The organism is Ohtaekwangia kribbensis (assembly GCF_042676245.1).
Taxonomy (GTDB): domain Bacteria; phylum Bacteroidota; class Bacteroidia; order Cytophagales; family Cyclobacteriaceae; genus Ohtaekwangia; species Ohtaekwangia kribbensis.
In genome coordinates this window covers 1,903,156-1,960,826 of sequence record NZ_JBHTKA010000001.1, presented here as the reverse complement: position 1 = coordinate 1,960,826, position 57,671 = coordinate 1,903,156, and the positions used below count along the sequence as shown (strand labels likewise).

Below are 57,671 nucleotides of genomic sequence, written 5' to 3'. Positions count from 1 at the left end.
TGTACTGTGAGGAGAGCCTCGTAAACGATTTTTTTACTTCTTCGAACAACGCATCTTTACCTTCCTTCTTAAAGTAATCATAGGCCGACTGATTGCCGATTGGTTTACCATGGAGAATTACTTGTGATGAAAGGTTACCGTTGGGTTTAAGCAGTACGGGGTTCATGTCCGTATGGCATGGTATACCAGCCGCTTCGGCCTGCGTGGCTTGTGCCCGGCCGATCTCGTATCCATCCGGTGTGGCATAGCTGTTCAGCGACATATTCTGTGCCTTGAAGGGAGCCGGGGCAAAACCATCTTGCCTGAAGATGCGACAGAACGCAGTAGTAAGTATACTCTTGCCAACGTTGGAAGCTGTACCGGCAAGCATCAGGGGTTTGAAAGCCATGCGAATATGTTTTAACAGATACCGATCTGCGACCCGAATATAGAATTCAGCGCCATACAGTGTTGATTTATTTTTTATCTTGTAGCCACCTAATCAAATATACTTTACTTATGGAACCTTTGGATCAAATACTCGATGCCCCGGTATCATCACAACCACAAATGCGCTATGCAGGATTCTGGATTCGCGTGGGCGCTTACCTGATTGATGGAATTTTACTCGCAGTAGTGAATGTTATTTTAGGCCTTGTTATCGGGTCCAGCAGTGGATCCATTGGGGCTGCTCTGCTTGTGAACGCCATATCGATCGGTATTGGCCTCGCTTACTTTGCAGGTCTTGAAAGCTCCGAGAAACAAGCTACACTCGGCAAGCAGGCCGTGGGAATTAAAGTGGGAAATGTAAATGGTGAGAAGATAACTTTCGCCAATGCATTGGGGCGTTATTTTGGTAAAATAATCTCCGGATTACTTTTAGGTATCGGTTTTATGATGGTAGGCTGGGATGAAAAAAAGCAAGGCATTCACGATAAGCTTGCTGATACATACGTATTCTACGCTTAATATTTTCAATGATCATCAGGCTGCTATAGCCTGATGATCATCTATATCATTCCTCTTGATTTCAGCTCCAGGTATTTGTTAATCGAAGCTACGGTAAGATGCTCCGGTTTGGTGAGTATACTAATGATGCCGAACTGCTTTAACTGCTGCACCATGTGTGCCTTAGTCAGTACATAGTTCTCGGCTGTTACCTGGGTATATATATCCTCCAGCGTTTCTACATGTTGAGATGTACTCGTGGTGATCTCGGTGTTCTCAAAGAATATCACTACCAGCAGGTGCTGGTCATTCAATCTTCGTAACTGTGGCAACACGCGCTGCAGAGCATAGGTGCTTTCAAAATTGGTATAGAGAAACAGGAGGCTCCGGCCATTTACAAAATTCCGTACGGTCATGTACATACTTTCGTAGTTGGCTTCTACAGCACCTTCTTTCTCTTTGTAAAGCGTATCCAGTATTTTTTTTAGCTGTGTTTTGCTGCGATCCGCTTTGATCAGTGCCTTGGGTGTTTCGGCAAAGGTGATGAGACCGGCCTTGTCTTGTTTGCCCAGCACTATGTTTGAAATGACGAGGGCTGCATTTACAGCATAGTCAAATAAACTCAGGCCGTTAAAGGGCATGTGCATCACACGACTTTTATCAATGATGCAATATACCTGTTGAGACTTCTCATCTTCATACTGGTTGATCATCAGGTGCGCTCTCCGGCTGGTAGCCTTCCAGTTGATGCTTCGGTAATCGTCACCGCGTATATACTGGCGGATGTGCTCGAACTCGTAGCTATGTCCGATGCGTCTTACTTTCTTAACACCATACTCGGTTGCTGTGCGCGCAAAAGTTTTCAGTTCATACCGCTTCATCTGGATGATGGACGGATATACCGGAACGTTTACTTCGCTGGCACCGGTTATGCGTCTTTTAATGAAGCCCAGGCCTGTGGTAAGGTATAAATGTATCTTTCCGAAGATATACTCTCCGCGTGCAACGGGGCGAAGCGTATACGTTTGCTGATGCGGTTTATCAGGCGACAGCTCCAGCTTGATGGTGAAATGACGCATTTGAAACTGCTCCGGTAATTCATCAATCAGCGTTACAAAAAGTTTTATACGCGCCTTGCTGCGTACAGAAAGGGTAATAATGTTGTCATCACCCAAGGATAACACAGAAGGCACATCCCGTTCAGTTGTTACCACCACACTGCGGTTGTACAGCAGCAGTATATCGATGAGAATAAGGACGGCAAAGAGTATACATCCCGTTTTAACAAACGCAAACAAAAACGGAAAAGCATACGAAAGCATCATGCCTCCCGTAAGGATAGCTACGATAAAAAAGAAGCGATTGGTAAGGAACAGGTTTTTGATAAAGTTCATCAGCGTGGTACTTCTACTCGTTCCGTTATCTCTTTAATGATGTCTTCGGCTTCAATACCTTCCATCTCGCGCTCGGCTGTTAGTATAATACGATGGTTCAGTACCGGGTATGCTACAAACTTCACATCGTCCGGAGTAACAAAGTCGCGGCCGTTCATTGCAGCAATTGCTTTGGCAGCACGCATAATGGCCAGCGATGCCCGTGGCGATGCACCTAATGTAAGGTCACCGTTGTTACGTGTGTTGTCTACAAGCTTCGCTATGTATAGTATAATTTCGTCTTTGATGTGGATCTTCTCGATTAGCTCCTGGCAATGCTTTAGCTCCTGCTTGGTAATTACCGCCTGTATATTTTCGAGCACCTTCATACTGAAATCATCTTTGAACTTCCGGAGTATAGATACTTCCTGGTCGAGTGTAGGATATTTCAGTTTGATGCGGAAGAGGAAACGGTCGAGCTGCGCTTCCGGTAAACGATACGTTCCTTCCTGTTCGATCGGGTTTTGAGTCGCGATCACGAGGAACGGAAAATCCATCGGATACGTAGTGCCGTCAATGGTAACTTGCTTTTCCTCCATCACCTCAAACAACGATGACTGTGTTTTTGCCGGGGCACGGTTGATCTCATCGATCAGTACCAGATTGGCAAATACAGGGCCGCGGTTAAAGGTAAACTCCGAAGTTTTCATATTGAAAACAGAAGTACCGGTAACATCGGTCGGCATCAGGTCAGGTGTAAACTGAATACGCGAGAAACTTACCGACAGCGATTTGGCAACCAGCTTGGCTGTAAGTGTTTTCGCTATACCGGGCACACCTTCCAGGAGTATATGCCCACCGGTAAATATACCGGCCAGTAAAAGATCAATGGTGCTTTCCTGTCCTACAACAGCTTTGCCGATTTCACGCTTGATGCGTCTTACACGTTGGTTAAGCTGATCAATTTCCTGTTGTAATAAATCTTCAGGTTGCTCAGGTTGAATGTTTAGGTCTTCCATAAATATATAGCTGTAACTTATTTACAGTGTTTGTAAAAATTTTCAATAGCGTTATATAGTCCTACCAGCTTGTCGATAGCTGTGTTGTACTGTGCGTTTCGTTCGATCTGGCTATACTGGTCGTAGATGCTTTGTATCTCTGCGATACTCACCTTGGATTTCTCGGCCAGCCGGGCGATCTGTATCTCCTGTGTCATTTGGGTATGAATGCCATAGCGTGCACGAATGAAGTACTGGAAATATTTCATCTTCTTGCGGGCAATGTCCAGGTGATTCTGGTTCTGGTAGTGAAGCGCTGATACGAGCTTCACAAATTCAAGCGATGTATTGACTTTCTGCTCCAGTACCGGTATAACGCGCTGCGTACGCTTGGCAGCGAAGAATACATAGAGTACCACGGCCGCCAGCATCATCCACCAGGCATACTTTAAAGCGGGCTGACTCAGTATAAAATATAGCGGACTTATATCAGGATTGTTATTTCCGGTAAAGGACACTTTGCTGTACTCATCCCAAAGTATATTTTCTCCCTGCAGGTGCGAAAATACACCGGAAGCATATTCAGCTTTGTCGGGTTTGATCATGAAGTAATTTGTGAATACCAGCGGGTTGGTGTGCAGGTATATATTTCCTTCTCCGTATTTGAATTTCAGGAAGTTGACATAGCTCGGCTCCTGGTACCCAAGCGGCACCAGCGATTTGGTCGAATCACAGAACATACTGCTGTTAAAGGCATTCCAGTAGTATTTCATGTCTTCGGCCATGAAGCGATACTGATAGGTATATCCGCTTTCGGTGTGCAGTGTATCGTGGTAGAAGTTCAATGTTGCATCTTTCACGGAGTGCTCCTCCAGTGTTATATCTTCGTTACACTCGTTCTCATATATACCGATTATGTTTTCAGGAAGCTCAATGCTGGCTATAAATGCATCGTTACCTTTTTGGATGAAGTCCAGTAAAGCCTGGGCATCGCGCTGATTGAGATGCAGGCTTTGTCCTATAAAAATATAGTCGGTTGATTTGTCTCCGAGACTGTCTAACACCTCGTGCAGCGGTTTCCGGTTGCTATGGATAAAATTGTCTTTATCGCGGTAGCTCCGCAGCATTTGTTTGACAAATGAAGTGCCGTACGGCTGATTACTTCCTGATTTGTAATCTTCATACCATTGATAATGTTTTTTATCATCATTCCCGAATATGAAGTATAGCAGGAGCAACACACCCAGCACCGCGAAAAGTATGATAATGGTTCTGTTCTGCTTCACGATGCCTTCTGCGTATTTAATTTCTGATGGAGGTTTTCAAATTCAGCAAATAGTTGCTGGTACGATTCGGTAGTAAGCCGGTGTTCTCCATACCAAACCTGTTCGTAGGCGAGGGTAAGTCTTCTTACCTCGTCATAATGAAAGTCTTTGATGGAAAGTTCGGAGAGATAATCGTGATTGGTCTTGTCTTTTTTCCAAAGGATAATGCCTTGCTCGTTCAACTCCTTCAGCAACCCGAGAAAATATAGTCTTACGGCCAGGCGGAAATTTCCATCAGCAATCGTTTTGCGTAGCAATGAATTTACATCGAGGTCTTCTATATTTTCCACGTGGGCAGAACTGTCGATCTCAACGCTGGTCTTTAGCTTGGGTGAACCGGGTTTTATATTTTTGGTAACGGCATACAGAATAAAGAGGATCACACCGATAATGCAGACGTAAGCCATTACACGCAGTATATCACTGTTCCAGTTACCGAACGACATCGGCTCGCGCGGATCTGATTTCTGTTCTTCTTCAGGTTTCGGTGGTTCTTCATTATAGTCTGTGTCACCTATAATTTTCTTCCATTCCTTCTCGTCAAACTTTTTGACGTTCAGCTTTTCTTCCTGGTATTGTTTGGTTTGCGATAATTCGTCTGGTGACTTTAACGTATGGGGTACTTCGGTGCTCTCTTCGTCACTATACTCATCGTAATTATACTCGTTGTTGGCTACAGTAGTGTCCACCATGTACTCCTGTTCACCGGGTTCTGCCTCGCGATATACAACGGAGTCAGCATCCTGTGCCACTACAACCGTGCATGAACAAAACAGCAGTATAAACAATGAAACTATATATTTCATACTTTACTGTTTTTGGAAAGTCGCGTGCCCACAAGCGCAATGGATTTTTTGAGATGCTCTGCGTCTGCTGTTTCTTTCAATGAAAAATACTGGTATGCTGCACAAGCCGTGAGAATGGGTATAATCAGGTTGAATGCAAATGTCTTGATAAACAGTTCTATGAAATGAATAATGCCTTTCGACCATACATCAGTATCGGCAAAGTTCCATTGCAGAATGGAGGTATACATATAGATAAGCGGAGCGGAGAGTACCAGCAGGAAGGAAAACGTAATGAGCAGCAGGATCATTTGTAGCCCCATAACCTGGCCGAAGTTGGCCGCAGCCAAACGCCAGGTCTCGCCAAAGGCACTGAACAGATTCTTTTCTTCCGTTAACTGCGTGAATCCATAGAGCATGAATACTATATAGCAAAACACCAGGAAGAAAATTCCCCAGTAACCAGTATATACCATTCCGAAGATTGCTGCTGTAATAACGATGGTTTTACCGAATGCCATTACTGAAAATTTCGTCTTCGCATTTTTCGATTCGGCATCAACAATCATCATCACGCGGTAAAGTATCAACGAAGTACCGGCTATATTGATGACCAGCGATGTAAGGTCAGGTGTTCGCAATCCATAGTACATATCGCTGAGGAGCTTGAGCCACCAGTCTTCTTCATAGAACGGAATATAGAACTCAACTTCAAATACAAACCGCGCGATGGTCATCGCCAGGGATGCTACGAGTAACCATGACAGAAGTTTATTGGCGTGTCGCTTATAGAACAGCAACGCATCCTTCATAATGTCTGCATTGTTCTTTACCCGATCGAAGAAGGTTGGTTCCTGTAAGCTGGGCGGGAGGCGTACTTCCACCAGAGGAACTTCAAAACCAGTCTTCGATTTCCACCACGGGTATACTACAAAGTAGCCGATGATGAACGCTGCGGATAAGAATATAAGAAAGAAGCGGAGTATATCCGGAACTTCGGTATAGCGTGTCAGGAAACTTTCAATGATTGCGGCCAGCACAAATATAGGGGTGATGCCGAGCATTAGTTTGAGCGAACGCATGGCCGAGAGCTGAAATGCCTGCAGGCGTGAATAGGTACCCGGAAAGATAAGTCCCGAACCAAGTGTTAAACCTGCACCGCCCGCCAGGATGATCGATGATATTTCCAGTGTGCCGTGTAGCCATATCGTTAGTGCCGACTCTGCCGCGAGCCCTCGTTCAATGAAGAAGAACTGGAAGCAGCCAACCATGATGCCGTTGTATAAAAGTATAGCCAGTGTACCAATGGCGAGAAAAACTCCGAACACATACGTACGGAATGCTACCATCAGGTTGTTGAACGTAATGCCGAGGAACATGTCTACCTGGTGCCCCTTTTTATATACCGCCATCGGGTCGCCCTTTTCAATATTCTCTTTCGTCATGGATACATAACTCTCCCCGAGAATGGTGCTCGCGAACTGAGGATCTTTCATTGAAGAGAATACACCGATGCAGGCAGCCAGTAAAAAGACGATCAGCGATATCAGCATCTGTTTTTTAGAGAAGAGTATAATCTGCGGCAGTTCATCCATCCAGAACAGCCGGAACTGATTTTTCTTTTCTTTCCGGTTACTATAGATGATCGAAAAGTATTCGCGGGCAATCTTGTTGAGGTAAACGCGTACGGAACGGTTCTGATAGTAGGTGCGCGAATAGGACAAGTCGTCTACTACCTGTGTAAAAAGATTGGAAAGCTTTTCTGGATCTTTAACGGGACTTGTAAGAAGCGTTTCGGATTCGAGCCACTTTTCTTTATTTTGAGCGATGAAACGGGTTTCCTTCATGAATGGGTGAAAATATTGCTTTAAGATCAAAAAATGAAGAACATAGAAATTAAAACTACGCAGAATGTAGTGTTGGAATATGAACTTGCAGATTTACGCGATCGCATTCTCGCTTTTTTTCTGGACCTGATCATTCTGGTGGTTGGCCTTTCAATATTATCAGCTGTCGGCTTTGGTATTTTAGGTTTTACCGATACCGCAGCAGGGGTGTACTTTATTTTCCTATTCTGCATTTTTATCTTCTACTCACTGGCGTTTGAAGTATTGAACAACGGACAGAGCCTCGGTAAAAAAGCGCTGCGCATCCAGGTGATCAAAACGGCTGGCGGACAGGCTACATTTTCTGACTATGCTGCGCGCTGGGTTTTTCGTATGATCGATATTTACTTTTCACTCGGAGGTATAGCGTCTATACTCGTAGTGTCTTCCGCGAAGGCGCAACGCATCGGCGATATCGTTGCCAATACGGCTGTGGTAAAGCTTGTACCGAAAATGGATCTGGCTCTGCGCGATGTACTGGCTATTCATTCCCGTGAATCTTACAAACCGGAGTATCCACAAGCCAAGCAGTTGCAGGAAGAAGATGTACTGGTGATCAAAAAGACACTGGACCGTTACCGGAAGTTTAGTAACGATGCGCACGAGGAAGCTATACATTTACTGGCGGAACGCGTAAAGCAGGTGCTTGGTGTTGAAAATATATATCCGGACGATCGCAGGTTTCTGCAGGCGATCTTGCAGGACTATGTTGTTCTGACACGATAACGCTGCCGTTCAGCAGGAGCAAGTCCGGTAATGATAATTTTTGATTACCTTCAGGATACAGAGCACGCGGTTTGCCACGGGCTAATCTTCCCATCAACCTGTAATTTTATGAAAGTATACTGGTCATTTATTACCCTCTTATTGATCGCACTCGCTATGGATACACAAGCACAAACAACATTAAAGGTTGGCGACAAGGCTCCTGATTTTACTGCGAAGGATCAGGATGGAAAAACGATATCGCTGCACGACTATAAAGGCAAGAAAGTAATCCTGTATTTTTACCCGAAAGATCAGACTCCCGGTTGTACACAGGAAGCTTGCAACCTGCGCGATAATCATGCAACGCTGCAGAAGTCGGGCTATACTACCATTGGTGTAAGCACCGATGATGTTGCTTCGCATAAAGAGTTTCAAACGAAATATAGTCTGCCGTTCCCATTGGTAGCCGATGTTGATAAGGCTATTAATCAGAAGTATGGCGTATGGGTAGAAAAAGAACGCGATGGCAAAAAGTATTTTGGCACCGCGCGTACTACATTTCTTATTGATGAGAAAGGTGTAATTACCAGCATTATTGATAAAGTAGATACCCAGCAGCATGCCGAGCAGATACTGAAACTTTAGTTACACTATATTTCGGTATTGCCGGAATCTGTCATACTTAACTTTACTCCGCTTACCTCCAGGTGTTTTAATTTCTCCGGGTCTACCACAGTGTTGATCTGGTATATCTTATTGTCTGGTGCAATGCCCAGTATCTGGCAGGTGATCAATCTGTCGCCCATATAGTATAGCAGCGCAGGTTGGTGATTGATCTGTGCAGCCATAACGGTGTTGGAACGATGGAAGCGTTGGTAAATGACCATTAGCAAATCGGAAACTTCCGGTATACCCAGACAGCTCTTGCGCAGCACACGAAGTTTACCGCCATCGGCATAGAACGATATATCCTCGGCCAAGATAGTTTCGAGTGTTTGTGTATCGCGCGAACGTATGGCATTTATATACTTCTCCAGGAAGCTTAGTTGAACCTCGTCCGCGGCCGAAGCTTTGCGCTGCAGGTTCAGTTCTTCCAGTTTGGCTTTTGCCCGACTGAGCAGTTTGCGCGAATGTTCTTCCGTACTGGACAATACCTCGGCAATCTCCTGGTGCGAGTAATCGAAACTTTCCTTTAGCAAAAACACTGCGCGCTCTTTGGGATTCAGTTCTTCCAGTAACACCAGCATGGAGTACGAAGCTATATCGCGAAGATTCATATTGGTATCGGCTTCTTCGGTTGCAAAAGGTTCCGGTAGCCATACATCGCCTACCTCTATTTTCTTTCTTCTGTTTTTGATGTTGATGGCATGGTTGATAACCGATTTTATCAGATAACCTTTTTCGTTGGTAATGCCCTCGCGTGGTTCTTCTATATACTTCGAGAGTACATCCTGCACAGCATCACGTGCGTCTTCGGCAGAACCAAGAATGTTATAAGCATACGGGAATAAGGTCTTCTGATATTCTTTCATACAGTTATCGGGTTTTATTTTGAAACAGCTATAGCATCAATTTCTACAAGCATATTGTCAATCGCGAGTCGCGGCACCGGTATAAGTGTGTTAACCGGAAATTTTTTATCGGGCCACATCCTGTAAAATTCTTCCGTGATGATGCGGAGTTTTTCAGCATCGTGCTCTACCACCAGCGTTGTAACTTTTACAACCGCTCTCATATCAAGTCCCTGCGAGCGTAATGCAGTCTCAATATTACGAAGTGCCTGCTGAGTTTGTCGCCTGAAGTCGTTACTTAATTTTCCGGAAGTATCTTCTTCACCACCTTGTCCGGCAACAAACACAAATTTACGATCGGCCGGTACCGTTGCAACGTGCGAAAATCCATACGGTATAGGATCGAAGAGTGCAGGCGGATTGCTGATTTCCTGCGCAGAGACTGTTGATGTTATCATGACTATAAAGACAAAAAGTAATTTTTTCATAATGATTTTTTTTTAATCCTGAATGCTGGCTATAGCACGTTGTCGCTATAGTATATATCGATCAGCTGTGAAGCCATCGTGCCACAGCTTTTTGCAGAAGCGGTAGTATAATATATACCATCAATGGCACCGCGATAACGGTAATTGCGGCCGTGCGCAAGGGCAATGGTGTTATCTGTGTAAAGTAATCGCCCAGGCATGCCAGTAGTATAGTAATGGTAGGGTAGATGGCAGTCCAAACCAGTATCGCCATCTTCCACTTTTTAGGAGGTTTTGTTGCAGCCATGTATTGTGCTTAGAAAATGTTGTACGATGCGCTTGCAAGTTTCAGCTCTTCAATTTTGGGGGCAATCTCAAGTCCGCTTTCATCGCGTTGTTTTTGAAAGGATTGAAATGAATCCAGTGTAAATAATTTTTTTTGTGCCTCATCATTTTGATATACCGCAAAGTGATTGAATGTTTTACCATCGGCACCCACATACGCAGTGTAGCGTATAGCCGGGTCGTTGATCCGTTTCAGATCGGCAATAAACTTGTTTACATTTTCCAGGTTCTTTTGTACGAAGGAAGATTTTACCGTATAGGTTACTTTAATGATTTTCATACTGGCTGTTTGTTTTTTAGTTTTCCGATACAAGACAAAAACAAGTCTTGAAACGTGACCTGTTTTTGTCTTTTTTACACAGATCTTTTTTGAGCAGGTTTACAGCGAGTATTGTCCCACTTTATAGCCGCCCGGTATAGTCTGGAATGCGCGGTTAAGACGGTTCCAGCTGTTGATCTGCGCAATGCCCAGGGTCAGGTCTGCGATTTCTTCTGTTGAGAATACCTTGGTAAGCGATGCATATAGCTCATCATCAATATCGCGTTGGCTGATGTGTGTGAGCGCTTCGGCAAAAGCCAGTGCAGCTCTTTCTTTCTCGCTATAGTACGGGCAGTCGCGCCATGCAGCTACCGAGTGGAGACGTTGTTCCGTTTCGCCCATCGCAGTAGCCTCCTTGTGGTGCATGTCCAGACAGTAAGCACAGCCGTTGATTTGTGATACACGGTACTTAACAAGCTCCAGTAGTTTATGATCAAGTGGGGACTTCTTTAAATACATTTCTGATTTCAGTAGTCCATCGGCAAACCCTTTTGGTGCGGTCTGAAGTGTGATTCTTTCAGTCATAACTTTTGTGTTTTTTGTTTAACTACATCCATGACAAAGAGCCGCTTCAAAACGTGACCTCTTTTGAATATTTTTTTAGAAAATATACTGTCGGTGAACTATCGCTATGAAAATGAGTGTGTTAGAGAATTGATATTGTTGGTTTCCGGAGAAGTGATTCTTTTATAAGATCTTATTTTGAAATTACTTTGAGGCCAGACCGGATATAGTATATAGAATCAGCATGAGACAGCAGAAGATAGCGTTTGTATGTTATGAAACCGAGAAACTGAGTGCATACGCAGCACAGGAGGATGGTATGCTCTTCGATTTTTTACAATCAAAAGGATTGCACGTTCAGCGTGTGCAGTGGCACGATAAAAATATTCGATGGCAGGAGTTTGATGCTGTAATTCTCAAATCTCCGTGGGATTATCACAATCGGTACAATGCTTTTATGGAGTGGCTTGGCGAGGTGAATCGATTGGGCGTGCAGATACTAAACCCGTATGATGTTGTGAGGTGGAACAGCGACAAGCATTACCTGCAGCAAATGATCGATGAAGGTTTTGATGTTATTCCTTCGGTATTCCTGGAGCCGGGCAAACAACACGACTTTCATTCATTGTTCGGGTATTTTAAAACGGATCAGTTGATTGTGAAACCCTGCATCAGTGCCGGATCAAAACAAACTATTACTGTAACGCAGCAGAATATAGATCAACACACGGCTGTTATACATGACATGACGCGCGAAGAATCTTTTATGGTGCAGCCCTTTCTACCGCAGATTTACGAAGGCGAGCTGTCGTATCTTTTCTTTCACGGTACATTCAGTCATTGTATACTTAAGAAACCGAAGGCTGGAGACTTTCGTGTACAGCTTGGTTTTGGCGGAACAACACATTTACAAAAACCAACGGACGATGCAATAAAATCTGCACAGGTATTTACAGATCGATTTGCCAAAGACTGCTTATATGCCCGCGTAGATGGTGTGGTGATCAATGGCAGGTTTACCTTGATGGAGCTGGAGCTGATTGAGCCCATGCTATATTTCCCAGATGCTCCGTATGGTCTTGATAAATACCATGCGGCCCTGGAGGAATTGTTGCTGTTACGCTCGGTATAGTATATATAGCAAGAGCGACATGTATGCATGCCGCTCTTGAAATTCATTGAGACACTGTTTCTTTAATGATGATGATGTGCAGAAATAAGATCCGTAATCTTCTGAATCAGCTCTTTGCTATCGAAAGGCTTCGGAAGGGTATCATCTGCACAGGCATCTTGTGCCAGCGGAATAATATCGGTGTTAGACGAAGTGATGATTACAGGTATATGGCGAGTTGTTTCGTTTTCTTTCAATTGCTTGCATAACTCCAGTCCGCTGGTGTTGCCAAGGTTAATGTCAAGTAAATATAGGTCGGGGTAGGGGGGACTTGATACCTCCAGACCAGTGCCATCGGAATATACTTCTACGGTAAAACCATGCGATGTCAGAATGAACTGAAGCAGCTTTCGCGCATCCTGGTCATCGTCTACAATGATTAATTTTTTATTCATGCTGAGGGTTATATTTTTTCGATTGACTGGCTAGTGTTTGCCTTTCTTTTTCTGTTGGCCGGGGGCGTAATTTTTAGCAGACTTGCTGCCGGTAGCTTTTTTCATCTGGCCGGGCGGCACTTTTTTAGAATCCTTGTTAACAATTACAGTTGTCTTACTGCAGGCACTTGCTAAAACCAGCATCATCAAAAAGACCCACGACATTTTTCGGATTTGCTCTTTCATGTTTTTCGTAAAGTTTGTTCGTTCCATCGCGATGTCCTTGTACCTCATTCATTCCGGTGTATCACGATTTATACCTTTAGCACGCCATCTTCGTGTTACCCCCAAAGTGAAATCGAAGAAATGTTTTAAAAGGCATATTCTGTATCGGGAATAAGATTTTTTATATGTTTACCACATTGACCTTTAAAGAATTAGTCGCTTTTCATGGAAAAACTTCCCGAAGATGATTTTGGAAAACTGTTCCGGCAGCATCATGCGGGGTTGTGCAATCTGGCGTATAACATTGTGGGCGATACAGACGCAGCGAAGGACATTGTTCAGGAAGTATTTGTAAAGCTTTGGAATAACCGGGGGCAGCTTACGTTTGGTGAGCAGATCAAACATTACCTCTTCAAGGCTACCGCTCACACATCGTATAATCATCTTCGCGCAAACAAGCGAATTGCGCCTTTGGAAGAATATGCAGGATTGAATACACTTGAGACTGTTGTGGGAACGGAAGGTGTTGAGTATAAAGAACTGGAAGTGCGTGCCCGCCAGGCGGTTGACCGGCTTCCTCCGAAATGCAAAACCATTTATATACTGAGTCGCCACGAAGGATTGAAGCACCAGGAAATCGCCGATACACTCGGGTTGTCGATCAAAACCGTTGAAAATCAGATGGGAATTGCGTTGGAAAAACTGCGAAGCGACCTGAAACCCTTCCTCAACCTTGAAATTGTGGCCATTCTGGCCGCTATTGGCATGGGACTTTACGCGTTACTGATATCGTAAAAAATAATTTGCTCCTCTTTGGGGGTATACTCGTAGTCCGGTGCTATAGGTATATAACAAAACGAAAATCAGTAAACACTTTAATCTTAATGCGTATGAAAACTGTCATTGGCTTGATTCTGTTTGTAATGATTACCGCATCTTCTTGCTCGTCTTATACGTGTGCTACTTATGTGAAGCATACACCGAAAACCAACACTACGACCAAAGAGGTTAAAATATAAATAAGAAGTAGACCCTCTCTATGACCCTCGACAATCAACACTGGGAACGAATTTCTGCTTACCTGTCTGGCGATCTTTCGCAGGATGAAAGAAATGCATTTGAATCCTGGCTTCAGGATTCCGACAGCAATCGACTTTTGTTCCAGGAGGCCCGGCTGGTCTGGGAGAGTTCACGAATAAAACTCCGGGTAAAAAATCCGGCTACAGAAGAAGAGTTACTCAAGTTACGCGCGCGCATAAAATCGCAGCAACCCGCAGGCCGCATCATACCACTCTTTAGAAATTCAGCACTTCTGAAAATTGCTGCCAGTCTTACCCTGGTAACAGTAGCCGCCTATTTCTATTGGACACTGCGTGATACTGAAACTGTTATCGCGTCAGGCGATCAGGTGCTCACCCTATATTTACCCGATAGCAGTCGAGTCTGGCTGAATACAAACAGCACGCTGTCCTATACTGAAGATTTCACGAAAGAGAACCGTACCGTTACCCTGAAAGGCGAAGCATACTTCCAGGTTAAGCGCGATACAGCACATACCTTTGAAGTGGTCACTCCGGCTACCACAGCGGTGGTGTTGGGTACATCGTTCAATGTGAATGATGCCGACAGTGCCACTATTGTTACCGTTGCAGAAGGTAAGGTTCGTTTTGCAGAGCGCGATGCTGCACGCGAAAAAGATGTTGTACTCACTCCGCGTGAGCAGGCTACATTCCATCATCGTAAAAAGACTATGGACCGATCGCGAAGCCGCGATATGAAGTTTGCTGCCTGGCGCAGGTATAAAAATGTGCAATACGAAAAAGAAGTAAAGAACAGCGGGCTATATCTCGCTACTCAATATACCTGGCGAAAGAACCAGATCAATCAATCGGTGATTGAAGGGACTATACGAAACAGTGCTTCGCTGGCTGTTTATAGAGATATAGTACTATATGTTACGTATTCGCAGCCGGGCGGACCTCAGAAGACTTCGCGACTTGTAATTGGTGAAACTGTGAACCCCGGACAAACCATCGATTACCGAAGACGGTTACTTGATATTTTTACCGAGACCAATGTGTTGCATGTGAAGGTTGAATCAGCCGAAGTTGAAACCGGTGACCATTACTAATACAATGTTTTATGAAGGGTAACGAGTTATACATGAACACCTCTGATTCTTTTGCAATTCCCGATCGCGCTGAAGCACTGATTTCACTTGCTGAAAAAATAATTCAACAACATGCTATCGAAGGACCTTCAAGTCCGGTAAAGCCGCAGATCATTGCTGATCTCAACTACCGTGTAAGCTCTGCTAAAGTACGCCACGACCAGGGATTGAAATATGAACGCCTTATGCGCGAAGCTTTTGCCGAACGGGATTTTCTGTTGAGTAAACAGAATTCAACTTCAGGTAAAGATGACCGCGATGTGAAAAGTATTATTGAGACGGTGATACAACTTTTGCAACAACACTATTCTGATAAACAGGAAGGCTTTATAAACTGGGGACTTGCCAAGCCGGATAAATAGCGTCAGGTTCGGCTTGTGCAGCTTCAGCCCTCTTAAAACCCCTCCGCAGGGGTTTTTCTTTTTAGTGTTACTGACTTATCTGCGTATACTGTGGCGTGTTGAAAGTATATACCCGGAAGTAAAGTATAGCAACGCTGGTATATATCTTGGGAAGGAGCTAGTCTCGCGGTTTTGTTTTTCGGCCGGTGGTGAGTTTTACTAATGTTTCCCGAACGGCTATACTGGGTAATGTTCCTCTGTTCTCTTCGATATACTCGGCTACAAGGTCTTTGTGATGTTTGATCATGGTTCTTAGTATCCACGATATAGCTTTGGTGATGAGTATTTCTTTTTCGCCTTTTAGCCGCTCTATATTTTCAATAGCCATCGCTGCCAGCGGTTCATTTGATTTCTTTCGCAGCGGTGCGATGAGCAACACTAACGATGCTCTGCGCTTGTGAATATTTTTACTTTTGGAAAACTTGCGCAGCAACGGTTCCCACTTTTTCCAGTAGCGTGGTACCTCTGCAACGGAGTAGCTACCCGAACACAACACATCTACCTCAGCCCAGCCCATAATATGCTCCAGCCATTCGTCAAACAAGGCAGGTTCGAACGCCAGTTGCTCGGGCTTCGCATAATCCAAGAGCATACCACCCATCCATTTTTCAGTGGCCGATTTACCTTCTATTAAACTCGTAACAACGTTCGCGAGGTCATCGGCAGAAAGATCGCGATGACTCTTCATCCATTCTTTCGCCAGCATGCGCAGCACCGGATTGCTGATGTCATAACGCGGATGCGAACTGCCAAGATAATTATCCTGGTGCGTATGTTGCGTTGCCTTGTTAGCATTTGCGCGTATAGCCGTCAGGATATCTTTATGATGGCGGTCCATGGAAAAAAAATTATTTCTCTTTAAGATTCCGGATAAGATCACGGTCCAGCTCAGGACCGCTGGAGAGTGCTTTGCTGATCTTGCTCACAACGTCATCCAGGTTATGACTGGACTCTTTTAAATGTATCAGGATCTCTTTTTCTTTTTCCGAAAGCGAAGTGTTGTTGAGGAGGTTGATCAGCCCCAGTATACTGCACAGTGGTCCGCGCAACAGATGGGAGTTGATGAACGCGTACTCGGCAAGTTTTCGGTTGTGGGCTTCAAGTTCAAGGGTGCGTTCGGCTACGCGCTCTTCCAGTCCGTTGTTGATCGAAGTGATCTCTTCGTTTTTCTCCTTGAGCATTTTGTTCTGCTCTTCAATTTCAGCAGTCATCAGCTTCAGCGTCAGGTTTTGATTAACCAGTCGCTTGTGAACAGCGTGCTGCGTGTAGCCAAACAGTGATGCCACCGTTGCTGTGATTAACGCAAAGAATACTCCGCTTACCGTGAACTGTGCCGGATAGATGGTTACCGGGTACGAACCCACCTGCGTACTTACATATACTCCGTTGGCAATGATAAAAAACAGCAGCAGTGTAATCAGTATAATGGTTTCCACCGATCGCGTAAACATGGTAAGCAGCAGCGGAATCAATCCTACCCAGAATACCCAGGTGTGAAAGAAGCCGGGGTTGGAGAGTATCTGTACCTGGTTAATAATCAGCAGGAAGAAGATGTTAATGATAACCAGGATCTTGTGTCGTACACCTACGAGCGACAGCGTGAGGAGCAGGGCCGGTATAGTCGTAAGAATCAAGACATATACAAGTGATATGTTTTGAAGATCAACCGCGAACTCCAGAAATATAGCCGCGAGAAAAATGAAAGTTATAGCGATGAGGTAATACCGGAAGGCGACAATCCGCGATGCTTCCAGGCCTTCGGTATCGGTTTTTCTTAAAAAGTCAAGCATGTCTTCATCAGCCCAAGTTACAATCCCGCTGAAATAACTTAAAAATCTTCACATGCGCTAATAATTTGCCCGAGTATTTTTTATTCAATCAACATGATCAGGCTCATCTATACCCGTATGTTTCATGATTGTTACGTGCCGATTGCCGGATCATGTCCTTGTAACAATCTGCCGCTTTATAATGTTTTTTTAATCTGCACGGATGCATAAAAAGTATACCTTGGACGATTGGACAGGATTATAAATCCCGGAAAAGATATTTACTTAGCGTATACTTTTCTGTAGTTCATGTAAGTATAAGCGATACGAATACGATGAATAGTAAAACTATGATGAAAGAAAAACAGGTACATATTCTTATTGGTTGTGCAGATGCACGCGACCTGAGCCAGGTTCAATTGGATACCATTGACAATGTGACACAGGAGTTCAAAGAGATGGGCATTGATGTGGAGCTTCACGTGGTGCGCGCTGCCGGTTCGTTCGTAACTCCGGATATTGTGATGGACATCAAGCGTACCATCGAGCAGGCACAGCGCAGTTCAGATGCTTTGCTGCCCATCAGTTACTATATCCATATACAAACGCATGGTCACCTTACAGAAGATTCCAATGATCATTATATAAGTCACGTACACGACCTGAAGATCGTAGAGGGCTCGCCTCTTAACTGCGGTATGCTGGGAGCTTCAGCGGTTGGTGTGGAGATCGAGCAGATGATCATTGAAGAGAAACCTGTTATTGATATTCGCGGTCGCGCGGTAGTGATTGATAATGATACCAAGATCAAATCCTTGTTGCAGGAATACTATGCGTACGATGGCTACCTGGCGGGAGACTGGATTCGAAGTATAGATCTGTTACGTACACATCCGCGTCATCAGCGCACTGTATTGGAGAAAGCTATAGCAATCGATCCGGAACTAAAGATGCTACATATACAGATTACCTGTGGTATTCTGGACTATGCCATCCACTCACTGATTCGTGTAGACGATGGTGATCCTTCGGTACCTTTCTGGGATACGGTGCAGATGGAGATACGCAAGCATACACAGAATGACCGGAAGGCGAAAGACATGCTGATCAATCAGTCTGCAAAACAAAAACCACTGGCGGGATTACTTTGCATGAGCGATCCGCGTATGTCATCGCGACTGCTCGCAGCCAACTACTATATGCGCAGCAAGAGCATTGAACATACCGGTGATTACTTGCCAAACACAGTCTTCAACATAACCGGCAGCTCGTTTGATATACCACAGACACCCTTTGGTCCCTATGTAATTGCAGGATTCTACTATGCGGTAAAACACCTGAAGCTGGTTGACCAGATGGTGATGGGCTACGATGCCGACCAGACGGATCGCATTATCAAAAAGATCAAGAACGATCCGATTATGCGCATGGTTGTGCAGAAGTTTAATGTGAACCTTATACCGATCAACCAGATCGATCTGCAGGTGGAGGTATAAACCTGGAAGAAAGAGATCGCTGAAACAATCACTTGAATAACAATAAAGCCTGAACTTTCGATTTCAGGCTTTTTCATTTTAGCCCAGATCCCAAGCAACTTTTACATTTCGTTTACATTCTTTAACAATTCCTTTACTAATGCCGGGTACAAAGACTTGTAGCTTTGTTTGAATTGATGATTAACCCTGCAAAAAATATGAAAAAAGTTATTTATGCGCTGATCTTACCACTGGTTGTGGTAAGCGGACTAGTATTTGCCAATCGCGAAATCAAAAATGAAACTTCTAAAAAATCAACCCCAAGACCACTCTCTGCGGCTGAAATGAAAGCCGCGAGGAAAAGATGGGAGGCTACCCCTGATGGTATAATGTACAAAAAATGGGAAGCGTCTCCCGAAGGTAAAAAGGTGCTTGCTGGTGCTGCTAAAATAAGGAAACATACAAGTGCTTCCACCAATATGGAAGCTGTTGTAACCTCTCTTTCTCTTCCGCCAGGCTCACGATTAGGTTTCGGAGTGATGGCCAGGATTAATGGTGAAGATTATATTCTTAGTTTCGGATTAGAAAACTCGAATGAATTTCAGCAATTGCATAGCCTGAAAGTTAACGACAAAATAATTGTAAGAAGCCATTCTGTATCGTACGCCCCCAAGTATTCATATCCAATTGTATCGGGCGACTATGTAGAACGAGATAGTATAATAATTTATAAACGTGCCCCTCGCAAAGGCGGCTGCTGAGTAAAGTTTTATGATGGGAAGACCTTTACGGACTTTAAAAATAAAGAGAGTAAGTAATAACGGAATTGAAGAGAATTTCAGCAATCGGGTCAGGGGAGTCAAAAACCTTGTTTGTTCACGTTGGACAATGACGCGCTTCGAAAACCCGCTATGCCTCATGCACAGACGTTGTGTGCCATGCCTTGACAGACAGAGAATGAGAATCAAGATAGTATTTTTAACCACCTTAGCGCAAATGAGAAAAGCATTCCTAAGAGACTAGTTGGACAGTATTTGAGCTTAGACGACTCTGCAAGACTCGTAATAGCAAGCGGACTAATTATCAAATATTCAGTTTCTGTTTTTTCGGACATGATAGACTCGGTTGACAGGAAAGATATCAAGGGAGATACAACCTATTCCGGGACTGAGGACAAGTTGAAGTTTGATATAGTCGTTAAGGGTGAGTGCTTTTCAGCGTTGGAGTTACTACGATACGCTTTTTGACGTAAAGAGAGGCGACATCTTAAGAAAGTACAAAGGACATTATTTTTTGAACCAACAGGTTTCGACAAATGGTTGGCGCGTGACAACTTTGGCAAAGATTGGCAATGGGTTGTCCCTTGGGACAATTTCTACGAAAGACGATCTAAGTAATTTAAGAACAGTGACCGAAACAAAGTCAGACACTATCTTCAGTTTCCGACCGACAAAAAAAGAGATGAAGAAATTCTTAAAAGATAAAGGATTTAGCCACCAGGATACATTTATAAAAGTAGAGCAGTGAAAAGCATGACCCACAACAAAATGTATAATTCCATGGCGCTGATAAGGGAGGACATTTTTTACTTTTGTTCAGCGCTACGGCTTATACATAACGTTAGCGGCATATTTTTAACATGACTAGATCTATAAACTTATTCTTGGCAATCGGACTCACCTTTAGCCTGAGTTTCGTTTTCGCACAAGAAAGAGTCTTGAAGTTGGCTGAGGATAAGAAGTATGAAATGTACTTTGTAGATGTTGCAATCAGGGAAGACTCCTTTCCGACCGACACTGTACGAGGCAAATTCACAATAAGCTGGGACAGAGACTTAGGCTTTCTGATAGATGACCCCGAGATCATTCAAAATCTAAAAAATGGTTGGGTTGGAGAACCAGGTCAAATGGTCGGATGCTGGTATGACTACTTCATGTATCTCATTGAGGACGGGGTTGTTGTGGATGAAATAAGAATAAATGAGAGATGTAAACAAGTAATAACCAAACATGGTGTCTATAACTATACAGACTCTACTCTAAGTCAAGTTGATCGAAGTAAAAAGATAACAGTAGCTAATGTAGAATTTGAATCACTCGAATTTGGACGGAATTTCGTCAGCGATGTTCTCGAGACTCGAGGTATCTATATACCGGGGCTTAGCGACAAGGATTGGTATAAGTATGGAGGTAGTATGATAGTGAAGACAAAGCGAAGAAATATCGATAAGTTAGAAGTACAAATCACCAATACAATCAGAGAGAAATTCCCCAATGAGTCATTTGCAGTTTGGTTCCTCGTGTGTAATAATCGCTTTTGTATATTCGATGTTTACTGCAGTGAAAAGTTAGGAAGTAGTATGACTGATTGGGAGGTTTATCGCAACTGGAGTCGTTTTGATCCAAAGATACTTTTGATTAGCAAGACAGACGTCCAAATGAAAGAGTTGATTGAGAAATACGCCCGCTAACGTCTAGCTATAAGTCATAGCGGCACTTTGAATAGTTAATTTTTATACGTTGGGGTAGATTAACCAGTATATAAAATTGACGACCATTTAAAACGACAGTATTCCATTGAATTATTGAAACGACCTTTGAACCCTAAGTATTGGTTTATGCAATTCGACATTGTACCCAAAGACGGGGACGACTACTACCGGCAGGCTTTATATGCGAGCGTTTTGCGCCATAGTATATCATGAATTATAAGGACATAAATAAGGAACGAGGCAGTTCATGAAAACAAAAACCGCCAATTCTTACGAATTAAGCGGTTTTGATTTCTTTTGATTGTTCTGTTGTAGCCCCGGCAGGAATCGAACCTGCATCTTCAGAATCGGAATCTGAAATTCTATCCATTGAAATACGGAGCCGCATGTTGCAAAGTGCTGCAAAAATAAGGAAAGCTTGCTACCTAAAAAATATATCTTTCAAGAACCATCGTTCCCAGAAACCCTGACTGGAATTGGACAAGGAATGTGCCTCTGATAATGATTAACGATGAATCTCATCATAGCTTATAGCTCCGGTCGATGTCTCCTGAATATATCTTGAATGAGACCTTTGATATATTTTAAGCTTGTAGCGGGTTTATATTCATATTACCATCCCGATGGCTTCATGTATCTTCACAGAAATTTAGTTAATTGAGGTTGAAACAACACAGGGTATATATATGATCTGCACTATCTATTCGCACCACCTGGTCTTTGACAGAATTGTAGAAATTGTAAAACGAACATTTTCCGGTGCAGCCATATCGGTAGGTACTCAGGACGAATTTAGTATTGCTGATGTTGAAATTAAGGGTGGACTCTTCAGTTCTTCAAAAAAAATGAAAGTGTCATACCGGCAGAGAACTATACCTTCGTACCAATTGCCCGAGATCGATGATAGTCCGCTAACACGAAACCTTAAAGGACTATACGGCTTTGTGAGTTCGTTGCCGGCCAGGAATGAAAAGATCAAAGGTTTATTTCTTCATAAGATCCAAACGCTCAATTGCGAATTCTCGGTGATCGTAGAGAAGGGCGAGATCAAAGAATTAAAGTCGCTGATAGCAACGTTCGCTAAAGACTTTGATGCTATACTTTTTGTACAACCCAACACCGTTATAAGCCGATCTTCCGGGCAACACTTTGTTGACAAAGATTTGAGATTAATAATCGATGGACAAGGTAACTCCGAGATTGATACACTCGATGTTTCTATTGACTCGGTATACTTTGATGCTTCACAAACAGAACTCTCCGAAAGTCAAAAGAGCAGGAAGGAACGTAACGAACAAATACTCCAGCAACGAAACATAAAAGTAAACAGGAATCTTCCCTGTATAGAAGATGAACATGAGACTGTAATACGATCGCCCCGCGAGATTGCTACCCGGGTTAGTATTCTGGCCTTTACAAACCTGGTGGCGTTTGGTAACATAACCGGTGATGACGCGATAGCCTATCTGAAACAGTATAAGCTGTGGGATGAAGTCACACCCAATGAAAAGGAATTTCTGGCAGACCCAACAGACGCCAGGCGCAACCAGGAAACCTGGAAGTGTGAATGTATCTGGGTTTTGATGTGGGCGTTGAATAAGGTAAGTGATCTTGGGTTCCCGGACGAATTATGCAGTTTGAATGCTATAGCGCCTCACGACTATCCGATTGGACAAGGTAAGGACCCGAATAATTTTATCAACGCCATAACCAGCAGTCGCACGAAAGAAGAAATTCTCGATGCCAACGATCTATACTATAGAATTGACTGGGCTTGTGTAGATGCACGTATCAATAACCAGCAGATTGCTGAGGTTAATGCAAGCGTTGTATACGAAAGACACTATGCCCTGAACTGGCTTGTAAACTATATGGATCAGGCCTGGGACGATGTCAGCTGCGATACGTAGCCGGGCAGATATAGTATATATTATTTTTTACCTGGCGAAAGCATTGGTGATCAGCCAGGTCTGCATAGCTTCGTAATATCCATCACAGGCAGCCCCGTTGATCACTGGCCTTTTAATATAGCAAGAATTATTGATTGCCCGGTATAGCCTCACGTTTACTGATCCATCTTTCTTTTAAATCCATCATGCTATATCCGGTATCATTACATCGGGGTGAGGCCATTTGTGTCATTCCGGAAAACAACGTTGAAAGACTATTCGCCTTATTTCAATACAGCAACGGCAGCGCCTGCTGTAAGTAACAACAACCATCCGGCAAACAATAATATATATGCCGGTATAGACATTACAGCAGATCATAAATTTACTCCCAAAGCGTACGGTGGTGCGGTAACCAACACATTGAATGTAAATTACTGTTGCAGGCACGGTTGGCTTACTCGCCTGTAAAAGAAGTAACTATTTTTGTGAATGGACGAAACTTGTTGGCTGACGACAACAGAGAGTACTATCATGGCGATAAGACTTCGATGATGTTGCTGGGTGGTTTCAACTTTCAGTTTTAATATATACTGTATAGCTGTGATTCATTAACGCAGTGATCTTGCTGTGTTGATGATTTCAGATTGTTTGATCATGAGACGAGGGGCAGATCAAACGAAAAAGTGGTGCCCTCTCCAGGTATACTTTCTGCGAATATTTTTCCGTTCTGCGATTCTATAATTTCTTTGGATATGGCGAGTCCTAATCCTGAACCGTTGGTGGCGCCCGGAGCCTGAAAGAACTTCTCGAACAAACGGCTCATAAATTCAGGAGCTATACCGGTACCAAAGTCCTGCACCGAAAAACGGATCGCATGATCGTGCTGAAAGCAGCGTATAATTATTTTACCATGTTCCTGACTATGGCGGATAGCATTGGTGAGAAAGTTAACAAGCACCCAGGTAGTTTTATCCGGATCAGCTTGTATAGTTGAAATGTTTTCTGGAGTCTCTATCGCTATAGCAATATGCTTGCGTTGTGCCTGCGTGTTAACAGAATCTTTAGCTGCATGAAGAAGTTCTTTCGGATTAACAGATTTTATTGTAAGCCTTATGTTACCCGTTTCCACCTGGGCCAGGTCGAGTAGCTCATGTGTTATTTTTGATAGGCGGGTAATTTCATCGCGCATCGTTACGGCCAGGTTTTCCTGTTCTTCGTTCAGTTGGCCGACACGATTGTCCAGCAAAAGTTTCGTGCACATTTGCAGTGAAGCGATGGGAGTTTTTAACTCATGCGAGATCGTTGCTATGAAGTTTGTTTTGGCAAGGTCAAGTTCTTTGAAGGGCGTTACGTTCTTTAATAAAAGTACTTGTCCAATCAAGGCTATATTTTTTTCACCGGTAGGAGTATAGCGGACAATGATGGTTTCTTTTGCAAAGTAATTTTCCTTACCGGATACTACGATCTTTATCAGATTGCTTTCATTGCCTTTCGCATTTCCTTCGCGAATCAGGTTGCGCAGTAAATCATTTTCAAGCGCAACATCCGGAGCGTAGCGGCCCACCAGTTTATCTTTACCTATATTTAGAAGGATCAGGGCCTGGTCGTTGGCGAAAATTATTTTCTTATGTTCGTCAAGTCCAATCACCGGGTCACGCATCAGGTTGATAATAGTTTCGATGCGTCTCTTCTCAAAGATCGCCCGTGCCAGGTTACTATGTTCATATTCATCCAGCTTCTCAGCCATTTGATTGAACGCCTGTGCAAGCTCCTCGAATTCATCATGTCGATCAAAATGGAGTCGCTCCTCATAATTCTTGTCGGCAATGGATTTGATACTGTTGGTAAGCTGCACAATGGGATTGGCGATATAGCCCGGAAAATTTACGATGAACGTAAACGCTACGATGGCAAATATAGAGAGCGTGATCACCACGTAAGTCGATGCACGCGTAGCGGTCTCCTGGGCTACCGTATTTTTTCGTACAATGGCATTCATGTTTATCTCATGAATGTGCAGGGCTGCCATTTGTAGAGCTTTCGTAGTGATGGTGTCGTTCGGGTTAGCACGGTATCGTTCAAAGGCAGTACGCAGTTGCAGGGTTGCATTGCGTTCGTGCGGTTCGGTAATGTTCGCCTCCTGCCGGATTAAATTTACTTCGATCGAATCGATGGGTGTAGGGTAATCATGATTCGTGAGCTTGAGTATATTTTGAGTATACTCAAGTGTTTCATAGTTGTTGCGAATTATATTCTGTGTAGCCTGCGACAGTTCATGCAGGTAGTATAACCCTATGCCACCTATGGCAAGAATAACGGCAAACAGGAATGCCACCCCCAGCGCTACTTTCGTTTTTATACTCATGACAGAATGATAAGGTCAGTCTCGGAGTTTGATAGTTTGTTTAAAAGCTGGTTAAATGTATTGGTTTTCAGAATAACCTGCCATAAGTGAAAGTGTGGTTTACCAATGCAAACGGTAGTGATCTGTTTTTCTTCTACAATCTTTACAATGGTGGAGGTTATGCTTTTATTTTTTACCTGCAGCACCTCGGCCCCCAGTTCCGTAGCCAGTTTGAAATTGTTGATGAGATGTCGCTGTACCGATAGCTTGATTCGGTTTGTATCTTCACGCGGTGTCTGTACATAGAGTACATACCACTTGGAATTATAGTAACTCGCGAGCCGGGCCGTCTTGCGAATGATCATGCGCGCAATTTCATCGTTGGAACTGATGCACGCCAGGAAACGCTCATGCCGGAGTCTCACATCAACGGTTACTTCCGTATCTACTTTACGCTCTACCTGCGAGGCAACTTCTTTCAAAGCCAGCTCACGTAACTGAAGAATCTTTTCCGGTTGGAAGAAATTGCCCAAGGCTCGCTCGATTTTGTCAGCAGGATATATCTTGCCCTCTTTAAGCCGTACAATCAGCTCATCGGCAGTCAGGTCTATATTTACAACTTCATCTGCTAGTTGCAGTATTTTGTCGGGAACACGCTCACTTACTTCTATGCCTGTAATGGTGCGTACTTCTTCATTTATACTTTCAATGTGCTGGATGTTAATGGCGCTGATCACGCTGATACCGGCTTCCAGTATCTCCATAACATCCTGCCATCGCTTTTCATTTTTGCAACCCGGTATATTGCTGTGCGCGAGTTCATCTACGATAACAACTTCCGGATGCTGATTGATGATGGCTTGCGTATCCATCTCTTCCAGCTCTTTGCCTTTGTAGAATATCTTTTTTCGTTCGATCACAGGGAGACCGCTGGTGAGCGCAGCGGTTTCCTGGCGGTTGTGCGTTTCAATGTAGCCGATCGTTACGTCTACACCGTTCTTCAAAAGACTATGGGCTTCCTGCAGCATACGGAATGTTTTGCCAACCCCTGCACTCATGCCGATATATATCTTGAACTTGCCGCGTTTTGATTTGCGAATAAGGTTAAGAAAATGCTCCACTGATTTTTCTTTCTCGTCCATAGATTCAGAAACTTACGCAAAGCGATGTGCCGATAAATGTATTGTCTTTTACCGGTTCATCATTCCTTTCAAACACACGGTCTTTACTCGCTAAGGTACGCACTTCTGTTCGCCAAAGTATAGCATCGTGTACCCGGTAATCTACATTAAATGACAGTCCTTTGGTTTTGAATCCATTGGCAGTGCCGGTAGCAATAATTACTCCGTTCTCATCGCTGTAATATTCACCACGCAAAGCAAGGGCAATCTTGTTACTGGCGGCATAGCGTACAATCAGCACAGGAGAATACCACGCGTTGGTGGCTGATGATTCCGGTGTTTTTTCTTCAACACCATAATCAAAGCCAACGGTAACGCCAATCTTTTTAGTTACCTGGAATATACCATAGAAGTTATGAAAGTAACGCATCTGTCTTGCACTGTCTGGTTTATCAGTGCCTATAAATGTGCTGCTGTTTAAAGTTACAGAGGCAGAAGGTTTGAACGTGATTTGTGTTCCGAATGAAGGTAGCGAATTCCCATCCACGCGCTGTATCCGTTGCCAGCCGTTCAGTATCAAACCGGATAGGAACCACTTTTCGTTATCGGATGTATAGGAGATTTTGGCGCCGGCTTCATAGTACGGTGTATTGTCTGCCAATATACTTCGTGTCAGGTTCCAGCAATCTTTACCAATGGCGCTTTCAAACCCGATGTGCGATCCAAATATACCGGCATCAATCCACAGGTTCTTTTTAGCAGAGAGTTTAACGCCTGCATTTGCTTCGTATATATTTTTAAGAACACCAGGCTCTGCCGCCAGGTTTGCATTCGCGTATGTACCCGTCATCAAAGCCAGGTTCGCGCGTACGTTGTCTGTATTGTAAGAACCTTTTATCATGCCAAGGTTCAGGTTTACTTCATTGTGACGGTTGTACGAATATATAAAACCGGGACGGGTATTATTTGGGGGTGTATTGAAATCGTACATATAGTATGTTTCAATGTAGCCATTTACGGTAAAAGGTGAAGGCGCTTTCTCTTCCTGTGCGAAGGTTGTTGATAATGATAGTATATATAGTGTGAATAGAATATAGTGTTTCATAGAATGTCTGGTTGTGTTAACCGTTAACCGTTATTTGTTATTCATTGTCGTTATGTTTTGTTCACGAATAGCGAATAACAAATGACGGATAACGAATAACGGCTAGCGCTTCAATTGATCAAGTGCGATATTAAGACTGAGTATATTTACAGTTTCCGTTCCGAATAAGGGCTTGTCGGTATATTGGTCGATTAAGGCTATAAGTTTGCCTTCATCTATATTTCGTATATGGGCAACCCTTGCTACTTGTATACGAGCTGCCTGTGGTGAGAGATGAGGATCTAGTCCACTGCCGGAAGCAGTTACAAGTTCAGCTGGTATTTGTTCCTTTTTGATAGTCGGGTTATGTACCAGGAAAGTATCGATGCGTGCCTGTACCTGCGCTAGGTAATCAGGGTTGGACGGACCTTTGTTGCTTCCTCCGGACACTGCCGCGTTATAGTTAACGGCTGAAGGGCGTGACCAGAAATATTTATCATTCGTGAACGACTGCCCTATTTTTTCAAAACCATAGCGATTGTCTCCATAGGATATCGTTTCGCCTTTACCCCGGTTGGGAGCAAGCTGTGCAACGCCCCACACCACAGCGGTATATATACCGCAGAAGAAAACAATGCAGCAAAGTGTTAATAAAGTGGCGGGCAAAATGTGATTTTTCATATACGTTATAAGATCGTTGATACTACTATGTCAATAAGTTTTATTCCGATGAATGGAACGAGTATACCGCCCAGTCCATAGATGAGCAGGTTTCTGCGAAGTAATGCTGCGGCACCAATAGGCTTATAGGCAACACCGCGCAATGCCAGCGGTATAAGCAATGGAATAATGATCGCGTTGAAAATGATAGCGGAAAGTATAGCGCTCTCCGGACTTGCCAGTTGCATGATATTTATACTCTGTAATGCCGGAATGGAAGTGATAAACAAGGCCGGTACAATGGCGAAGTATTTTGCTACATCGTTCGCTATGCTAAAGGTGGTAAGTGTACCGCGCGTCATCAGCAATTGTTTGCCGATCTCAACTACTTCAATCAACTTGGTAGGATCATTATCAAGATCAACCATGTTACCTGCCTCTTTGGCGGCAGCCGTACCACTGTTCATTGCGACTCCAACATCAGCTTGTGCCAGTGCCGGGGCATCGTTGGTACCATCGCCCATCATGGCTACGAGTTTACCGCTGGCCTGTTCGGCTTTGATATACTCCATTTTGTCTTCGGGCTTTGCCTCTGCTATAAAATCATCAACGCCTGCTTTCTGGGCTATATATTTAGCGGTTAACGGATTGTCGCCTGTTACCATAACGGTTTTTACACCCATCTTGCGCAGACGTTCGAAACGTTCGCGTATACCCGGTTTGATAATGTCCTGCAATTCAATGGCACCCATTACTTTATTGTTAACAGAGACAACCAGTGGTGTACCTCCATTGGATGAAATCATATCGACAGTATTTTTTATCTCGGCAGGAAATGTATTGCCTGCTCTCTCAACTAGTTTTTTGATAGCATCATAAGCACCTTTGCGGATACTTCGGTCTTCCAGGTCAATACCAGAGGTACGTGTCTCAGCCGAAAATTTAATGATCTTGGATTGTGGCAGTCCGAATGTAAGGTCTGCTATACTTCCCAGGGTGGCGGGGTGTTTATACCCTTTACCTGCGGCAAGCTCAAGAATAGATTTACCCTCCGGAGTTTCATCGGTAAGCGATGCTATGGTTGCACACTCGATAAGATCATCTTCTGATATACCTTTGGCAGGATAGAAATTTGTAGCCTTACGATTCCCAATGGTAATGGTGCCAGTCTTGTCCAATAGAATTGTGTCCAGGTCACCAGCTGTCTCCACTGCTTTTCCGGATTTTGTGATCACGTTCGCACGCAACGCACGATCCATCCCTGCTATACCAATAGCGGATAACAACCCGCCAATCGTTGTCGGTATCAGGCAAACGAACAGTGCTATAAATGCTGCGATGGTGATCGGTGTGTTTGCATAGAGTGAGAAAGGTTGAAGCGTAACACAAACAATGATGAAGATCAAGGTAAATGCCGCCAGTAAAATGGTGAGTGCTGTCTCATTCGGTGTTTTCTGGCGCGATGCATTTTCTACCAGCGCGATCATCTTGTCCAGAAAACTTTCGCCAGGCTTGGAAGTTACAATTACTTTTATCCGGTCTGACAAAACTTTCGTTCCTCCGGTAACCGATGATTTGTCTCCGCCCGATTCGCGAATTACAGGGGCAGATTCACCAGTGATTGCGCTTTCGTCAATCGTAGCGATGCCTTCTATAATTTCTCCATCCGCCGGTATAATATCTCCGGCTTCACAAATGAATACATCACCTTTCCGCAACTGGCTGGAAGAGCGGGTGGTAATAACACCGTTATCAGCAATTACTTTCGCAGGGGTTTCTTCACGTGTTTTGCGCAGTGAGTCGGCTTGCGCTTTACCGCGTGCTTCTGCTATGCCTTCGGCAAAATTTGCAAACAACACAGTAAGCAATAATACCAGGAAGACGATGAAGTTATACAGGAAACTTCCCTGTGAAGTTTCTCCCGTCAGTATCCAGATACAAACCACGAACATAACGGCTGTGCCAATCTCAACCGTAAACATAACCGGGTTCTTGAATAATATTTTTGGATTCAGTTTTATAAACGACTGTCTCAAAGCTTCGCTTACAAGCTCGCGTTGAAACAGGGGCGTCTTTCTTTCTCGTGCAGACATATAGATATATATTAAAAATGTTATAGTATACTACCGGGGCGGATCAGGAAGCGATGCTGTAATATTCCGCTATGGGACCAAGCGCCAGCGCTGTAAAGAACGACAATGCCACCAGGATTGCGATCACCGCAAAAGTCATAACACCAAAGGTTCCTGTGTCAGCCTTCAACGTTCCGGCACTCTCGGGTATATATTTCTTTTCGGCCAGAATACCCGCTATAGCAATCGGTCCGATGATGGGGATGAAACGCGCCAGCAGCATAATGATACCACAGGATATATTCCACCACGGTGTGTTGTCTCCTAATCCCTCAAAGCCACTACCGTTGTTTGCTGAAGATGACGTATACTCATATAACATTTCGGAGAATCCGTGATAGCCGGGGTTGTTGAGCCAGCCATAATCAGGATTGTTATAGAGTATATAGGATGATAATGCCGTTGCTGCCAGAATCAGAAAGGGGTGCAGCAAGAACACGATCATGGCTATTTTCATTTCGCGCACTTCAATTTTCTTTCCGAGGAATTCCGGTGTGCGGCCCACCATCAATCCGGAAATGAAAACTGCGATGATGATGAAGATGTAAAAATTAAGAAGTCCTACACCCTTGCCTCCGTAGAACGCATTGATCTGCATGCCCAGCATGGTGAACATACCCGAGAGTGGCGTGAGGCTATCGTGCATGGCGTTAACAGAACCATTCGAAGTACAGGTTGTAACGATGGCCCATAACGCAGATGCTGCACTACCAAAGCGTACTTCTTTTCCTTCCATACTTCCGGCAGTTTGATCAATACCCATGGCCGCTATAGCAGGGTTGCCGTTCATTTCAAGATATATAGTCGGGATGAGAAATAACAGAAAGCCGGCAGTCATTACCGCGAAGATCATCCATGCGAGCTTCCTGCGTTTCAGGTAATACCCCAATGCAAACACCAGCGCAATTGAGATGAGCGGAATGGAGATAGTCTCAACGATGTTGGTTATATAGTTCGGGTTTTCGAAGGGGTGTGCAGAGTTAACTCCGAAAAATCCACCTCCGTTTGTTCCTACTTGTTTGATCGCGATCATTGCTGCGGCCGGCCCGCGTGATACTTGTACCGTATCGCCCTGCAGCGTAGTGATGGTATCTTTGCCTTCAAAGGTCATGGGTGTACCGTTGAATACAAGAATAACTGCTACGATAAAAGATACCGGCAACAAAATGCGTGTACACGATTTAACAAAGTAATCATAGAAGTTGCCGAGTTTGCTGGTAGTGCGTTCGCGTAGTGCGTTGAACAATACAGCCGCTACGGCCATACCCGCACCAGCACTGATAAACTGGTATAGCATGAGCGTAAGCTGACCGAAGTAGGACACACCGGACTCACCGGAGTAGTGTTGCAGGTTTGTGTTGGTAACAAAACTTACCGTGGTGTTAAACGCCAGGTCTGCAGACATGGAGGCATTACCATCCGGGTTAAGGGGAAGCCAGCCCTGGTTCATCAGGACCAACATGCCATAGAGGAACCATACTATATTTATAGTCAGTAAGGTAACAAGGTGTTCTTTCCACGTCATCTCCTTCGAAATATTAATACCGCTGATGCGATAGAATAACTTTTCAAGGGGATTGAAAACAGGGTCCAGAAGTGTTTTCTCTCCGGCATAGACACGCGCTATATATTTACCCAGTGGTATGGCCAGTATAAATGTTAGCAGTAGTATGAAAATAACACTGATAATTTCAGTATTCATAAGTTTAGAATTTTTCAGGTTTTACAAGTACGTAGCACAGGTATATAAATACCAGTATGGATAGAATGAACAGGATAATCATATACGTTATAGTTTTTCGAAGTAGTCAATTGCTTTAAAAAACAGCATGAAGCATAAAAGGCCCGATGCTATCAGTATGAAAGTAATCATGGATATATAGTTTAGTGTTGATAAGTTATCGTCAGAAAGATTAAGGCATGCTGGTGTTGTGCTGGCGCATATACTCTATCCGGAGTTCGGCTGGCATATTTTCATATACCCATTTTTTCTCATTTTCATGCAGTGCAAGTGAGCGAGAGAGCGAGTACAGGTATACATTCATGATTCCGTTCTTCACGGTTTCATTTCCTTCTTTGAATAGTTTAAAGGCTACACGAAGGTAGCGCTCAAGTTTTCGATAATGCTTTTGCTCGCAGAGCGAAACAGAAGCATCTGTGAAAGATTGGATGGATTTATAAAACCGCTTGGTATAGTGTGGGTCGGCTTCGCCTTCAGGTATTTCACCTTCCAGCATTACCAGGGCAATTCGCTCGTTGATCATATCTGTTTTTATCGTGTTTGGCCGATGCCTGGCAACTGGTGTGCCTGCTATAGAAAATACTTGTAATCAATGTTTTATAGATTGATGAAGTAAAAAGACCCTTCGGAATCCGAAGGGTCTTTCGAAATTGGAAGGCTTGAACGCATACTTAAACGGTCTCAATTTTAATAGCAGGATCGAAGCGCATGGCTGTGCAGAGGCAGAACTTCTTACCGGTGCGTTGAAGAATGTCGTGATTCACACAGGACGCACAACCTTTCCAGAACTGCTCATCGTGTGGCATTTCTGAAAACGCAGTAGGGTAGAAGCCAAGCTCGGTATTGATTTTCATAACAGCAGCACTGGTAGTTATGCCAACCATGCTGGCCTGCGGATATTTATACCGGCATAGTTCAAAGATCTTTGTTTTGAGCTGTGTAGCTATACCATGCTCGCGAAACTCAGGAGCAACGATAAGCCCGGAGTTCGATACAAACAATCCATTTTGCCAGCATGCAAGGTAACAGAAACCTGCCCAGGTGTTGTCGTGATACATCGCGATCATCGCGTTGCCTGCACGCATATAGTCTATCAATGTATCAGGCGAACGTTTGGAAATTCCGGTTCCGCGCGCAGCTGCACTTCGTGACATGGTTTCGGCTATAAGAGGAGCAAGGTGAAAATGTTTTTCGGAAGCGACTTCTATACGAAAGTCGCTATGATCAGAATTCATAGTTGCATCATTAAAACGCAACGCGAGGCAATATCTATACCACGCGCCAACTAGATGATGGTGACCGTGTTTTAAAAAAGTATACCCTTCCGTTTCCGAAAGGGTATACTGAAATAGTAAGGCATATATATACGATCAGGACAGATTATAGTCTTTGATCTTCTGATATAGTGTCGTCAACCCAATGCCCAGTAGTTTGGCAGTTTGTGTCTTGTTGCCTTTGGTATAGGCCAGTACTTTCTGAATATGTTTCTTCTCGGCAGAGGCAAGATCCATACTGCCATCTGTCAGGGTATCATCGTGCAGGTTGAAATCGTAAGGTAAGATGTCAGCATCGAGTACCGGTTGGTCATTCAGTATAATACATCGTTCAATAACGTTTTTCAATTCACGGATATTTCCTTTCCATGGATGCTCCTGCAGCGATTTTAAAAATGTTGGTGACATGGCCGGAGCTGATGTATTGGTCTTTATAGAAAAGTAGTTGATAAAATGCTCAGACAATTTTTTGATATCATCTTTCCGTTCGCGAAGCGGTGGCAGCGAAATGGTGAACACTGACAACCGGTAGAATAAATCGCTCCTGAAATTTCCGGCCTCTGACTCTTTTTCAAGATTACGGTTGGTGGCAGCAATGAAGCGTACATTTACCTGGCGTGCTTTACTTTCGCCAACGCGGTAAAATTCACCCGTCTCCAGCACGCGAAGTAACTTTGCCTGGAGATCGATGTGCATCTCGCCAATTTCATCGAGAAAGAGTGTTCCTTCATGGGCTTCTTCGATATATCCTTTCTTCGATTTGGTGGCGCCCGTAAAAGCACCTTCGGCATGGCCGAACAATTCACTCTCCAGGAGATCTTTTGGAAACGCGCTGCAATTAACGGCTATAAATGATTTTGCTTTACGAGGACTTTCATAATGTATAGCCTGCGCAAATACTTCTTTACCAGTTCCGGTTTCGCCCAGTAGCAACACCGTTGTGTGCGTAGCGGATACCTTCCGGGCAAGTTCTACACTTTGTAACAACAGTTTGTTTTGGCCGAGTACATTATCAAACCCAAAGCGTTGTTGAAGCTTTGATTCAAGATTATATACTTTCTGCCGAAGCAGGGCTTTCTCGGAAGCTTTGCTTAACAACGGAATAATTTTTTCAGGATGCTCACTCTTCGTGAGATAATCGAACGCTCCGTTTTTGATGGCTTTGACACCATCTTCGATTGTACCGTATGCCGTGAGTACAATGACTTCCGCCACCGGGTAATCTTGCTTGATCTTGCTCACAAGTTCTACGCCATTGCCATCGGGAAGCTTGACATCCGATACAACAATGCTGATACTCTCTTTGTCCAATACCCGTATACCTTCTTTGATAGATGCCGCTTGGTATACGGTATATCCTTCAAGCTCAACTACGCGTGCCAGCAGCTTGCGCAGGTTCTCTTCATCATCGATGATTAAAACATTACTGTTGTTCAATGCCGTACAATCTGATTTCTGCAAAGTAAAATATCTTTTCCCGATACATTCAACTAACCCCCGGTAGTTTTTTGCAGGTTACACGATGCGCTGTGTACGGATATAGAGATATAGTGACTATTGGGAGGAGCGTATGCACGCTTTTTCAATTGCCAAACGTTTGCTTTAAACGGCCCCGGAACTTGCATGAACTTTATTGCAAAAAAATGTGTAGTTTTGTTATTCAATTCCTTGAATCCGCTGAAGGTTATTTTCTCATGAAAGAACGTTCCCTCCTTCCAGATTTTATCAATTGAAGAGACATAAGGTCTCAGATTCGTATTTGTTCATTTTTAACCTCTTCGATTATGAATTTATTCGCAGGAACATTAACCGCAGTGTAACCGAAGATGCCCCTCCCCTGAACACAGATAAAAAATAAATTTTTAAGCAGCTATAGTATTTTATACTTTCAATTTACTCAATGAGACAACTCAAAATTACCAAGCAAATAACCAATCGGGAGAGTCAGTCCCTGGATAAATATTTACAAGAGATCGGCAAGGTTGATCTGATTTCTGCTGAGGCAGAAGTTGATCTTGCCAAGCGAATAAAACAAGGCGACCAGATTGCACTGGAGAAACTGACAAAGGCTAATCTTCGATTTGTTGTGTCGGTTGCCAAACAATATCAGAACAATGGTCTCACACTTGGTGATTTGATTAATGAAGGTAATGTTGGTCTCATAAAAGCAGCCATGCGTTTTGATGAAACACGAGGTTTCAAATTTATTTCATACGCGGTGTGGTGGATCCGGCAGTCTATCATGCAGGCGCTTGCCGAACAATCACGCGTAGTGCGCTTGCCGTTGAACCGGGTTGGATCATTGAACAAAGTGTTAAAGACATACTCTGTGCTCGAACAGAAATTTCAGCGAGAGCCTTCTGCTGATGAGCTGGCCGAGTTTATGGATGTGCCCGTTGAAGAAGTTGAAACCACCATGCGTTCAGCCGGCAGGCATCTGTCGATGGACGCACCGTTTGTAAATGGCGAAGACAATACCTTGCTCGATGTACTGGAAGTAAACAACGATGTAACACCCGATTCGGAATTGATAATGGATTCATTGAAGCGCGAAGTATCACGGGCGTTGGCTACACTTACACAACGGGAAGCTGAAGTTATTTCTTACTATTTTGGCTTAAATGATAACAGCCCGATGACGCTGGAGGAAATAGGAGAGCGGTTTAATCTTACGCGCGAACGGGTAAGACAAATAAAAGAGAAAGCAACTCGCAGGCTTCGCCATACTTCGCGAAGCAAATCATTGAAGAGTTATTTAGGTTAGAAGAACGCTTACTAAAAACTATATAAATGGACCCTAAATTTTACAGTTCGTTCAATAACCAGGTATATGTTTCTTTGTGGAACAAGTATCGACCGGCCATACTTCAACTGATGATTGCATCGGAAAGCAGCCCGCAGGAGTACACGCTTTCCGGTCATGAGTTTAAGACGTTAAATCCGAAAGATCGAAACGGCTATTCATTTACATTGCAAGCTCACCAGGGCAAAGCTTTGAATAATATACAGAAGTCAGTCACTGCACAGGATTTACTATATATGCTTTCGCTTTCACCCAAGGCGTGCGAATTGATGGATGCCGGCAAATATGAATTCACACTAACGAAACAATTCAAGTTGCTCATAACCAAATTACAGGATGCCTAGCACAAAGAAAGTGGTTTGATATTTCTGGCTTGATGCCCCAAAAAAAAAGCACCTTCGAAATTCGGAGGTGCTTTTTTTATAGTATGCTTTTTACGGGGTCTTACCTCACTAATTTTACATTAATAGCATTCAGCCCCTTAGGTCCCATTTCAGTCTCAAACGTAACAACATCGTTTTCCTGGATGCGTGTTGTAATGCTTTTGCTACCCACAAATATACTTTCCTTGGTTTCGGTGTCGCGTATAAAACCAAATCCCTTCGAGGTATTAAAGAACGTAACGGTTCCGGTTCGCTGGTTTACAGGAGTAGCGCCTTCGTTGTTACGCGATCCGATAACCACATCTTCTACGTTAATGGATTTCTTTTTATTGGGGTCTGGTGGAGTGGATACGATGTTTCCGTTCTCATCAACATACGCCATCATGTCCTCCAGCGTCAATCCGTCTTTTGCATTCGCCTTCCGTTCTTCCTTGCGCTGTTCCTTTTCCTTCTTTTTCTGAAGGCGCTTCTTCTCCATCTCTTTTTTGTTGAATGTTTCTTGTGGTCGGGCCATAATGCAATGAATTTTAATATTGAAAAGGAACTTTGTGCGTGGGTTGGGAACAGTTAAAGCTTATCCTTCCCCACGTCAGAAAGGAGTGAGAAAGATACTGATTTTATTTTGAAAATGAGTCCTGAGATTTTAACGGAAACGATTCATGAAGATAATTTAACGAAAACAGTGATAAGTTTACTTTGGAAAACGATGACGTTTCGGTTGAATATGGTATAACGTTATATACCTGGCGTTGGCGTTGGGAGAAAAACATTCGGTTGAAATGCAACGACCAAGATCGTACTCTCGTGACGATCGATTTCAGACTGATGCATGTTTCGGTCCAAGCACAGTCGAAACCTGCATTATTCTCTCATCACAATTTCAATGCATAATGTGATTGCTCGCCGGTCCAAGGAGCCTTTTAATCGCAATTATAACAGCTTCGTTTGGTGGCCGCCTACAGGCTGTGCGTTATAAAATTCAAGTCGATTATGTTCAAATGCTTAGGTTGAATCGAACGCGCTCCGGGCATTGATGTCTGCTACTTGTTTAGCCCTGCTCGTTGCTTTGTGTAACAAAACGTGCAGTAGCTGTGCCGTTAATGTGAAGTTGGTTGTGTTCTCTGATATACCTGATGATGATCGTATTTCTTTGCAGATACTCCAAAAGTTTAGCGATTGTAGAGTATAGTATAAATACACTTTACCTGGAAACGATCCGGTACGTTGTAAACAGTTATTTGAGTTCAATGACTTCTGTAAAAATACGGATGCAGTTCTGTGTAATCTTTTGAGTTTATATGAAAATACTTTGCCGTAGATTTGTTGCAGTTCTCACCTGTGCATAGACAGGTTAGGTTAAGTACAATTTGGGTTAAGAGAGGCCGAATATCCAGACGGGATGTTCGGTCTTTTTTTTATTCATATAGTTCTCTGCATATTTCTCTTCCTGGTGATGTGATATTCACGATATACTTATTCTTTCACGTATACATTACATTTTTAGAGGTAGTCACATCAGGTCCTTTGTATTACATGAAGATGATTTTTTCTGTTTGTAAACGATTCGATATAGATTTTTGCAGGTGAAGTTTAATTCATACAGCTATGAAGTAAGGTATATCCGATAAAATTATTTTGTGTTAAGGTTGGTGAATGATGTGCTGGACTTGTGCAAGTGTCAGGAACGTCTAATAGGTGAATTGAATGGATTTTACGATAAATAGAGTATATCGGATGTGGCGTTACTATTAGTTTAAGATACATACCATAATATATAGTATATGTCTAAGCGAAATAATGATAATACTTGTGTGTAAGTATAAATACGGATACTACTTTCTGTATAAAAAATGATATGATGCCGTAATTATACGGAACACTGCGCAGATTGAGAATGAATAAAATTGCAGTGTTAAAATTATAAATTCTTACATACGAAAGATAACCCCCGCGTATAAGATGATTTCAAGTCTTACATCGAATTCTTATCTCACTTTTTTAATTGGTAACGATAAGTTTGCTGTACCGGTAGAGCATGTACAGGAAGTTATAGAAGTAGATCAGGTTACAAAACTTCCTCACGCACCGGCCTATATGCTGGGTATTATTAACCTGAGAGGAAAGATTCTTCCGCTAATTGATACGCGACAAAAACTTGGATTGCCCTCTGCTGAAGTAACACATAGCAACCGCATCCTGGTACTGGATATAAAAGATGCTGACAACAAGCAATTGCTGATCGGTGCCACGGTAGATATAGCCCGGGAAGTTGTGGCCATCGGACCACAGGATGTACAAGATCCTGCACATATTCAATACAACAACACAACATCGCTATCGGGTATTGTTAACCATCAGGGAGACATTACTATGATACTGAATGTACCAACTCTTTTTTCGATCGGTGAAATTACATCGTTCGATTTGCCTGTGAATTAAATATACTTTCATCATGATCAATAATTTTACAATTCGTACCAAGCTCATTGCTGTATTTACAGTTCTTCTTCTTCTGAAAGGTGTGATCTTTTTTATATCCTACCGGCAGATCAGCGATATCAGTGATAAGCTAAATGAGATTACCGATATCAGTGCTGTACAATTGCAACTGATCGGAGATGTTGAAGTAAATCTCACAGAAATAAGCCGGGACCAGAAGAAATTAATTCTCGCTGAAGATGAGCAGGGGATGAATGCCCTGAAGCGTTCTATCGAAGGCTTTACAAAAGAGCTGGACAACACGATAGCTGAGCTTGAAAAAATCAGTGACGATGAACAGCTGCAAAAGATAGCACTATTGAAAACGAAGATAAGTGAGTTTCTGGCCGTTGGTGAAACGGTTGTACGCCTGTCACTTGAAAATACAGAGATACGTGCTACCGTACTCTCCGAGAATGAATGCGAGGCCAGCTTTTCAAAAATACTATCAACCGCTGATGAACTGAGAGGCAGCTTTATGGCAACCAATGCAAAAGATCAGCTTGACAGAATATACCGGATCAAATTGTTGTTGGTTGAATTAAAAAACACTGAAAAACTGATGATCGCTTCGGAGACAGATGAAATGAACAAGTTAATTCTGTTGCAGGCGAGTGAACTGGAGAATAAGCTTGAATTACTGTCTACAGAACTGGGTGGTAATCTGCAAGGTCCGGAAAGAGCGTTGTTTGACAGACTACAAATGCAATACAATAATTTTCATACCCTGCACATGCAGGTAATGGAACTGGGACGGAAGAGTACGAAGATAAATGCAGAGGCCTTGTCTGAGGGCGATGTAGAACGATTGGACAATGAATCAGATGCTATATTAAGTGAGATTGAGTCGGGTATTGAAGGTAAACTTGCGGAAGACAGACTTGCGACTGATGAAATGTATGCCAGTGCTGTACGAACCATGCTTATCCTGATTGCATTTTCAGTAACGTTCGGTTTACTGGTGGCATTCTGGATATTGAAAGATATAGCATCATCGTTGTTGGTAGCGAAGACAGCAATCCGTAAAGTAGCGCAAGGTGATTTTTCAACAGATATAGCAGTTGAGAAACGTGACGAGATAGGTGAAATGCTGGAAGAACTCAAAGCGATGCTTGAAAAACTGCGCAGCAGCGCAGATATAGCCAAGCAAGTGTCTAAAGGTGATCTCACAATGGATTTCAGCACGATGGAAAATAAAGGTGGTGATCTTGATAATGCGCTTGAAGCCATGGTAAATAATCTTCGCTCTATTACCGCTACCATTTACAACGGTGCGGCTAGTGTATCAACAGCCAGTCACCAGGTTGCAGCAGCCTCACAGCAAATGTCTCAAGGCGCGCAGGAACAGGCGAGTGCTTCAGAGGAAGTATCTGCTTCCATGGAGCAAATGATCGCGAACATTGAACAGAACACCACCAACTCACAGGAGACTGAGAAGATCGCGAACAAAGCTGCAACCGATATTAAGATGAGCAATCAGTCTGTTTCAGAAACTGTAGATGCCATTACTACGATAGCTGAAAAGATTATGATCATCGAGGAGATTGCATCGAAGACAGACTTGCTAGCGCTTAATGCGGCCGTTGAAGCTGCACGTGCCGGTGAACACGGAAAAGGTTTTGCGGTAGTGGCAGCAGAAGTGCGCAAGCTCGCGGAGAGAAGTCAGCGTGCGGCTGCTGAGATTAACGAGATATCAGCCCGCACAGTAAAGATGGCGAAGGAATCAAAAGATATGCTCACCAGTACATTGCCGGATATAAATCGCACCGCAGAGCTTGTGCAGGAAATTGCATCGGCAAGCACAGAGCAAAGTCAGGGAGCGAACCAGGTTAATAAAGCGATACAACAGTTGTCGATAGTTACACAAAGCAATGCATCGGCTGCAGAAGAAATGTCTTCAAATGCAGAAGAGCTGAATACACTCGCCGAAGAATTGAAAAATGCAATCGGCTACTTTAATATAGGCAGCTTGGCATCCGGAAAAATAATACGTGCTGGTCAGGGTATAGCTGTATCTGAAAAGAGTAAAGTTGCTGAAGGTAAATCGGTGTCGCGCGGTGCTTCTAACGGTTTTGATTTGAAACTTAGCGATACAGTAAACGATAGCGAGTTTACGGAATTCTAAATTACTCTTAAGTGCTACCATTTTATTGCCTGATTGTATAGTATATGCAATCAGGCAAATACGTCTTCATTGATAATGTTTAGTCTGGCTTTACTGCGATGCGGTACTATATAATTGGTTGTATACTTTTTTTCAGGATTGGTATACTCAGTGCGCAAACCTATACACCTCTTTCGGTCGAGGATTTTCTCAATGCAGTTTCAGTGCATCCGGAAATTACCCGCCAGACGGATGATATAAAGCTGGCACAACTCAATGTTGAAATAGCACGCGTGTCACCCGATCCGGTGTTGGGTTTCGGAAATGCTTCCGGTGATATAAGCGGTATCAATATGCCGCAGCAGCTATTTATAGGTATAGAGCATACTGTAGAGATGGGAAGAAAGCGCATGCACCGTGTTAACTACGCGCGGCAGCAGGTTGCCGTAGCGCGCGAGGAGCATACGGTGTTCGCTAATACATTTAAACGCGATGCACTACTCGCTTTCCAGGAATGCTGGATGCTTGAACAACAAATACACGAACTGGAGCAGCATATAAAAAATATTCAGAAGGTAATCGTCCTGGATAGTGCACTGGCAATTAAAAGAAAACTGGTGCAGTATGAGAATGAGATTCTGTTGGACGATCTCCGCGAAAGTTATACAGGTGTGCTGGACGAACTGCAGATACTGGTAACGCATGTCTATCAAACACAATCTATAGCACCGGATACCTGTGTATGGTCTGATAAAAATACAAGCGAAGAGATTGCTATTGACCGGCACTATAAGATTGCTTCAAACAAAGCCATGCTGGATTTAGTGCACAAGGAAATTGCACTGGCTGCCAGCAACCGCACTCCGGATATATCGTTTACATTGGGAAATAATTTTATTACCCAGGGGACTAATCCGGGCGCTCCTTCGCCTGCGTATAACGCTATCACCGCGATGATATCCATACCCTTAAAATTTTCGAATATCCGGAAAGCGGAAAAAAAACGAGACGCTTATCGACTACAGGTAGCCCAACAGGAGGATGTTTCTATTTTGGATACGGCTACAGAAGAGATCATGCAGCTCCTGGCAACTATTGAAAAGAAGTCGTCTTCCATTCGCCAGATCATGGAATTAATATACCAGCAGGAAAAACTGATTACCATGATGCAAACACAGAAGTCTACGCTGTTGCTATATGAATTCGAGCAACTGCGTGACTACCATGAGATGCGCTGGAAGATGTACGAAGAGTTAACCAACAGCAAAGCAGAATTATACCTGCTCACCGGCATGTTGTATGAATAAACCTGTTATAGTATATTTTTTCTTCTGATCGCTCTATTTGATTTTACTTTCCAGTGCTGCAAGTCGTTTATTCTGTTCGTCAAGCTGTTTCTGTAATTTTTCGATCGTAGCCTGTTGTTCCTTTACTGCATTAATAAGAATATAGGTTACAGCGTTCGGATCATATTTCAAGTAATCGATTTTCGTTTCGCTGTCCGTAAATGTATCAATCGTATAGGGTGCCGCCTTCTGCATGTCTTGTGCAATGATCCCTATATATTGCTTGCCATCATCCGGCAAACCTGCAATGCCGTTATAACGGAATGATACCGGCTTGATCTTGGCGATGACATTCATTCCATCTGTAAAATCGGTAATGTCTTTCTTCAGTCTTCTGTCGGAAGGAGATGCCCAGCTTCCGCCTCCGGGTTTAACGGCATCGTCTGCTCCCAGGTGTAGTAAGTGCGTTGGGTTATTCGTTCCTATTCCTACAAAACCTGCCGAAGTAATGCGTAGTCTTTCAAGACCATTGGCTGTATTGGTGCCGAGTATACCTCCTACAGGATTTGTAAAAAATATCAGGTTTCTTCCCGGGGATCCGTTACCAATCTTGAGATCGTTGGCGTTGGAATACAAGTATCCGAGGTTGGCACCGTTGAGTATATTACTATTTCCGTTATTGTATCCGGCACTGTTTATACCCATGTCTATATATACCGAGTTCTCCGTTCCGTTATTCGCGGTGGCCACTACATCTGAACTGGCGAGCGCTCCATTGGAAAAATTCTGAACGTTTATTTCGAGGAAATCATCTAACGTACCTACAGCACTGATGGCAGTTTGTATGGTAGTGCCAGCTTCCACGAGTAATTTTTCATCCGTTGGCGTGCTGGTACCAATGCCTACATTACCGGTGGCTGTGATGCGCATTTTTTCGGTGTTGTTGGTGATGAAAGGAAGATCAAAATTTGATGTTGTCCCAAACGAGCGTGCAGCCGCCACGTTGTTTCCATCCAGCACCCACGTAGAAGAACCTACAACCGTACTTGGTGCAACCCAGCTCGGAGCGGTATTCGTACCGTTGGATTGTAAGATTTGTCCTGACGTACCAGCGCTACCCGCGGGCGACAATGCACCGGTAAAGCGAACATTACCCGTTACATCCAATACTTCTGCAGGACTGGTGTTTCCTATACCAACTCGTCCACTTCCATCGATGCGAAGTCTTTCATTGGCAGCAGTGAAACCACCGGTAAAAAAGCGCAACGGGCGCGTAGCCGTACCGTTACCAATAACAAAGTCATTACCGGTTGCATAGAGATAAGCTGTATTGGCGCCACCCAGCACGGGTAATGAGGTGTTGCTATACCCACCCGAATTTATACCCATGTCGATATAGTTAACGGATTCTGTTCCATTGTTGGAAGTTGCAACTATATCCGAGCTGGCACTTCCACCACCCGAATTATTCTTTACGTTTATCTGCAGGTAGTTATCAATACTACCCCGGCCGGTCATTAAATTATACGAGGTTGTTGTACCGGCATCAACCAGTAATTTTTCAGGATTGGTTCCGTCAAATGTACTTGAGCCTATACCTAAATTTCCCGCAGTGGTAAGTCGCATGCGCTCCACGTTGTTGGTAATGAAGGGAAGTGCAAAGTTGGATGTAGTACCGATTGACTGTATCGAAGTTACGGCATTACCATTCTGCAGCCAACTGGTAGTTTGAGCAACGGATGTGGGTGTTACCCAGGTAGGCGCATTATTGGCACCGTTAGATTGCAATATATACCCAGTTGTACCTGCACTGTTATTAGGCATTAGCGCACCGCTAAAGCGAACGTTACCCGTTACATCCAGTGGTTGCGTAGGACTTATGTTTCGAATACCTACGTTGCCGTTGGTAGAAGAAGCAACCAATAATGCCCATGCACTTCCATTCCAGAAATAATATCCGGGAACTACGTTGTTGGGAGCAGTGCCTGCCGTAGCGGTATTATATACCAGCAAGCTTGTAGCTGGTGATGTAACCGGAGTTGCTGCGTTGGTTGCCGTTAACGCTACGCGAGGTATTAATAATCCGGAATTGGTAGATGCGATATCCAGCATGGCAGATGCCGCGGGATCTGCACCGGTAGAATTTATACCAATGCTTTGTGCCTGTGTTGAAAAGTGTACTCCGATGTACAACAAGATAATAAGTAATGTCTTTTTCATGGCATGGGTGATTTGAGTTTGATTGTGTGTCTGGTAACGTATAGGAAAAAGATTTTGTCAAAATCAAAAATGCATAGCTGTATCGTTGTATCCATCAGGGAAAAGCTGATTTTTATATACTTCATAATTGTGTATGATTGGCTACAGTATGTGGTGTGGTATTTCTAAAAGCAGGTGCTTGTCACAATAGAAAGTATAGAAGTGTTTAAACATTTGTCTTTCATTTTAAAATAATTCAGAGATATAGTGTTCATGATTTTTTTTGAAATCATAAAATTGTAATTTCGGTATAGCCTACCCGGTATTGGATCGTTCGTGTTTCTGGACGGTCTTTTACAGTATCGTTTCTTATTTATATACTATATAATGGTGTTTGCTATATATAGTGAGGTATTTTATTGTGGTCAGAAATCAAGGAAAGTTATGCGATATACAGATTTGAAACCCGCAATTTTAATAATGACATTGCTGTTGCTGATCGATATACAGGATCTGCACGCACAGGCACGCCTGGTACTGAACGGTGCCAATATTACTATTGCGCAAGGTGCAACACTGGTTATACAGAATTCCAATGCCAACGCCATTACGCGTAACAGCGGCTATATCATCAGCGAAGGTGAGAACAACGTTATCAAATGGTATATCGGTACTACTACCGGTAATTATACCATACCCTGGGGATATAGCGGTGACTATATTCCGTTAACCTTTACACCAACAGGAGCAGTCGGTAGCGGCTATTTTCTTTTTTCTACCTACCACACAACCAATTGGAACAATGGTGCAAACCTGCCAACTGGTGTGTCCAACTTCAACGGATCATCGGGTACCGATCACTCTGCTTTTGCTATCGATAGGTTCTGGCAGATAAATGCCCAATCATATACCACGCGGCCTGCACTTACATCACTGGCCTTTACTTATCGTGACAGCGAACACAGTGCTGTTGGAAATACGATCGAAGAAGCTGCACTTCGTCCGGAACGCTGGAACAATACGTTGAGTACCTGGACCGATTTCTCGGCTGAACCCACTATAAATACAACTACCAATACCGTAACACTCAGTAATCTTAGTGACACCGATCTGTTTGCCTGGTGGACACTTTCAACGTCTCCGGTGAATCGGTATTGGGTGGCAGCAGCATTGTCCAATTGGAGTAATCGTGCGAGTTGGTCCGTTTCTCCCGGTGGACAAGGTGGAGCAACGGTTCCGTCCAGTGTCGATGCTGTTGTATTTGATGGCGCCAACGATGGATCATGCACGATAGATGCTACTGTCAATATAGCTTCGCTCACCGTTAATGCAGCCTATACCGGAACGATAACGCAGGGAGCACAACGTATAAATATTGTTGATGAAGCTACACTCGCAGGAGGATTCTTTGTAGGGGGATCGGTTCCGATTCATGTAAATGGCGATTTACGTATCAATGGGACTGCGTTTTTATCAAGCAGCGATACACTCGATCTGAAAAGTAATTTTACGTTAGATGAAGGATCATTCGAACATAACAGTGGCATCGTAAAATTTTCAGGTACTACAGCAGGAGCTCCTCAATTGATCAACGGAAGTTCGTCTATCGGTTTCAATAATATACACATTACCAATACCGCATTGAATTCCGGAGTTAGCGTGGAGTCGAGGCATCAGCTTCATGGTATATTAACACTCGCAACGGGTGCTATACTGGATGCGGATGGCTCACTGGACACGGCAACTTTTACCATGATATCTTCTGCCGATGAACCCGTGATCGATGCTGCTATAGCACCGCTACCGGCCGGTGCACAGGTGACCGGCAATATCACGGTGCAGCGCTATATGTCAATTGAAGGTCCGAATAACACGCGCATATACCGGTATATAACATCGCCTGTTCAAGGTGGTACGGTAGCAGATATCCAGGAAGAGATTCCGGTTACAGGTACGTTTGTTGGCTCTACCAATTGTAAAGATTGCACAACCACGCAATCGATGTTCGCATACAACGAAACGGTAATTACCGATGTTAACGGAAGTGGTTCTTCTGATTTTAATGATGGCTATATTGATTTTCCGGATGCTGTTAATACGGAGGTACTGCAGCCGGGCAGGGGATATACTATGTTTGTAAGAGGTAACTATCTGCTATCACCTGTGTGGGATATACGGGGTGTTGCCAACCAGGGAAATATTTCGCTTCCGGTATCTTTTACATCGTCAGGTACAATCGCCAACGATGGCTGGAACCTGGTGGGCAATCCATATCCTTCTGTTATTGACTGGAACGCTGCCACAGGGTGGACCAAGACAAACATTAGTGGTACTATATATATAGCGGATAATGGTGGTGAAACGCTGCAATATGCTATATGGAACGGCACAACCGGTATTAATGGCGGATCGCGGTATATACCTATAGGACAAGCGTTCTGGGTAAAAGCTACCGCTGGCAGCCCGGTATTAAGTACCCGGGAAAATATAAAAGCCCCCGGACAATCGCCAACGTTCTTTCGCACAGCATCCACCGAGAATCTGCTGCATATAAAAATGACTAATGGATCGTTTGAAGATGAGACAGCCATTCACTTCCGGAATGATGCCACGAAACAATTTGATGACTATGCGGATGCCTGGAAATTAAAGAATGGATTGTTCAATCTTTCATCTCTCACAGAGAATCATGAGCGACTGGCGATCAACTCACTGCCATCGCTGATGTGTAACACACGCGTTAACCTCGATGTTGCCGATGCAAAACCCGGTGCCTACCAGTTGAAGTTTAGCAACATGAGTTCGTTTGAAGCTGATGCATCCATCATTCTGGAAGATCACTACCTGAATCAGAATATATTTGTTTCGGCACAAGATACGTATCCGTTTACCATAACGGATGCGCCTGCATCCAAAGGTGATCAGCGTTTTACAATCGTGATCGATAAACCCGGTCCCGAAGTTATCATCAGCGAAGAAGATGGTAAACTGAAAATAGACTATGCAAGCAACATCCAATGGTATAAAGATGGTAACGCTATAGAAGGTGCTACGGCTTCTACCTATGTTCCGGTGGAGTCGGGTATATATTCGGTTACTGTTCTGCAAGGTGATTGTTCGCTGGCCGGCATGCGTGAATTTTTTATCACTGGAATCGAGGAGGCTGACCGTGGTGTACGTGTATACCCGGTTCCGATAAGCGACAAACTATATATTGAAGTGGCCGCTTCCCGTAAATTGACTTCTGCTACCGTGTTGGATGTGTTCGGCCACGAAATTGTTAAAACGGATTTGCAGCAGGAGTCCAACGGTGTCTACTCAGCGGTTATCTCGATGAAGGATTACCCGAGTGGCTCGTATGTAGTGCAGTTAAAAGGAAAGGAGAATATTATTTCCAGAAAGGTGATCAAGAAATAATACGCTCCTTAAATTCAGATTTTATATGGTATATATCCCGGTTGGATTCACTGAGCATCTTTGGCGCAACGAAAACCAATGTGCAGCATCGATGACTCCGGTGTTGATGCAGCACGTCCGGCAATTCTGAAACCATGACACACCATGGGGTCGCAAAGAAATGAACCACCGCGTATCACACGTCTGGTAGCCGGGTCAATTTCAGCATCGCGACCGGCAGGCTCTATACTGTCCTGGCACCATTGCCATACATTGCCGCCCATATCCGTCAGTCCTATCTTGTTTGCACCGAAAACCCCGACTGGTGAAGTATAGATATACCCATCTTCCCCCGAGTTATACGAAGGAAAAGTTCCCTGCCACGTATTGGCTTTATACTTACCGGCTATAACAAGATCTTCGCCCCACGTATAGCGTTGTCTGGTCTGCTCACCATTCTTGGCGGCGTGTTCCCACTCCCATTGTGTTGGTAAACGTTTACCTATCCATTGTGCATAGGCAGCGGCATCGTTCCATGATACCTGCGTTACCGGATGATTGCCTTCTGCTTTCGGTTTGTTTCTGCCGAAAGGATAGCGGAAGTCTGCACCATCAACCAGTTCCCATTGTTGCAGGCGATCGTTGAACACACCGGCATTACCAAACTTCTCCGCTTCGGTGAGGTAGTGCGTTTCTTTTACAAATGTTTCGAAGTCAGATACCGTTACCAGTTTTTTGTCCAGAAGATAAGGCTTCAGTTTTATTTCGATATACTTTTCAGTTACCGGGTCCGTAGTAGTCAACGTACCTCCGTTAATATATACCATTGTCTCATCGCCATGCGTTACGGGCTGAAAGGAAACCAATAACATCGATGTCAGCAAAGTGATGAGTGTTGTCGTTTTTGCTTTCTGGATTTTTTTCATAACTAATTGTTCCTGGCTTGTTCAGTTCTTCGTTTCATCAATTCTGTTGTGCCTTCGCACGAAGGTGCCGTGCTGTTGGCCTGCAACGCTTCTTGGAGTATGGCCTTTGTAATGTTGCCCGATTTTGTCCACACCGGCTTGCCATCTTTATAAAGGATGAGGGTTGGTACAGATTCTATATTCAGTTGTTTTGCAAGCGCACGGTTGTCATACAGTTCAATCTTATGCACGTTGAGTTTGCCGGTATACTGATGCGCAACCGTATCGACTACTGGTGCTAACTTTTTGCATGCACCACAATGTTTCGAGCCAACATCAACCAGTACAAGGTTTGAAGCTGTGATAAGCTTTTGAAATTCGTCCGCTGATATACCTTGTCCTGCTTTTGACTCGATCGGTCTACCGGCACCGATCCAGTGCGCTATACCTCCCGGTAATTCATATACTTCACGGAACCCACGACTACGCAATTGTTTTGCAATAACACCGCTTCGTCCGTTGTTGATAGAGTATACAAATACAGGTTTACTCTTGTCTAACGTCTGAATGCGTTTGTTATAGAGTGCCGTATCGGAAGCGTTCAGGTTAACAGCACCGATCAGGTGGTTTTCCGAAAATTCCTGCGATGAACGAACATCCAGTATCTGCGGAACAGGTGATTGTTTTAGTTTCTGTTCAAACGCTTCGAGCGTCAGTTCGTTAACGGATTTCTGTGCGTATAGCCTCCCTGTAAGGAAGGCTAAACTCAACATAAGAAAATAGAGCGCGGATTTTGTTTTCATAGATTAATGGTTCGATTGAGCGGCTACAGGACCTGGTGTACTTTGCCCAGGTATCTGCATCGGCTGGTTAGGTTTGATCTTGTCATAATCAACAACTCCGGTACGTTCAGCCCATTTGAAGTAATCAGCTGAAAGTTCATTCACTATATCCGGACGCTCGCCTGCTAAATCTTTTGTCTCGCCTCTGTCTTTACTCAGATCATACAGCTCCCATTTATAGGATGGATACGTTGAGACAATTTTCCAATCACCTTTACGCACGGCACGATTACCGGCACGTTCCCAGAAGAGAGGCTCTCCGCGATTCACTTCAGTAGCCTGGCTTGTTAAAACAGGTACAAGACTTTTACCTGCCAGCGGATGTGGCTTTACACCTTTATAGTTTGCCGGGTATGTAGCGCCTGCCATTTCATAGAAGGTGGGTGCTATATCAATAAGGTGCGCGGTACCTTTTACAATCTGTCCGCCTTTAATACGCTTCGGGAACCATGCGATGAAAGGCGAGCTGAAACCACCTTCGTGCATGTTGTTTTTATACTGACGATGCGGTGTGTTGGAGACATACGCCCAGCTTTGTTCCTGGTAATCATATGATCCCGGAGAACCGATAGGCCCGCCGTTGCGCTGCGGTTTCCGGTTGGTACCGGCATAACCTCCCTGCGCTCCGTTGTCGGATATAAATACGATCAGCGTGTTCTCATCTTTTTTCAGTTCTTTCAGTTTGGCAAGAACTCTTCCTATATTCTGATCTACGCGATCGATCATCGCGGCATATACCTCCATCTTCGCTTTCCAGAGTTGCTTCTGGTCGTACGTGAGGTTGTCCCATTTGGGAACTTCCGGATCGCGCTGGGCTACTTTTTGATTCGGCAGAAGTATACCTAACTCACGCTGACGTGCCAGTCGTTGCTGGCGCAGCGAATCCCAACCTATATCATAGCGCCCTTTATACTTCGCTATATCTTCCGGCAGTGCCTGAAGCGGCCAGTGTGGCGCGTTGAAAGGAAGGTAGAGGAAGAAAGGTTTTTGCGTTTTATTTTGTTCATCTAAAAAAGCAAGTGCGTTGTCAACGATCTTGTTGGTAAGGTACTCTCCGGGTTTCAGATTTTCTTTCGTGTTGTTTTTGATAAGTGTAACCGGAGGAGCTTGTCCATATTCACCTATATCAAAGTAGTTACTTGCTCCGGGAACAAATCCATAGAACTGATCAAACCCGCGCTGGTTCGGCCAGCCGAGACTGTCTTTCCCAACATGCCATTTGCCGGACATGAGTGTACTATATCCATTTTGCTTTAATACCTCAGCGAGTGTAAGCGATTCTTTGTTGAGGTATCCCTGGTAAGCGGGAAGTCCGAGGTTCACATCAAAATAACCAACGCCTGCGCGATGCTGGTATTGACCGGTAAGCAACGATGCACGTGTCGGTGCGCAAATGGAGTTGTTATAGAACTCGCGAAAGCGTAAACCTTCGGCTGCGAGTTTATCCAGGTTCGGTGTTTGTATCTCTGAACCATAGGAACCTATATCCGAGAACCCCATATCATCCACCATGATCAATATCAGATTAGGCTTGCTTGTGTCGGCTTTCTTCTGCGCCAGTAGCGGTACCGCTGCAGCGATGTATAGTATAAACGAGATAACAAAGATTCTTTTCATAAAGTGTATATAGTTAGTTGGTGCTGCGGGAGGCCGGCTGTTTTGTTTCTGCTGGTGCTCCTGGAGCATTTTTAGGTTTGATGGTTTCGTATTCAACAACACCCGTGCGTGCTGCCCACTGCGTATAGTCGAATGCCAGTTCGCGTACTACTTCCGGATGTTGTCCCGAAAGGTCTGTTGTCTCTCCGCGATCAGCTTCAAGGTCATAGAGCTCCCATGCTTTCTGATGATCGGCCACCAGTTTCCATTTACCCTTGCGAACTGCGCGGTTGCCGGCGCGTTCCCAAAATATAGGTTCCGTGCGACTTACCTGTTGTGTACTGCTGGTGAATACCGGTACAAGACTTTTACCCGGCAGTGCATGAGGTGTTATACCTTTGAACTGTTGTGGATATTTTACTCCGGCAACTTCATAGAAAGTAGGAGCGAGATCAATGAGGTGACCAGTGCCTTTGGCAATGGTGTTGGCTTTAATTCTCTTTGGATACCAGGCAATAAGCGGTGAAGATATACCACCCTCATGCATGTTGCCTTTATAGGAGTTTAGTGGTGTATTGGAGACGTGTGCCCAGTTCTTGAATACATAGTCGAATGATCCGGCTGTTCCTACAGGACCTGAGTTTAATCGTTTTCCCCTTCCACCGAAAGTATGATTACCACCTTCGGCACCGTTATCTGAAATGAATACGAGGAGTGTATTGTCATCTTTCTTCAGTTGCTTCAGTTTGGCAACGATCTTTCCTACACCCTGATCCATGCGATCTACCATTGCTGCATATACTTCCATGCGTGCTGCCCAAAGCTTCTGTTCATCGTAGGTTAAATTGTCCCACTGCGGTATAGATGCATCGCGCTCGGCCGGTTTACTCTGTGCATCGAGTATACCAAGTTGTTGCTGGCGCGCGTAGCGCTCTTTGCGCAGTTCATCCCAGCCTTTGTCATATTTACCTTTATACTTCGCTATATCTTCCGGTAAGGCATGCAGTGGCCAGTGTGGTGCCGTGTAGGCTACATACAGGAAGAACGGCTTGTTGGTTTTATTCTGCTCTTCGAGGAATGTAACAGCATGGTTGGTGATTTCGTCTGTAAAGTAATAGCTGTTGGGTTCAGGATTGAGTCGCTTGTTGTTCTCCACCAGCACCACCGGGTAATCTCTACCGAAGAGTGGCATCGGGTAGTTGTTGAAATAGTTGGCACCTCCGCCAATAACACCGTAGAACTGATCGAAGCCGCGTTGATTCGGCCACGAGAGACTATCATTACCAACGTGCCATTTACCAGAGAGCAATGTGCTATAGCCGGCACCACGCAACACTTCTCCTATCGTCAGCGATTCTTTATTGAGAAATCCCTGGTACGCCGGTAGCCCCAGGTTTACATCGAAGTATCCTATACCGGCCCGATGGGGATATTGTCCTGTGAGTAAAGATGCACGTGTAGGTGCGCATATAGCGTTGTTGTAGAATTCCTTGAAGCGCAATCCTTCCGAAGCAAGTTTGTCGAGATGGGGTGTTTGTATCTCCGATCCGTATGCGCCTATGTCTGAGTAGCCCATATCATCTACCATGATGAGTATAATGTTGGGCTTATTTTTATCCGCAGCCTTCTGCGCGGAAGTGGTGTCGATATATACTATAGCTGTTGCTAATAGTATAAGACCGCGTAATGTTATTCTTTTCATTGTATGAGTGTTGGAGGTTTGGAAAATCAATAGTTAACCCAGTCAGGATGTTGCTTTAGTTTCGGGTTCAGATTTATTTCCCGCTGTGGTGTTGGGAAATGTATATGTCGCGGTGCAGCGTTTGTTTTTCCCGCAGCGTGCAATGTTGCTATATAGTAGTCTGCACCTCTTCTCACCAGGTCGAACCAACGCTGATATTCATATACCAGCTCTTTTCTTCGCTCCTGGAAAACCGAATCGCGAAACTCACTTTCATTCAGGGAAGGATAAGTATCAGCAAGTTTGGCTATGCCGGCACGGTTCCGTACTTTGTCAATGGCCCAATACGCTTCGGTTGTTGGACCATGATTATCTTCATTCAATGCTTCTGCATAAATGAGCAGGACTTCTGCATAGCGGATGATCGGAAGATTTTTGGAAGAGTTGCTTTGCGATCCTACCGCTGCCTGATCATAATATTTATACAGGTGTGGCTCAAAAGTATAAAGTTGCCCATTGGTGGGACTAATCATTTGTGTTACAAAAGTTACGGCTTTTCGTTCATCAATGTCATCAAAGCTCTCATATAATTTACCGGGTTTATTGAGCATATCTGCATAGTCGCCATTTACCCCGGGTGGTTCGTACGGGGCGGACCGACTCGCGAGGCTATTCCCCTGGTAATTGAAGTAACCTTTGAATTGTGCCGAGAAGATATGCTCCTTCCCGTTTTTAGTAGCCACGTTGAATACATCGGCAAAGTTATCGAACAGTTCATACGTGTTGCTGTCAATTACTTCTTTACTCTTGTCAGCAGCTTTCTTCCATTCTTTGTGTGTGAGGTATACTTTGGACAGCAGGCTTTTGGCTGCTCCGGACGTTGCTCTTCCTGCATCACTGGCGGTATAATTAGCCGGCAATGCTTCGGCATCGGTGAGGTCCTGAATGATCTGTTGATACACCAGCTCTTCCGGAGATTTCTCTACATATAGGTTCTCCGCAGTGAGTGACGTTGTTTCGTGCAACACAATCGGTACATCTCCAAACCAACGCACCAGGTTAAAGTAATGAAGTGCCCGTAAGAATTTTGCTTCGTTGATGAGGCGTGCGCGGAGTGTCTCATCAATTTCTGTAGCACTGATCAATGCAATGCGATCGACCGCTATATTGGATACATTGATAGCATCATAGCTTTGCTTCCAGAGTTGTTCCATGCGATCGTTCAGCGGATCGTGCGTTAACCCGGATATAGCACGCACATGCGCATTGCGGGCACGTGGTCCGGCTGCATAATCATCGGTGGCCATTTCTACTCCGATCTGAAATAAACTATTGTAAAGCGATTGTCCTGTCTCATAAAGTTTGCGATAGCCGGCATTGACAGCAGCAACCGCCTGCTCGTCTGTTTTATAGAATTGATCGGAGGTAACGAATGATTGAGGATCTTCATCCAGCGATACGCAGGCTGTGAGGGTACCTGACAAGATCGCGATGCGTAGTATATTTTTCATTGTTGATTTAATTATAGAGTGAAATCAGAAGGTTACGCTCAGACCAGCGCTGATGGTGCGGGATACCGGATATATACCGGTGTCTGTTCCCTGTGATACCGTGTTGTTCCCGGAGGTTACTTCCGGATCGAAGCCGGTATATTTCGTCCAGGTAAGTAAATTCTGTCCGATAACATAGATGCGTAAATTGGACAGTCTTATCCTTTCAATGAGTTGTCTGGGAACAATATATCCGAGGCTCAGACTTTTCAGTCGCACAAACGATCCGTCTTCAATCAACCGATCGGAAAATACAGGAGCCGGGTCAAGCTTAGCGCGGGGAATCGTGTTGCTTGGATTGCTCTCGGTCCAGCGATCCAATGCCGAGGTTGATGCATTCTGCTGACCGTTGAACAACTCCAGAGTTTGTTTATTACCATTCAGGATTTCATTACCAACAACACCTTGGAAGAAGAACGATAGATCAAAACCTTTCCACGTAAAATTGTTGGTGATACCAAACATGAAGTCAGGTTGCGCACTTCCTATAATGGTTCTGTCCAATGCAGTTGTGAACTGACTGTCACCACTAACATCTTTATACAAGCGGTCACCAGCCTTCGGTGTGGCATTGCCGGTATATTTACCTTTGGTTGCTTCTTCACCGGTTTGCAGGATACCATCTGTTACCGTTCCATAGTAAGTTCCCAACGGTTGACCAACTTTTACGATATAGTTTCCACTCAGGTAAGAATCACTTCCTCCACCTATACTTACAACTTTGTTCCGGTTCAGCGAGAAGTTAATATTGGTAGTCCAGGTGAGAGCGCCTTCGAGGTTACTTGTGTTGATGCCGAGTTCTATACCTTTGTTTTCGACCGCTCCATAATTTTGCAGGGACGTAGCCTGACCGCTTGTCCACGGAATTTCAACATTCAACAATAGGTTTTTTGTCTTCTTATAGTATCCGTCCAGTGTAACACTTACTCGGTTGTTCAGGAGTCCTATATCTATACCAGCATCAAACTGGTTGGTCGTTTCCCATCCCAGGTCGCTGTTTGCAATACCGTTGGGAGTAAACCCGGTTACAAGATTGTCGCCAAAGAGATAGGTAATACTGCGCAGGGTGGCGAGCGATTGATATTCACCAATCTCCTGGTTACCGGTAGCTCCGTAGCTGGCACGTATTTTCAGATCGCTGATCGCGGATGAAAGTCCATCAAAGAAATTCTCTTCACTGATCTTCCATGATACAGCAGCCGAAGGGAAGTATCCCCACTTGTTATTTTTGCCAAAGCGCGATGAACCATCGGTACGAATGCTGGCTGTTAAATAATATTTGTGTGCATAGTTATAGTTGGCCCTGCCAAGGTAGGAGAGGAGTGCCCATGCCGTGTTGTTGGAGTACGGACGCGTTGTTACAGCTCCGTCCTGCAAACTGTTATAGGTAACATTGTCTGTTACAAAGTTTGTAGCACCGGTTCGCACAATGTCAGCTGTATATTCCTGCTGGGTAAAACCGGCCAGTATATTTACGGAATGATCACCGAAGTCTTTGGTGTAGGTTAATGTATTTTCATTTAACCACGATGATGCGTTGAATATACCAATGGAAGCAGCTCCGTTGGTAGTAACACCTTCATATATAGTACTCGGTATATAGTTTTCGTCTTTGGTGTCGGTAATGTCGGTTCCGAAGAGCACTTTTAATGTCAGACCATCCAGCAAAGTATATTCGCCAAAAGCTGTTCCGAGCAAGCGCGTAGACTTTGTCTTGTTGATTTGTTCGTTCAGGGATGCGATCGGGTTTGAGAATATATTTTCAAATGGATTGCGTAGTGTATAGCTTCCGTCCGGTTCATAAATCGTAGCTGTGGGGGGCATCGTAAGCAATGCACTTACTATTCCGTTGGGTGCTATATTAGCATTGCTTTTACTCCCGGTAAAGTTGAGGCCAAATGTAAGGCGATCGGTTGGCCGGGTGTCTATATTCACGCGCGCACTGTAACGTTCAAAGTCAGTGCTACGAATTATGCCATCCTGGTTAAAATAATTTCCAGATATAGCATAGCGGGTCTTTTGGGTTCCCCCGGATAACGAGAGCTGGTGGTTCTGCACCGCTGCACTTCGAAAAGCTTCGTCCTGCCAGTCCGTTCCCTCTCCGAGCTGATCGATCTGTTCTTGTGTCAGGTATTGAAATCTTCCGTTGGCCGGTGTTGTATCATAGAGTGCATCGTTACGAAGTGATGCAAATTGCTTGGCGTTGAGTAAGTCTATCTTTTTGCGCAGCGTTTGTACACCATAGCTTACATCGTATGTAATGATGTTCTGATCTGCCTTTCCTTTTTTTGTGGTGATGATAATAACACCATTCGCACCGCGTGAACCGTAGATCGCGGTTGAAGAAGCGTCTTTCAGAATATCGATCGATTCAATGTCAGCGGGGTTTATACTCGACAGCGGATTTATACTGGCACCGGTTACTGCACCTGTACTCACAGCGTTGTTATATACCGGGTATCCATCAATTACATATAGCGGTTCGTTACCACCTTGTATCGAACTTCCTCCGCGAATGCGAATGCTTACACCACCACCCGGTTGTCCGGAAGTTTGTGTAACCTGTACACCCGGTGCGGCACCGTTGAGGGCACGGTCTACGGAACTGATCGGTTGCTTGAGTATAGTTTCAGACACCGATGCTATAGCACCTGTTAATTCACTTTTCTTTTGCGTACCATACCCGACTACAACAACGGCATCGAGTATATTATCGCTTTTGAGTACTACTTCTGCGGCTTCTCCGGTCAGTTCATAGATTTCAATTTCCTGCGTCTGGTAGCCTACACTGTTTACCTGTATGGTAAACGGAAATACTTTTCCGGCAGCAATGGTAAAATTGCCGTCAGCATCGGCAACGGCATGTACCGAAGTACCTTTAATAAATACGGTGGCGCCAGGTAATGGCTGGCCGGTATCATCTTTTATAGTTCCGTTTATAAGATCTTGTGCATAAACCGTTGTAAAAGGCAAAGC

Annotated in this window: 51 protein-coding genes and 1 tRNA gene (2 of these 52 only partly in view); 18 read left to right on the top strand and 34 right to left on the bottom strand. The window is 44.1% G+C overall.

Annotated features, from left to right (window positions below):
* A protein-coding gene (locus tag ACFQ21_RS07880) for a cobyric acid synthase (protein WP_377577278.1) crosses the window boundary here: on the bottom strand, nucleotides 1-388 show its start. 1,079 nt of this gene lie to the left of the window's left edge; 388 of the gene's 1,467 nt are visible here — the first part of the coding sequence; it begins with the start codon at nucleotides 386-388; its stop codon lies off the left edge, out of view.
* A gap of 110 nt (nucleotides 389-498) precedes the next feature.
* On the opposite strand from ACFQ21_RS07880, the gene ACFQ21_RS07875 reads away from it, so the two are divergent.
* Entirely contained in the window at nucleotides 499-948 is a 450-nt protein-coding gene (locus ACFQ21_RS07875) for an RDD family protein (RefSeq protein WP_377577275.1), read from the top strand.
* Between the two features lie 41 nt (nucleotides 949-989).
* Here ACFQ21_RS07875 and ACFQ21_RS07870 read toward each other — a convergent pair whose 3' ends face one another.
* From ACFQ21_RS07870 to ACFQ21_RS07850, 5 genes are read right to left on the bottom strand one after another with little or no spacing between them, the layout of a single operon-like run.
* Entirely contained in the window at nucleotides 990-2,321 is a 1,332-nt protein-coding gene (locus tag ACFQ21_RS07870) for a DUF58 domain-containing protein (protein ID WP_377577272.1), read from the bottom strand.
* The gene (locus ACFQ21_RS07865) at nucleotides 2,321-3,319 is read right to left on the bottom strand and encodes an AAA family ATPase (RefSeq protein WP_377577269.1); all 999 of its coding nucleotides are present in this window, start codon (nucleotides 3,317-3,319) and stop codon (nucleotides 2,321-2,323) included. The genes ACFQ21_RS07870 and ACFQ21_RS07865 overlap by 1 nt, the downstream gene beginning before the upstream one ends.
* Before the next feature lie 17 nt (nucleotides 3,320-3,336).
* Nucleotides 3,337-4,584 (bottom strand): DUF4350 domain-containing protein, encoded by a 1,248-nt coding sequence (locus ACFQ21_RS07860; RefSeq protein WP_377577266.1) that lies wholly within the window; start codon nucleotides 4,582-4,584, stop codon nucleotides 3,337-3,339.
* Complete coding sequence (locus ACFQ21_RS07855; protein ID WP_377577264.1) at nucleotides 4,581-5,429, bottom strand: DUF4129 domain-containing protein; 849 nt, start codon at nucleotides 5,427-5,429, stop codon at nucleotides 4,581-4,583. The genes ACFQ21_RS07860 and ACFQ21_RS07855 overlap by 4 nt, the downstream gene beginning before the upstream one ends.
* On the bottom strand, nucleotides 5,426-7,255 hold the full coding sequence (locus ACFQ21_RS07850) for a stage II sporulation protein M (RefSeq protein ID WP_377577261.1): 1,830 nt from the start codon (nucleotides 7,253-7,255) through the stop codon (nucleotides 5,426-5,428). The genes ACFQ21_RS07855 and ACFQ21_RS07850 overlap by 4 nt, the downstream gene beginning before the upstream one ends.
* Before the next feature lie 33 nt (nucleotides 7,256-7,288).
* On the opposite strand from ACFQ21_RS07850, the gene ACFQ21_RS07845 reads away from it, so the two are divergent.
* Nucleotides 7,289-8,020: an RDD family protein gene (locus ACFQ21_RS07845; RefSeq protein WP_377577258.1), complete on the top strand. Its 732-nt coding sequence runs from the start codon at nucleotides 7,289-7,291 to the stop codon at nucleotides 8,018-8,020.
* Between the two features lie 156 nt (nucleotides 8,021-8,176).
* Nucleotides 8,177-8,647 (top strand): thioredoxin-dependent thiol peroxidase, encoded by a 471-nt coding sequence (gene bcp, locus ACFQ21_RS07840; protein ID WP_377578286.1) that lies wholly within the window; start codon nucleotides 8,177-8,179, stop codon nucleotides 8,645-8,647.
* 5 nt (nucleotides 8,648-8,652) lie between these two features.
* Here bcp and ACFQ21_RS07835 read toward each other — a convergent pair whose 3' ends face one another.
* The 5 genes from ACFQ21_RS07835 to ACFQ21_RS07815 all read right to left on the bottom strand — a co-directional run bounded on the left by ACFQ21_RS07835 (nucleotide 8,653) and on the right by ACFQ21_RS07815 (nucleotide 11,169).
* Entirely contained in the window at nucleotides 8,653-9,534 is an 882-nt protein-coding gene (locus tag ACFQ21_RS07835) for a sigma-70 family RNA polymerase sigma factor (protein WP_377577255.1), read from the bottom strand.
* Between the two features lie 14 nt (nucleotides 9,535-9,548).
* A complete protein-coding gene (locus tag ACFQ21_RS07830) occupies nucleotides 9,549-10,001 on the bottom strand; it encodes a RidA family protein (RefSeq protein WP_377577252.1) in 453 nt (150 codons plus the stop codon).
* A gap of 61 nt (nucleotides 10,002-10,062) precedes the next feature.
* Complete coding sequence (locus ACFQ21_RS07825) at nucleotides 10,063-10,287, bottom strand: hypothetical protein (RefSeq protein ID WP_377577249.1); 225 nt, start codon at nucleotides 10,285-10,287, stop codon at nucleotides 10,063-10,065.
* A 9-nt stretch (nucleotides 10,288-10,296) separates the two neighbouring features.
* Nucleotides 10,297-10,605: a hypothetical protein gene (locus ACFQ21_RS07820; protein WP_377577247.1), complete on the bottom strand. Its 309-nt coding sequence runs from the start codon at nucleotides 10,603-10,605 to the stop codon at nucleotides 10,297-10,299.
* Between the two features lie 99 nt (nucleotides 10,606-10,704).
* Nucleotides 10,705-11,169, bottom strand: coding sequence for a carboxymuconolactone decarboxylase family protein (locus ACFQ21_RS07815; RefSeq protein WP_377577244.1), 465 nt, complete (start codon nucleotides 11,167-11,169; stop codon nucleotides 10,705-10,707).
* A 223-nt stretch (nucleotides 11,170-11,392) separates the two neighbouring features.
* Here ACFQ21_RS07815 and ACFQ21_RS07810 point away from each other — a divergent pair, with 223 nt between their 5' ends.
* The gene (locus tag ACFQ21_RS07810; RefSeq protein WP_377577240.1) at nucleotides 11,393-12,280 is read left to right on the top strand and encodes an ATP-grasp domain-containing protein; all 888 of its coding nucleotides are present in this window, start codon (nucleotides 11,393-11,395) and stop codon (nucleotides 12,278-12,280) included.
* Between the two features lie 62 nt (nucleotides 12,281-12,342).
* Here the strand turns inward: ACFQ21_RS07810 and ACFQ21_RS07805 are convergent, their stop codons facing one another.
* Nucleotides 12,343-12,714, bottom strand: a complete 372-nt coding sequence (locus ACFQ21_RS07805) for a response regulator (RefSeq protein ID WP_377577237.1) — start codon at nucleotides 12,712-12,714, stop codon at nucleotides 12,343-12,345.
* 30 nt (nucleotides 12,715-12,744) lie between these two features.
* A complete protein-coding gene (locus tag ACFQ21_RS07800; RefSeq protein ID WP_377577234.1) occupies nucleotides 12,745-12,939 on the bottom strand; it encodes a hypothetical protein in 195 nt (64 codons plus the stop codon).
* Nucleotides 12,940-13,143: 204 nt separating this feature from the next.
* Here ACFQ21_RS07800 and ACFQ21_RS07795 point away from each other — a divergent pair, with 204 nt between their 5' ends.
* From ACFQ21_RS07795 to ACFQ21_RS07785, 3 genes are all read left to right on the top strand, one after another.
* Nucleotides 13,144-13,713 (top strand): RNA polymerase sigma-70 factor, encoded by a 570-nt coding sequence (locus ACFQ21_RS07795; protein WP_377577231.1) that lies wholly within the window; start codon nucleotides 13,144-13,146, stop codon nucleotides 13,711-13,713.
* A gap of 244 nt (nucleotides 13,714-13,957) precedes the next feature.
* Nucleotides 13,958-15,049, top strand: a complete 1,092-nt coding sequence (locus ACFQ21_RS07790) for a FecR family protein (RefSeq protein ID WP_377577228.1) — start codon at nucleotides 13,958-13,960, stop codon at nucleotides 15,047-15,049.
* Between the two features lie 32 nt (nucleotides 15,050-15,081).
* Nucleotides 15,082-15,450, top strand: a complete 369-nt coding sequence (locus ACFQ21_RS07785) for a hypothetical protein (protein ID WP_377577225.1) — start codon at nucleotides 15,082-15,084, stop codon at nucleotides 15,448-15,450.
* 157 nt (nucleotides 15,451-15,607) lie between these two features.
* On the opposite strand, the gene ACFQ21_RS07780 is transcribed toward ACFQ21_RS07785, so the two are convergent.
* The gene (locus tag ACFQ21_RS07780; RefSeq protein ID WP_377577223.1) at nucleotides 15,608-16,327 is read right to left on the bottom strand and encodes a DNA alkylation repair protein; all 720 of its coding nucleotides are present in this window, start codon (nucleotides 16,325-16,327) and stop codon (nucleotides 15,608-15,610) included.
* A gap of 10 nt (nucleotides 16,328-16,337) precedes the next feature.
* Nucleotides 16,338-17,279 (bottom strand): hypothetical protein, encoded by a 942-nt coding sequence (locus ACFQ21_RS07775; protein WP_377577220.1) that lies wholly within the window; start codon nucleotides 17,277-17,279, stop codon nucleotides 16,338-16,340.
* Between the two features lie 329 nt (nucleotides 17,280-17,608).
* Between ACFQ21_RS07775 and ACFQ21_RS07770 the strand changes: the two genes are divergently transcribed.
* The 3 genes from ACFQ21_RS07770 to ACFQ21_RS07760 all read left to right on the top strand — a co-directional run bounded on the left by ACFQ21_RS07770 (nucleotide 17,609) and on the right by ACFQ21_RS07760 (nucleotide 21,203).
* The gene (locus ACFQ21_RS07770; protein WP_377577217.1) at nucleotides 17,609-18,754 is read left to right on the top strand and encodes a hypothetical protein; all 1,146 of its coding nucleotides are present in this window, start codon (nucleotides 17,609-17,611) and stop codon (nucleotides 18,752-18,754) included.
* Between the two features lie 197 nt (nucleotides 18,755-18,951).
* Nucleotides 18,952-19,494 (top strand): hypothetical protein, encoded by a 543-nt coding sequence (locus tag ACFQ21_RS07765; protein ID WP_377577213.1) that lies wholly within the window; start codon nucleotides 18,952-18,954, stop codon nucleotides 19,492-19,494.
* 902 nt (nucleotides 19,495-20,396) lie between these two features.
* Nucleotides 20,397-21,203, top strand: a complete 807-nt coding sequence (locus ACFQ21_RS07760; protein WP_377577210.1) for a hypothetical protein — start codon at nucleotides 20,397-20,399, stop codon at nucleotides 21,201-21,203.
* A 333-nt stretch (nucleotides 21,204-21,536) separates the two neighbouring features.
* Here ACFQ21_RS07760 and ACFQ21_RS07755 read toward each other — a convergent pair.
* Nucleotides 21,537-21,608 (bottom strand) — tRNA-Arg (locus ACFQ21_RS07755).
* 302 nt (nucleotides 21,609-21,910) lie between these two features.
* Between ACFQ21_RS07755 and ACFQ21_RS07750 the strand changes: the two genes are divergently transcribed.
* Complete coding sequence (locus ACFQ21_RS07750; RefSeq protein ID WP_377577208.1) at nucleotides 21,911-23,134, top strand: DUF4272 domain-containing protein; 1,224 nt, start codon at nucleotides 21,911-21,913, stop codon at nucleotides 23,132-23,134.
* Nucleotides 23,135-23,347: 213 nt separating this feature from the next.
* Nucleotides 23,348-23,584, top strand: coding sequence for a hypothetical protein (locus ACFQ21_RS07745; protein ID WP_377577206.1), 237 nt, complete (start codon nucleotides 23,348-23,350; stop codon nucleotides 23,582-23,584).
* Nucleotides 23,585-23,768: 184 nt separating this feature from the next.
* Here ACFQ21_RS07745 and ACFQ21_RS07740 read toward each other — a convergent pair whose 3' ends face one another.
* From ACFQ21_RS07740 to ACFQ21_RS07695, 10 genes are all read right to left on the bottom strand, one after another.
* Nucleotides 23,769-25,481 (bottom strand): HAMP domain-containing sensor histidine kinase, encoded by a 1,713-nt coding sequence (locus ACFQ21_RS07740; RefSeq protein ID WP_377577204.1) that lies wholly within the window; start codon nucleotides 25,479-25,481, stop codon nucleotides 23,769-23,771.
* On the bottom strand, nucleotides 25,478-26,602 hold the full coding sequence (locus tag ACFQ21_RS07735; protein WP_377577201.1) for a sensor protein KdpD: 1,125 nt from the start codon (nucleotides 26,600-26,602) through the stop codon (nucleotides 25,478-25,480). Before ACFQ21_RS07735 ends, ACFQ21_RS07740 begins: the two co-directional genes overlap by 4 nt.
* A 4-nt stretch (nucleotides 26,603-26,606) precedes the next feature.
* Nucleotides 26,607-27,686 (bottom strand): porin, encoded by a 1,080-nt coding sequence (locus ACFQ21_RS07730; RefSeq protein WP_377577198.1) that lies wholly within the window; start codon nucleotides 27,684-27,686, stop codon nucleotides 26,607-26,609.
* Between the two features lie 102 nt (nucleotides 27,687-27,788).
* Nucleotides 27,789-28,346 carry a K(+)-transporting ATPase subunit C gene (locus ACFQ21_RS07725; protein ID WP_377577195.1) on the bottom strand — a complete coding sequence of 186 codons (558 nt, stop codon included), beginning with the start codon at nucleotides 28,344-28,346 and terminating at the stop codon, nucleotides 27,789-27,791.
* Between the two features lie 5 nt (nucleotides 28,347-28,351).
* Entirely contained in the window at nucleotides 28,352-30,418 is a 2,067-nt protein-coding gene (kdpB, locus tag ACFQ21_RS07720) for a potassium-transporting ATPase subunit KdpB (RefSeq protein ID WP_377577192.1), read from the bottom strand.
* Nucleotides 30,419-30,461: 43 nt separating this feature from the next.
* Nucleotides 30,462-32,159: a potassium-transporting ATPase subunit KdpA gene (gene kdpA / locus ACFQ21_RS07715; RefSeq protein WP_377577189.1), complete on the bottom strand. Its 1,698-nt coding sequence runs from the start codon at nucleotides 32,157-32,159 to the stop codon at nucleotides 30,462-30,464.
* A 4-nt stretch (nucleotides 32,160-32,163) separates the two neighbouring features.
* Nucleotides 32,164-32,241, bottom strand: a complete 78-nt coding sequence (gene kdpF, locus ACFQ21_RS07710; RefSeq protein WP_377578283.1) for a K(+)-transporting ATPase subunit F — start codon at nucleotides 32,239-32,241, stop codon at nucleotides 32,164-32,166.
* A 129-nt stretch (nucleotides 32,242-32,370) separates the two neighbouring features.
* Nucleotides 32,371-32,721 carry a DUF7674 family protein gene (locus ACFQ21_RS07705; RefSeq protein ID WP_377577186.1) on the bottom strand — a complete coding sequence of 117 codons (351 nt, stop codon included), beginning with the start codon at nucleotides 32,719-32,721 and terminating at the stop codon, nucleotides 32,371-32,373.
* 148 nt (nucleotides 32,722-32,869) lie between these two features.
* Complete coding sequence (locus ACFQ21_RS07700; RefSeq protein ID WP_377577183.1) at nucleotides 32,870-33,433, bottom strand: GNAT family N-acetyltransferase; 564 nt, start codon at nucleotides 33,431-33,433, stop codon at nucleotides 32,870-32,872.
* 135 nt (nucleotides 33,434-33,568) lie between these two features.
* Nucleotides 33,569-34,933 carry a sigma-54-dependent transcriptional regulator gene (locus ACFQ21_RS07695; protein ID WP_377577181.1) on the bottom strand — a complete coding sequence of 455 codons (1,365 nt, stop codon included), beginning with the start codon at nucleotides 34,931-34,933 and terminating at the stop codon, nucleotides 33,569-33,571.
* Between the two features lie 439 nt (nucleotides 34,934-35,372).
* On the opposite strand from ACFQ21_RS07695, the gene ACFQ21_RS07690 reads away from it, so the two are divergent.
* The gene (locus tag ACFQ21_RS07690) at nucleotides 35,373-36,236 is read left to right on the top strand and encodes a sigma-70 family RNA polymerase sigma factor (RefSeq protein ID WP_377577178.1); all 864 of its coding nucleotides are present in this window, start codon (nucleotides 35,373-35,375) and stop codon (nucleotides 36,234-36,236) included.
* Nucleotides 36,237-36,262: 26 nt separating this feature from the next.
* Complete coding sequence (locus ACFQ21_RS07685) at nucleotides 36,263-36,619, top strand: hypothetical protein (RefSeq protein ID WP_377577175.1); 357 nt, start codon at nucleotides 36,263-36,265, stop codon at nucleotides 36,617-36,619.
* 100 nt (nucleotides 36,620-36,719) lie between these two features.
* Here ACFQ21_RS07685 and ACFQ21_RS07680 read toward each other — a convergent pair whose 3' ends face one another.
* A complete protein-coding gene (locus ACFQ21_RS07680) occupies nucleotides 36,720-37,172 on the bottom strand; it encodes a cold-shock protein (RefSeq protein WP_377577171.1) in 453 nt (150 codons plus the stop codon).
* Between the two features lie 1,445 nt (nucleotides 37,173-38,617).
* Between ACFQ21_RS07680 and ACFQ21_RS07675 the strand changes: the two genes are divergently transcribed.
* From ACFQ21_RS07675 to ACFQ21_RS07665, 3 genes are all read left to right on the top strand, one after another.
* Entirely contained in the window at nucleotides 38,618-39,097 is a 480-nt protein-coding gene (locus ACFQ21_RS07675; protein WP_377577168.1) for a chemotaxis protein CheW, read from the top strand.
* A gap of 13 nt (nucleotides 39,098-39,110) precedes the next feature.
* Nucleotides 39,111-41,261 (top strand): HAMP domain-containing methyl-accepting chemotaxis protein, encoded by a 2,151-nt coding sequence (locus tag ACFQ21_RS07670; RefSeq protein WP_377577166.1) that lies wholly within the window; start codon nucleotides 39,111-39,113, stop codon nucleotides 41,259-41,261.
* A 98-nt stretch (nucleotides 41,262-41,359) separates the two neighbouring features.
* Nucleotides 41,360-42,547, top strand: a complete 1,188-nt coding sequence (locus ACFQ21_RS07665) for a TolC family protein (protein WP_377577163.1) — start codon at nucleotides 41,360-41,362, stop codon at nucleotides 42,545-42,547.
* A gap of 33 nt (nucleotides 42,548-42,580) precedes the next feature.
* On the opposite strand, the gene ACFQ21_RS07660 is transcribed toward ACFQ21_RS07665, so the two are convergent.
* Nucleotides 42,581-44,746, bottom strand: coding sequence for a tail fiber domain-containing protein (locus tag ACFQ21_RS07660; RefSeq protein ID WP_377577160.1), 2,166 nt, complete (start codon nucleotides 44,744-44,746; stop codon nucleotides 42,581-42,583).
* Nucleotides 44,747-45,205: 459 nt separating this feature from the next.
* On the opposite strand from ACFQ21_RS07660, the gene ACFQ21_RS07655 reads away from it, so the two are divergent.
* Complete coding sequence (locus ACFQ21_RS07655; RefSeq protein ID WP_377577157.1) at nucleotides 45,206-48,142, top strand: T9SS type A sorting domain-containing protein; 2,937 nt, start codon at nucleotides 45,206-45,208, stop codon at nucleotides 48,140-48,142.
* A 47-nt stretch (nucleotides 48,143-48,189) separates the two neighbouring features.
* Here ACFQ21_RS07655 and ACFQ21_RS07650 read toward each other — a convergent pair whose 3' ends face one another.
* The 6 genes in view from ACFQ21_RS07650 to ACFQ21_RS07625 are tightly spaced (at most 26 nt apart) and all read right to left on the bottom strand, a layout consistent with a single transcriptional unit that may run on beyond the window.
* Nucleotides 48,190-49,047, bottom strand: a complete 858-nt coding sequence (locus ACFQ21_RS07650; protein ID WP_377577154.1) for a formylglycine-generating enzyme family protein — start codon at nucleotides 49,045-49,047, stop codon at nucleotides 48,190-48,192.
* A 2-nt stretch (nucleotides 49,048-49,049) separates the two neighbouring features.
* A complete protein-coding gene (locus tag ACFQ21_RS07645; protein ID WP_377577151.1) occupies nucleotides 49,050-49,829 on the bottom strand; it encodes a thioredoxin domain-containing protein in 780 nt (259 codons plus the stop codon).
* A 3-nt stretch (nucleotides 49,830-49,832) separates the two neighbouring features.
* Nucleotides 49,833-51,485, bottom strand: coding sequence for an arylsulfatase (locus tag ACFQ21_RS07640; protein ID WP_377577148.1), 1,653 nt, complete (start codon nucleotides 51,483-51,485; stop codon nucleotides 49,833-49,835).
* Between the two features lie 13 nt (nucleotides 51,486-51,498).
* On the bottom strand, nucleotides 51,499-53,166 hold the full coding sequence (locus tag ACFQ21_RS07635; RefSeq protein ID WP_377577145.1) for an arylsulfatase: 1,668 nt from the start codon (nucleotides 53,164-53,166) through the stop codon (nucleotides 51,499-51,501).
* Nucleotides 53,167-53,192: 26 nt separating this feature from the next.
* Nucleotides 53,193-54,656: a RagB/SusD family nutrient uptake outer membrane protein gene (locus ACFQ21_RS07630; protein WP_377577142.1), complete on the bottom strand. Its 1,464-nt coding sequence runs from the start codon at nucleotides 54,654-54,656 to the stop codon at nucleotides 53,193-53,195.
* A gap of 24 nt (nucleotides 54,657-54,680) precedes the next feature.
* A protein-coding gene (locus ACFQ21_RS07625) for a SusC/RagA family TonB-linked outer membrane protein (RefSeq protein WP_377577139.1) crosses the window boundary here: on the bottom strand, nucleotides 54,681-57,671 show its 3' portion. Its footprint extends 30 nt past the window's final position; the window shows 2,991 of its 3,021 coding nt (coding positions 31-3,021); its start codon lies off the right edge, out of view; it ends in the stop codon at nucleotides 54,681-54,683.

What these genes read in the sequence shown, in the direction of transcription:
- ACFQ21_RS07740 (WP_377577204.1), bottom strand. Translation starts at nt 25,481, where the DNA reads ATGAGTATAAAAACGAAAGTAGCGCTGGGGGTGGCATTCCTGTTTGCC.
- ACFQ21_RS07635 (WP_377577145.1), bottom strand. Translation starts at nt 53,166, where the DNA reads ATGAAAAGAATAACATTACGCGGTCTTATACTATTAGCAACAGCTATA.
- ACFQ21_RS07785 (WP_377577225.1), top strand. Translation starts at nt 15,082, where the DNA reads ATGAACACCTCTGATTCTTTTGCAATTCCCGATCGCGCTGAAGCACTG.
- kdpA (WP_377577189.1), bottom strand. Translation starts at nt 32,159, where the DNA reads ATGAATACTGAAATTATCAGTGTTATTTTCATACTACTGCTAACATTT.
- ACFQ21_RS07660 (WP_377577160.1), bottom strand. Translation starts at nt 44,746, where the DNA reads ATGAAAAAGACATTACTTATTATCTTGTTGTACATCGGAGTACACTTT.
- ACFQ21_RS07680 (WP_377577171.1), bottom strand. Translation starts at nt 37,172, where the DNA reads ATGGCCCGACCACAAGAAACATTCAACAAAAAAGAGATGGAGAAGAAG.
- ACFQ21_RS07645 (WP_377577151.1), bottom strand. Translation starts at nt 49,829, where the DNA reads ATGAAAACAAAATCCGCGCTCTATTTTCTTATGTTGAGTTTAGCCTTC.
- ACFQ21_RS07630 (WP_377577142.1), bottom strand. Translation starts at nt 54,656, where the DNA reads ATGAAAAATATACTACGCATCGCGATCTTGTCAGGTACCCTCACAGCC.
- ACFQ21_RS07835 (WP_377577255.1), bottom strand. Translation starts at nt 9,534, where the DNA reads ATGAAAGAATATCAGAAGACCTTATTCCCGTATGCTTATAACATTCTT.
- ACFQ21_RS07685 (WP_377577175.1), top strand. Translation starts at nt 36,263, where the DNA reads ATGGACCCTAAATTTTACAGTTCGTTCAATAACCAGGTATATGTTTCT.
- bcp (WP_377578286.1), top strand. Translation starts at nt 8,177, where the DNA reads ATGGATACACAAGCACAAACAACATTAAAGGTTGGCGACAAGGCTCCT.
- ACFQ21_RS07790 (WP_377577228.1), top strand. Translation starts at nt 13,958, where the DNA reads ATGACCCTCGACAATCAACACTGGGAACGAATTTCTGCTTACCTGTCT.
- ACFQ21_RS07750 (WP_377577208.1), top strand. Translation starts at nt 21,911, where the DNA reads ATGATCTGCACTATCTATTCGCACCACCTGGTCTTTGACAGAATTGTA.
- ACFQ21_RS07670 (WP_377577166.1), top strand. Translation starts at nt 39,111, where the DNA reads ATGATCAATAATTTTACAATTCGTACCAAGCTCATTGCTGTATTTACA.
- ACFQ21_RS07810 (WP_377577240.1), top strand. Translation starts at nt 11,393, where the DNA reads ATGAGACAGCAGAAGATAGCGTTTGTATGTTATGAAACCGAGAAACTG.
- ACFQ21_RS07805 (WP_377577237.1), bottom strand. Translation starts at nt 12,714, where the DNA reads ATGAATAAAAAATTAATCATTGTAGACGATGACCAGGATGCGCGAAAG.
- ACFQ21_RS07690 (WP_377577178.1), top strand. Translation starts at nt 35,373, where the DNA reads ATGAGACAACTCAAAATTACCAAGCAAATAACCAATCGGGAGAGTCAG.
- ACFQ21_RS07875 (WP_377577275.1), top strand. Translation starts at nt 499, where the DNA reads ATGGAACCTTTGGATCAAATACTCGATGCCCCGGTATCATCACAACCA.
- ACFQ21_RS07855 (WP_377577264.1), bottom strand. Translation starts at nt 5,429, where the DNA reads ATGAAATATATAGTTTCATTGTTTATACTGCTGTTTTGTTCATGCACG.
- ACFQ21_RS07725 (WP_377577195.1), bottom strand. Translation starts at nt 28,346, where the DNA reads ATGAAAAATCACATTTTGCCCGCCACTTTATTAACACTTTGCTGCATT.
- ACFQ21_RS07820 (WP_377577247.1), bottom strand. Translation starts at nt 10,605, where the DNA reads ATGAAAATCATTAAAGTAACCTATACGGTAAAATCTTCCTTCGTACAA.
- ACFQ21_RS07675 (WP_377577168.1), top strand. Translation starts at nt 38,618, where the DNA reads ATGATTTCAAGTCTTACATCGAATTCTTATCTCACTTTTTTAATTGGT.
- ACFQ21_RS07650 (WP_377577154.1), bottom strand. Translation starts at nt 49,047, where the DNA reads ATGAAAAAAATCCAGAAAGCAAAAACGACAACACTCATCACTTTGCTG.
- ACFQ21_RS07765 (WP_377577213.1), top strand. Translation starts at nt 18,952, where the DNA reads ATGAAAAAAGTTATTTATGCGCTGATCTTACCACTGGTTGTGGTAAGC.
- kdpB (WP_377577192.1), bottom strand. Translation starts at nt 30,418, where the DNA reads ATGTCTGCACGAGAAAGAAAGACGCCCCTGTTTCAACGCGAGCTTGTA.
- ACFQ21_RS07655 (WP_377577157.1), top strand. Translation starts at nt 45,206, where the DNA reads ATGACATTGCTGTTGCTGATCGATATACAGGATCTGCACGCACAGGCA.
- ACFQ21_RS07770 (WP_377577217.1), top strand. Translation starts at nt 17,609, where the DNA reads ATGATGAAAGAAAAACAGGTACATATTCTTATTGGTTGTGCAGATGCA.
- ACFQ21_RS07735 (WP_377577201.1), bottom strand. Translation starts at nt 26,602, where the DNA reads ATGGACGAGAAAGAAAAATCAGTGGAGCATTTTCTTAACCTTATTCGC.
- ACFQ21_RS07850 (WP_377577261.1), bottom strand. Translation starts at nt 7,255, where the DNA reads ATGAAGGAAACCCGTTTCATCGCTCAAAATAAAGAAAAGTGGCTCGAA.
- ACFQ21_RS07795 (WP_377577231.1), top strand. Translation starts at nt 13,144, where the DNA reads ATGGAAAAACTTCCCGAAGATGATTTTGGAAAACTGTTCCGGCAGCAT.
- ACFQ21_RS07845 (WP_377577258.1), top strand. Translation starts at nt 7,289, where the DNA reads ATGAAGAACATAGAAATTAAAACTACGCAGAATGTAGTGTTGGAATAT.
- kdpF (WP_377578283.1), bottom strand. Translation starts at nt 32,241, where the DNA reads ATGATTATCCTGTTCATTCTATCCATACTGGTATTTATATACCTGTGC.
- ACFQ21_RS07700 (WP_377577183.1), bottom strand. Translation starts at nt 33,433, where the DNA reads ATGAATTCTGATCATAGCGACTTTCGTATAGAAGTCGCTTCCGAAAAA.
- ACFQ21_RS07640 (WP_377577148.1), bottom strand. Translation starts at nt 51,485, where the DNA reads ATGAAAAGAATCTTTGTTATCTCGTTTATACTATACATCGCTGCAGCG.
- ACFQ21_RS07800 (WP_377577234.1), bottom strand. Translation starts at nt 12,939, where the DNA reads ATGAAAGAGCAAATCCGAAAAATGTCGTGGGTCTTTTTGATGATGCTG.
- ACFQ21_RS07775 (WP_377577220.1), bottom strand. Translation starts at nt 17,279, where the DNA reads ATGCTTGACTTTTTAAGAAAAACCGATACCGAAGGCCTGGAAGCATCG.
- ACFQ21_RS07870 (WP_377577272.1), bottom strand. Translation starts at nt 2,321, where the DNA reads ATGAACTTTATCAAAAACCTGTTCCTTACCAATCGCTTCTTTTTTATC.
- ACFQ21_RS07825 (WP_377577249.1), bottom strand. Translation starts at nt 10,287, where the DNA reads ATGGCTGCAACAAAACCTCCTAAAAAGTGGAAGATGGCGATACTGGTT.
- ACFQ21_RS07705 (WP_377577186.1), bottom strand. Translation starts at nt 32,721, where the DNA reads ATGATCAACGAGCGAATTGCCCTGGTAATGCTGGAAGGTGAAATACCT.
- ACFQ21_RS07730 (WP_377577198.1), bottom strand. Translation starts at nt 27,686, where the DNA reads ATGAAACACTATATTCTATTCACACTATATATACTATCATTATCAACA.
- ACFQ21_RS07665 (WP_377577163.1), top strand. Translation starts at nt 41,360, where the DNA reads ATGCGGTACTATATAATTGGTTGTATACTTTTTTTCAGGATTGGTATA.
- ACFQ21_RS07830 (WP_377577252.1), bottom strand. Translation starts at nt 10,001, where the DNA reads ATGAAAAAATTACTTTTTGTCTTTATAGTCATGATAACATCAACAGTC.
- ACFQ21_RS07815 (WP_377577244.1), bottom strand. Translation starts at nt 11,169, where the DNA reads ATGACTGAAAGAATCACACTTCAGACCGCACCAAAAGGGTTTGCCGAT.
- ACFQ21_RS07865 (WP_377577269.1), bottom strand. Translation starts at nt 3,319, where the DNA reads ATGGAAGACCTAAACATTCAACCTGAGCAACCTGAAGATTTATTACAA.
- ACFQ21_RS07780 (WP_377577223.1), bottom strand. Translation starts at nt 16,327, where the DNA reads ATGGACCGCCATCATAAAGATATCCTGACGGCTATACGCGCAAATGCT.